The sequence below is a fragment of the Streptomyces sp. NPDC104106 genome, assembly GCF_055584345.1.
Map to the genome: position 1 here is coordinate 273759 of NZ_JBVJMF010000005.1, position 55209 is coordinate 328967.

Here is a 55209-nt window from a genome sequence, read left to right on the forward strand (position 1 = left end):
CGGACCCGCGCCCGGTGTCCGTGCCGCGGTCCGCGGTCTCGGCCAGGAGCTCCCGGAACGCCCCGGCCACCACCTCCGGGTACTCCATCATCGCCACGTGCCCGGCGTCCGGCAGGGACAGCAGGCGGGAATCGCGGAAGGAACGGGCGGCCCTGGCGGCCATGCGGAAGCCGACCAACTGGTCGCGGCCGCCGTAGATCAGCAGGGTCGGCGCGAGCACGCGCTCCGACTGGCGCCACAGCCCGTGCTGGCCGCCGAGTGTGTACGCGTTGACGATCCCGCGCGCGGAGCGGGCCATGGCATCCCAGAAGTACGGCAGTTGCAACCGCCGCTCCAGCTCCTCGACGGCCTGCTGGAAGGCCTCGGAGGACACCCGCGAGGGATCGCCGTAGCAGAGCGCCATGACCCCGCGGACCCGCTGCTCGGCCGTCCACTGCCTGGTCATCCGGGTGAACAGGGCGGCGATACCGGGCACACCGAGCAGCGCGGTCGGTACCGCGGTGCGCTGGACGCGCAGCTCGGGCAGGGCGGGCGAGACGAGGGTGAGCGTACGGACGAGGTCCGGGCGGACGGCGGCCACGCGCGTGGTGACCGCGCCGCCCAGCGAGTTGCCGAAGAGGTGGACCGGGCCGCGGCCGGCCGCGTCGAGATAGCGGATCACCGCGCGCGCGTGCCCGGTGACGGAGTAGTTCCCGTCGTCCGGGGGCGGCGAGTCGCCGAAGCCCGGCAGGTCGACCGCCTCGCTGTGGACGACGCCGTCCAGCTCGGCCATGAGCGAGGACCAGTTCTGCGAGGAACCGCCGAGCCCGTGGACGTAGAGCGCGGGCGGCAGGCCCTCGCGGGCGGGGCGGCGCGAACGGATCGACAAGGTGACACCGGGCAGCCCCACGGACCGCAGCCGCTCGCCCTCGCCGACCCGTACGGGCGCCACCCTCGGAAGGACACTGGCGGCCGGAGCGGACGGCGACTCGGTCGAAGACATGCGGCAATGTTACGAGGTGATCACGCCGAGGTTCGTGTGGTGGCCGTCACAACGCGAGCCGTGTGCGAGACATGAGCCGCACGCGCGTGGGAAACCGGACGGCGAACGGGCGTGACGGCATGGCGTCCGGATCCGCCGTCTCCTAGGCTCGTACACAGGGCACCCGTGTGTGTGGCCCCTGTGTTTTCCAGGGACGTTCGTAGGAAGGGAGCCCACGATGGCCTATGACCCCACCGAGCCCGACGTGACCGACGACCTGGACACCGAGACGGCTGCCACGGAGTTCGACGTCGAGGCCCCGGACGCGGACATCGCCGAGCAGCAGGCCGATCTCGCGCCGGACCGCGACGACCCCCTGGCCGGGGTGGACCCGGACCGGGCCGCGAACGAAGCCGATCAGGCCGAGCAGGCGCGCGTGGTCACGCTCGACGAGGACGACTACCGCTGACGCCCGGAACCGCACGGCCACACCATGGGCCTGATCAAAGGATGATCACGGCTTTCGCCATCGTCCGGTACGTGAAATTCTGCGCTCGCACCGCGCACACCACGGTTACCGAAAAGTACGATGGCCGCGCGGCCGACACCGCATGTGGACGACTTTGGGAGGCGGCGTGACAGCCATCGAGCAAACTGAGGCAGCACGCCCTCGTGGCACCCGTCTGCCGCGCCGAGCCCGGCGGAACCAGTTGCTGGGCGCCGCCCAGGAGGTCTTCGTCGCGCAGGGCTACCACGCGGCGGCGATGGACGACATCGCCGAGCGGGCCGGTGTGAGCAAGCCGGTGCTGTACCAGCACTTCCCCGGCAAGCTCGACCTCTACCTCGCCCTGCTGGACCAGCACTGCGAGTCGCTGATCCAGTCCGTGCGCACCGCGCTCGCGTCCACCACGGACAACAAGCAGCGCGTGCGCGCCACCATGGACGCCTACTTCGCGTACGTCGAGGACGACGGCGGTGCCTTCCGGCTGGTGTTCGAGTCGGACCTGACGAACGAGCCCGCGGTGCGCGAGCGCGTCGACAAGGTCACGAACGAGTGCGCCGAGGCGATCTGCGACGTCATCGCCGAGGACACGGGCCTGTCCCGCGCGGAGTCGATGCTGCTGGCCTCCGGTCTCGGCGGGCTCGCCCAGGTGGTGGCCCGCTCCTGGCTGCACAGCGACCGCAGCGTCCCGCGCGACCAGGCGGTGCAGCTGCTCACCTCGCTGGCCTGGCGGGGCATCGCCGGCTTCCCGCTGCACGGCACCGAACACCACTGACGGCCGTTTGTTCCCGTTCCCTGTTCGCTGACGGCGTTTGCGGCCCGCGGCCTGTACGTCCCCTCACCGGGCTAATGTGGGCTGCGTACGGCGCGGAAGATCGCGCACATCACTGGCCGTCGGAGGGACATAGCCGTGGAGGTCAAGATCGGCGTGCAGTACGCGCCCCGCGAGATCGTTCTGGAGAGCGGTCAGAGCGTTGAGGAGGTCGAGCGTCTGGTGAGCGACGCGCTGGCCGGAAAGACGCAGCTGCTGAGCCTGCAGGACGAGAAGGGCCGCAAGGTCCTGGTGCCGACGGACCGTCTGGCGTACGTGGAGATCGGCGAGCCCACCGTGCGCAAGGTGGGCTTCGGCACGCTGTAGGCCGATGCGGTGAGAAGGGCCCGGCGGCACTCGGCCGCCGGGCCCCTTGCCTGCGGGGATCCGCCCACAGGAGGGCCACAACTCCCCCACAGCGGAGGATTGCGCTCCGCAGGTCACGGGTATGACGGGCTACGACCGCACCTGGGCAGCCCGGCCGTGGGAGGGACCCCGACATGATCCTGGAAGCACTCGCGTCCGCAGTGCTCGGTCTCGTCCTTGCCTGGGCGGCGGTCCACCGCCTCTCGCACCGGCTCCCGGCCCGCCCACTGGTGTTCTCGACAGGTATCGCCGGAGCCCTTTTCGGCGACTTCGTGACCCACACCGCGCTCGGCTCCGACACCGCCTGGCTGAGCCTGCTGGGCGCGGCGGTCATCTCGGCGGCGTCCCTGTCCCTGCTGCTGCGCCCGGCGGGCCGCATCCGCCGCTCAGCGACGGCGTAGCAAGGGTGCCTTCCCGAGGCGCGTGAGCGGCGATCCCCTGGGGGCGCGGGGAACCGCGCGACCAGCCCTCACGGACCCGCAGCCGCGCAACTCCCCGCAACCACCCCTCACAGGGGTCAGGCCGCCAAGCCGAGCGCAGCCATCCGCTTCGTGTGCGCCTCCGTGATCCGCGAGAACATCCGCCCGACCTCCGCGAGATCGAACCCGTCGGCGACGCCGCCCACGAGCATCGTCGACAGCGCGTCCCGGTCGGCGACGACCCGCTGGGACTGCGACAGCGCCTCGCCCATCAGCCGCCGCGCCCACAGCGCGAGCCGGCCGCCCACGCGCGGGTCGGCATCGATGGCGGCCCGCACCTTCTCCACCGCGAAGCCGGCGTGCCCGGTGTCGTCGAGCACGGCGAGGACCAGCTCGCGGGTGTCGGAGTCGAGCCGGGCCGCGACCTCCCGGTAGAAGTCGCTCGCGATCGAGTCGCCGACGTACGCCTTGACGAGGCCCTCCAGCCAGTCCGAGGGCGCGGTCTGGCGGTGGAAGCCGTCGAGCGCGGCGACGAACGGGTCCATGGCGGCCGTCGGCTCCTCGCCGATCTCGGTCAGCCGGTCCCGCAGCCGCTCGAAGTGGTGGAACTCGGCCGAGGCCATCTTCGCCAGCTCCGCCTTGTCCGAGAGGGTCGGCGCCAGCTTGGCGTCCTCCGCGAGCCGCTCGAACGCCGCCAGCTCCCCGTACGCGAGCGCGCCGAGCAGATCCACGACCGCCGCGCGGTACTGCGGGTCGGCGGAGGCCTGCGCCCAGTCCTCGGCGGCGATGCCCGTGGGTGCGGCGGAGTCCTTCTCAGGCTTGTCAGAGCTAGTCATGAGGCGCACAATAGCCCGCTCGCGCCGCCCTGGACGTGCCTGGGCGATCAGTGTGACTACCACTACGTGACCAAATCGGCCATCGCATGTGCGCCGATCCGGGGTATGGTGGTAATGCGCCTGCTGAGTGCGTTGACGATGTTCGACGTGTTCCGACAGGGCGCACGCATGAGGATGCCCGGTCGGTGGCCCGATCGGCTCCGACCCGACAGCCCTCCCTGGCGTACGGCGCAGTACGTACGACGACCGGAGGGACACCCTCAGCGGTACGAGCGCTAGAGCGTCGGCAGAGGTCCCGTGTCATACGGCTTGCCCCAGTGGTTCGCCCGTACGGCAGCCGACGTCCCCGGCACGGTCAGCCATGACCCCCCGCGCTCGCCTCGCACCGCACCACACAGAAGAGGCAGCACCCTGACTACGACGTTTCGAGAACTCGGAATCCTTCCCGAGACCGCCGAGGCCCTGGAGGCCGTCGGCATCATCACCCCCTTCCCCATCCAGGAGATGACGCTCCCCGTCGCCCTTTCCGGCACGGACGTCATCGGCCAGGCCAAGACCGGCACCGGCAAGACGCTGGGCTTCGGCCTCCCGCTCCTCGAGCGCGTCACCGTCCCCGCCGACGTCGAGGCCGGACGCGCCGCCCCCGAGGCCCTCACGGACGCCCCGCAGGCCCTCGTCGTCGTCCCCACGCGCGAGCTGTGCACCCAGGTCACCAACGACCTGCTGACGGCGGGCAAGGTCCGTAACGTGCGCGTGACGGCGATCTACGGCGGCCGGGCCTACGAGCCGCAGGTGGAGGCCCTGAAGAAGGGCGTCGACGTGGTCGTGGGCACCCCCGGCCGGCTGCTCGACCTCGCGGGCCAGAAGAAGCTGGACCTGAAGCACGTCAAGTGCCTGGTCCTCGACGAGGCCGACGAGATGCTCGACCTGGGCTTCCTGCCCGACGTCGAGAAGATCATCGACATGCTGCCGGTCAAGCGTCAGACCATGCTGTTCTCGGCGACCATGCCGGGCGCGGTCATCGGCCTCGCGCGCCGCTACATGTCCCGGCCCACGCACATCCGCGCCACGGCGCCGGACGACGAGGGCGCGACGGTCGCGAACATCAAGCAGTTCGTCTACCGCGCGCACAACATGGACAAGCCGGAGATGGTCGCGCGCATCCTGCAGGCCGACGGCCGCGGGCTGGCGATGATCTTCTGCCGTACGAAGCGCACGGCCGCCGACATCGCCGAGCAGTTGCAGCGCCGCGGGTTCGCCTCCGGCGCGGTCCACGGCGACCTCGGCCAGGGCGCCCGCGAGCAGGCGCTGCGCGCCTTCCGCAACGGCAAGGTGGACGTCCTGGTCTGCACCGACGTCGCCGCGCGCGGCATCGACGTGGAGGGCGTGACCCACGTCATCAACTACCAGTCCCCCGAGGACGAGAAGACGTACCTGCACCGGGTCGGCCGTACGGGCCGCGCGGGCGCCAAGGGTACGGCGATCACGTTCGTCGACTGGGACGACATCCCGCGCTGGCAGCTGATCAACAAGGCGCTGGAGCTGGACTTCAACGACCCGGTGGAGACGTACTCGTCGTCCCCGCACCTGTTCTCCGACCTCGGCATCCCCGCGGGCACGAAGGGCATACTGCCGCGTTCGGAGCGGACCCGTGCGGGTCTGGAGGCGGAGGAGCTGGAGGACCTGGGCGAGACCGGTGGCCGCGGTGCGCGCGGTCGCGGTGGCCGCAGTGGCCGCGGCGGTTCCGACGCCGCTGCCGCCCCGGCGGAGCGCGAGCGCCCGTCCCGTACGCCGCGCCGTCGCCGCCGCACGCGCGGTGGCGCCCTGCTGGACGCCGCCGCCACGCCGGCCGCTACGACGGCCCCGACGCCGGCCGCCGAGTCCGGCCCGGCCGAGGATTCCGCGTCGGCGCCGCGCACCCTGCGTCGCCGTCGCCGTACGCGCGGCGGAGCGCCGGCCCAGCCGGCACCGGCCGCCGCGACCGTGGTGGAGCCGGTGGAGTCCCCGGCCGCCGCTCCCGAGGCCGCGGAGACCCCGGAGAAGCCGCGCCGCCGCCGCACCCGCACGTCGTCGGAGCCCACGGCACAGGCGCCCGCCGCCGAGGCGGCCGTGACGGTGACGGAAGCCGTGCCGGCGCAGGCCCCGGAGACCGAGGCCGAGGCCAAGCCGCGCCGCCGCACGCGTACGACGGCAGCCGCCACCACCGCCGCGCCGGTCGCGGAGCCGACGGTCGCGGACACCTCCGTCGCGGAACCGGGAACGACCGTCGCCACGGCCGAGCCCGCCCCGGCGACCAAGCCGCGCCGCACCCGCAAGACGGCCGCAGCCACGCCGGCCCCGGAGACCGAGGCCGAGGCGAAGCCGCGCCGCACCCGCAAGACGGCGGCCGCCGCGCCCGAGGTCACGGACGAGGCCACCGCCGAGGCCAAGCCCCGCCGCACCCGCAAGACGGCGGCCACGGCTGCCGCGGAGCCGGCCGACGCCCCCGAGGCCGAGGCCAAGCCCCGCCGCACCCGCAAGACGGCCGCAACCGCCGAGGTTCCGGAAGCCGACGCCGAGGCCAAGCCGCGCCGCGCCCGCAAGACGGCAGCCGCCGAGGCCGCCGTGGACACGGCCGAGGCCGCGGAGACCAAGCCCCGCCGCACCCGCAAGACGGCCGCAACCGCCGAGGTTCCGGAAGCCGACGCCGAGGCCAAGCCGCGCCGCACCCGCAAGACGGCAGCCGCCGAGGCCGCCGTGGACACGGCCGAGGCCGCGGAGCCGGCCGGCACCGCCGAAGCTACCGAGGCGAAGCCGCGCCGCACCCGGAAGAAGGCCGAAGCCGCCCCGGAGCCGGCCGACGCCCCCGAGGCCGAGGCCAAGCCCCGCCGCACCCGCAAGACGGCCGCAACCGCCGAGGTTCCGGAAGCCGACGCCGAGGCCAAGCCGCGCCGCACCCGCAAGACGGCCGTGACGGTGCCGGAGCCGGCCGAGGCCCCCGAGGCCGAGGTCAAGCCCCGCCGGACGCGGAAGAAGGCCGCCACGGCCCCGGACGCGGACGGTGTCGCCGAGGCGCCCGCTCCCAAGGCGCGACGGACTCGTAAGGCGGTCGCCGAGGTGCCCGCCGCCGAGATCCCGGCGCAGGCCGCCGAGGAGCCGGAGGCCAAGCCGCGCCGCCGGACCCGCAAGGCCACGGCGGTCGTCGAGGCCGCCGAAGGCTGATCCGGCAGCACCCCGTCACCGACGGCCCGGCCCACTCCCCGTGGGCCGGGCCGTCGCGCGTCCCGCGGACGACCCGGCCCACCCCCGCCCGGCGCCTCCTGGCCCCTCCCGGCCCCGGTCGCTTCTCTCCCCGCCCGATAGCCTCTCCTCATGAGCAGGCCCCCCACCTTCGTACCGCCCCCCGGCGCGCGCGCGTACACGCTGCGTACCGCGCGTGGGGAGTTCGCCGTCGTCGACGCTCCCGTGGCCGACGGGGTGGTGCCGAGGGGGGTCGCGGTGTTGCTGCCGGGGTTCACCGGCAGCAAGGAGGACTTCAATCCGCTGCACGTGCCGCTCGCGCGGCGCGGGTACCGGACGGTGGCCGTGGACGGGCGCGGGCAGTTCGAGTCGGACGGCTCCGAGATCGACGAACGCGCCTACGTCCAGGTCGAGTTGGCGCGGGACGTGCTGGCGCAGGTGGAGGCGGTCGCGGCCGGGGGGCCGGTGCATCTGCTGGGGCACTCCCTCGGCGGCCAGATCGCGCGCGCGGCCGTACTGCTCGATCACACGCCCTTCCGCTCCCTCACCCTGATGGCGTCCGGCCCGGCGCAGATCTCGGAGCCGCAGCAACAGCGCGTGAAGCTGCTCCAGGACGCGCTCGCGGTGATGGACATGGCCGAGGTCTGGGAGGCCATCCAGCGGATGGAGACGCCCGAGGAGACCGAGACGGCCGCGCTCGACGGCGGGCTCGACGACCGGGAGGATCTGCGGCGCCGCTGGCTCGGCACCAAGCCCGCGCAACTCCTCGCCACGGGACGGCAGTTGTGCACGGAACCGGACCGGGTCGCCGAGCTGGCCGCCGTGCCGCTGCCGTTCCACGTCCTGTCCGGCGACAAGGACGACACCTGGCCGCTGCCGCTGCTCGACGACATGGCGGAGCGGCTGCGGGCCCGGCGAACGGTCATCGCGGACGCCGAGCACTCGCCCAACACCGACCGCCCGCTCGCCACGGCCGGGGCGCTCGCCGACTTCTGGGACGCGGTCACGGCCTGATCCGCGCGGGTGGAGACGACTGCCCTGCTCCGACGGGGGATGCAGAGCAGGGCAGTCGTCTTCCGTGTGTGCCACTTCCGACCGCCCTGTCCTAGTCGGTCCACGTGGCGTGCAGGGCGCAGACGCTGAAACCGGGGCCGTAGGCGACGATCAGGGCCTGCTCGCCGTCGGCCGGAGGACGGCCGTGGGTGCGTTCCAGGACGCGAAGAACCGATACTCCTCCGAGGTTGCCCTCTTCCGACAAAGTGTCGAGCGAGTGGCGGGCGTCGTCCTCGGTGAGGCCGAGGGCCGTGGCGGTTTCCATGATGATCGGCCGGGAGCCGGGGTGGATGACCGGGACCGTGACCGAGCGGCCGGCGAGCCACTCCAGGAGCGCGGGCATGACGTGCTTGGCCCCGCCCATGGCTGCCTTGGTGGAGTCGAAGTGCAGGCCGCTGCCGTCGATACGGCCCGCGTAGAAGTCGAGCGAGCCCGGGAGGACGTACTCGAAGAGTCCCTCCGTGCTGTCGAGGGTGAGGCCGGGGCCGCAGGGCTCGTCGCTGACGACGGTGGCGGCCGCGCTGTCGCCGAACAGCGCCTTGTAGATCATGTGCTCGATCTTGGTGTCTGCGTGGTTGTAGGCCGCGGACAGCACCTCGGCGGCGACGACGAGGACGCGGGAACCGGGGTGGAGCAGCGCCTGTTCGACCGCGCGGACGAGGGCGGTGGCGCCGCCCGCGCAGGCCCCGGTGGTCAGGGCGGTGCGACGGATGGTGGGGCGCAGGCCGAGCCGGTCCACGAGGTGGATGTCGAGGTTCGGTACGGCCCAGCTGGTGGCGTGGGTGGTGATCAGGCCGGTGATCTCGCCCGGTTCAAGGCCGTGACTTCGCAGTGCGGAACGGGCCGCGCGCTCCGCCATGTCGAGAGAGTCGGCGAAGGCCCCGGGCGCGCGCCTCTCTATCGAGGCGGCACCGCTGACGGTGGGCGAATTCAGCGGTTGGGTGAAGTACCGGGTCTCGACGCCGCAGTTGCGCAGGACGCGGAGGATCGCCCCGAGGCGCGGATGGTCGGGGTGGTGGGCGCGGATGTCGTCGGCTATCTCCCCCGTGGTGACCTTGTGCGCAGCGAGGGCGGTACTGGGACGGGCGATGTGAACGGGCATGGGTCCCCCCTAGGACGCGCAACCTGATGGAGGTGACGGTACGGCAAAGTTGGCTGGTTCGTTTCCCTGCCGTCCTGGCCATGCTCTTTCGCCACCCGTCAAACGCGGGCGAGGAAGGGGGTTTCGGCGCCTCAGCGAGCTTGAAGCATCGGAGGACGTTGACTCGATCGCCGCGGACCTGGCCGAAAAATGAGAATCATGAATCTCGCCCCGGGGGCCGACATCGGCTGCGCCACGCACATCGTCACCCAGCCCGGACCGTCGGCCGCATGCCAGATCGGCCTTTCGTCGCCGTCGGGATGGACCGAAGTGCCGCCCACTTCGTACAGCGGGCGGGCCAGGGGGTCGCTGAGGATTTCCCGCTCGATCTCACACAGCACCTTGTCGTCGGGGCGCTGCGCAAGTGCCGCCTGGAGCTGGGTCATGACGAGCGGCGCCCAGGCGTTCGTCCAGTCCGTGAGCTGCTCGCGGCCGTCGATCAGCATCCAGCGCATGGTGTTCTCCGGGGCCCGCCCGGACGCGAAGAGGCGGTGGAACTGCTCGTTGCAAGTGAGCAGATTCCATGAGGCGTCGGTGACGTAGGCCGGATGCGCCACGGCGGCGACCGCGTCCTCCCAGGCGGAGGGGACAGCGTGACCGCTGGTGTCGTAGAGCGGGTTCGGCGGGTCCTCGCCGCGCGCGTAGCGGCACAGGGAGATCCACTCCTGCTCGTTGAGCGCGAACAGGCGGGCTATGTCGCGCAGCAGGTCGACGGGCGCGTTGGCGTAGGTGCCGGACTCCAGGCGGTGGTAGGTGCCGAACGCCCGGTTGAGGAGCTGGTCGACCTGGTGCTGGGACAGCCCGGGGGCGCGCCGGCCGGGCCCGGTGGGCCGGGTGAGGCCGTGGGCCTCGGGCGCGATGAGGGCGCGTCGGTCTTTGAGCAGTTGTTTCAGTGCTCGTTTGTTCACTGGTGCGTGCCCCCCGGCGTTGTTGACAGTCAGTCAGTGTAATTAATGGTGCTGGCTTTACTCCGAAAGATCTCCCGTAGAAAGCGTGGAGGTGCGTCCTGCATGCTCGGTGGTGCGCGGCGCCGGCCTGCCAGTGTGCTCACCTGTGACCGCGCGGATACCACCCCTGGCGGGTACTGGCTGGAAATATTCGAATTACCGGCTGGTATACGCCGGATGGGGCCGCAGAAAGAGCCGGTGAATCACCGGCGGCCAGGCTGCGGCCGGTGCCCTCCCGCCCCACACCAGGGGACTCGGCACCGGCCGCCGACGCGTTCCCCGGCCTCGCGGCCGTCCGGTACCGCCTAGAACTGCGCCTGCAGGTGCCCCCAGAACCCGTCCCGCAGGGCGCGGCGCAGATCCGCCTGGCCGCGCAGGGAGTACTGGAGCAGGCCCTCGGCCTCGACCAGCAGGTCCTGGTCGACGGAGCCGGGCAGGTAGGGGTGACCGGGCAGCAGCTCGACCAGTGCCTCACGGCCCCGGGAGGCCAGCCACTTCGCCGCGATCTGGGCGCCGACGAAGCGGACGTCCTCCCGGCTGGGCCGGGCCCCGGCGGAGGCGTCGTACGCGGCGGCCGTGCGGCGCGAGACGTACGGCTTGAAGAACTCCAGCTCGAACGTGCGCTGGCTGTCCACCTCCCAGAGCAGGGGTTCGGCCTGGTTGCGGCCCTCGGGTGCCTCGATGCCCCACAGGTGGACCCGGGCGCCGTAGCCCTGGGCCGCCTCGACCGCCGAGACCAGGTCCTCGTCGCCGCCGAGGAGGGCCGCGTCGCTGATGGCACGGTGGCGGGCCAGGGACTCCAGGTCCGAGCGGATCAGTGAATCGACGCCCTTCTGCTGGTTGTTGGCGTTGAGGTTGCCGAGGCGGACCTTGACGTCGGGCAGTTCGGCGATGGTCTGCTGCTCGGCGGTGTGGATCCGGCGGCGGGCGCCGTCGTACCAGTAGACGCGCAGCAGCCGGCTGTCCGCGAAGATCGTGCGGGCCTTGTCGATGAGTGCCTCGATCAGCCCCTCGGCGTCGAGGTCGAAGGCCCGGCGGTCCTCGGTCCCGGCGACGAGCCGCCCGGCGGCCGCGTACAGATAGCCCGCGTCGACGAAGATCGCGTGGGTGGAGGGCGTCTTCGCCACCTCGGCGAGCATGCGCTCCAGCAGCTCGTTCGTGCGGTCGATGCGGGCGGCCAGGGCCGCCGGGTCGTCGTTCATCGCCTCCATTGTCCCGGTGGTCACGCTGCGGACACAACCGGTCCCGGTCGGTTCCTTACTCGCTAGTAATTAGTCGTTCGAAAAATTTCTTTAGCGTAGGGAATGTTTGTAACACGAAGCACGTTGACTAGGTACGACAGCACGTCACACCAGTAGTTCTCCGCAGGAGGATGACCAGACGAAGGGAGAAGCCCATGCGCTTCGAGATCAGGCGACTCGACGAGGTCGACGGCACCACCGTGGACTGCACTGTCGTGGACGCCGCCTCCGTCAACCGGATCGTTCAGCAGGCCGCCGCCATCGGGCAGCGGCTGTGGATCCGCCCGGCCGAGACCCCGGCCTCGTAACGGGAACGCCCGTCACGGGACCCTTCACTCACGCTTTTCCGGGGGAGCCGGGCCGAGGGCGGCTCAGCTCCCCCGGATCACCTGGGTGACCCCGTTGATGATCTGCTGCACGGCGATCGCGGAGAGCATCATGCCCGCGAGCCGCGTCACGAGGACGACACCGCCGTCCTTGATGACCCGGATGATCAGCAGCGAGTAACGCATCACCAGCCACAGCACGACGTGGATCGCGAGGATCGCGGACCACACCGAGATCTGCGTGGCCACACTGCCCGCCTTCTGCACGGCCAGGATCACGGACACGATCGCTCCGGGCCCGGCCAGCAGCGGCATGCCCAGCGGCACCAGGGCGACGTTCACGTCCTTCGTCTGCTTCGGCTCGTCGGTCTTGCCGGTGAGCAGGTCCAGCGCGATCAGCAGGAGCAGCAGCCCGCCCGCGATCATCAGCGCGGGCACGGACACGTGCAGGTAGTTGAGGATCTGGTGGCCGAGGACGCCGAAGACGGCGATGACCCCGAACGCCACGCAGACGGCCTGGAAGGCCATCCGCCTCTGCACCTTGCCGGGCCGTCCGGCGGTCAGGGCGAGGAAGATCGGGGTGATCCCAGGGGGATCCATGATGACAAAAAGGGTCAGGAACAGGGAGCCGAAGACGGCGATGTCGAACATGGTTGTGCAGCAGGCCTTGCAGGGAGAAGTGATACGGGCGTGAGTCGGTGCGGCGGGCCGTGGGCCGGCCGCCTCACGCTCCGCCGGTGCCCGGGACGGGGAACGCGCCGGTGGCGCGCCGCGTGATCTCCCCGTACACCTCGGGGTCGGTCGTGTACGCGCCGAGCGAGACGGTCTTGCGGCTGCCGTGGTAGTCCGAGGAGCCCGTGACCAGCAGGCCCAGGTCCTTCGCCAGGCCCCGCAGCCGCTCGCGCGCGTCGGCGTCGTGGTCCATGTGGTCGACCTCGATGCCGTCCAGACCGGCCGCCGCCATCTCGGCGATGCGCGCCTCCGGTACGGTCCGGCCCCGCTTGGCGGCGGCCGGATGCGCGAAGACACAGACCCCGCCCGCGCCCTTGACCAGCCGGATCGCCTCGAAGGGGTCGGTCTCGTGCTTCTCCACGAAGGCCCGTCCGCCGTCGGCCAGCCACTTTTCGGTGAACGCGTCGCTCACGGTCGGTACGACACCCAGCTCGACGAGCGCGCTCGCGACGTGCGGGCGCCCCACGGAGCCACCGGCGGCGATCCGCTCCACCTGCTCCCATGTGACCGGCACATCCAGCGCGTTGAGCTTGGCGACCATCTCCCTGGCCCGCGGCACCCGGTCGTCGCGCACCAGCTCCCGCTCGGCGAGGAGCGCGGGCTCCTCGGGGTCGAAGAGGTAGGCCAGCAGGTGCAGGGACACCCCGTCGACACGGCAGGACAGCTCGGCCCCGGGGACCAGGGTCAGCCCCGCGGGCAACGCGGCGATCGCCTCGCCGTGCCCGCGCGTGGTGTCGTGATCGGTCAGCGCGACGACGTCCAGCCCGGCGGCGGCAGCGTGGCGCACCAGCTCGGCCGGGGTGTCCGTACCGTCCGAAGCCGTGGAGTGGCAGTGCAGATCTATACGCACGACGACTCCAGACACCGACGATTCAAAGGGGGACACCTGATAGTACCCGTAGTTTCAGCGCCCGCACGGGCACTGGGGACGGCGCGACCAGCCACCCTCCCAGCCGTACCGGCGCACGCGACACAGCCCGGCACCCCCGCGGGCGCTATGGCCGGAGCAGGCGCGGCGACAACGCTCCGCAGGGCACCAGGTCCAGCTCCGCCCCCGCCTCCCGCAGATCCGTCAGCACCAGCTCGTCGTACATGAGCAGCGCGGCCTGCTCGGGCCACATCACCGCCCACAGCCACATGCCGAGCGCCTCGCCGGCGAAGACCGCGCGGTCGTCGGGCGTGCGGAAGACGTGCCACAGCGGGGTCGGGCGGCCCGCGGCCAGCACCTTGGTCTCGGGGGGTTTCTCGATGTTCATGTACGACCCCGGGTCCGGGCCGTCGATGCCCGCGTAGCGCGCGCCCAGGCCGACGCCGAGTTCCTCGGCGACCAGGACGAGTTCCGCCGGGCCGCCGAGCGGGCCGGGGCCGGTGCAGGCCACGGCGGTGGCACGGCCCCCGCTGCGGTCGTCGCCCGCGTAGGCCACGCCCGTGAACAGCCAGCCGACCGGCAGCGGCCAGGGCATCCACACCGGGACGTGCGTCCGGTGCACGACGGCGGCGAGGGCTTCGACGCTGGGCGGGATCACGGGCTGCATCGGGTACACCGTGCCGTGCACATCGCACTGCCACGCATCGGCGAAGAGGCCGGGAGCCCTGACCCGGCCACCACACCTCGGGCAACTGGGTTCGCCCCTCATAGGGCCCCACGGTCCTACCCCCGCCCGCCCACGTCAAGGACGATCACCCGTCCGGACGGAACCCTTGACCGACCCCGCTTGCTTGTATATTACATTTATTAGCCGAGCTAACTTTGAGGGGAGAACGCATGGACCTCCTGCGACAGCCCAGGGCGGTCTGGGCCACGGCCGGCGCCTCCGTCGTCGCCTTCATGGGCATCGGGCTCGTCGACCCGATCCTGCCCTCCATCGCCCGGGGCCTGCACGCCACGGCCGGGCAGGTGTCCCTGCTCTTCACCTCGTACTTCCTGATCACCGCGGTGGCGATGCTGCTGACCGGCTTCGTCTCCAGCCGGGTCGGCGGCCGCAAGACCCTGCTGCTCGGCCTCGCCTTCGTCGTGGTCTTCGCGGGCCTGGCCGGCACCTCCGGCTCGGTCGCGCAGCTCGTCGGGTTCCGGGCGGGCTGGGGACTCGGCAACGCCCTGTTCGTCTCGACCGCCCTCGCCGTCATCGTCGGCGCCGCCGCCGGCGGCAGCGCGGCGGCGATCCTGCTGTACGAGTCCGCGCTCGGCCTCGGCATGGCCTGCGGCCCCCTGCTCGGCGCCGTCCTCGGCAACGTCAGCTGGCGCTACCCCTTCTTCGGCACGGCCACGCTGATGGCGATCGGCTTCCTGTGCATCACGGCGTTCCTGAAGGAGCAGCCGAAGCCGGTCCGCAGGACCTCCGTGCTGGACCCGCTCCGGGCACTCGGCCACGGCGGCCTCGCCTCGGCGGCGGTCTCGGCGTTCTTCTACAACTACACGTTCTTCACGGTGCTGGCCTTCACGCCGTTCGTGCTGGACATGACGCCGTACCGCTCGGGCGCGGTGTTCTTCGCCTGGGGGGCGTGCTGCTCGCCGTCTTCTCGGTGGTCGTGGCGCCGCGCATGCAGGCCCGCCACGGCTCGCTGAAGGTGCTCGGCGGCTCGCTGGCGCTGCTCGCCGCGGACGTCCTGGTCCTCGGCTACGGCGACCACACCACGGCCGTCGTCTGCACGGTCCTGTCCGGCGCCTTCATCGGCGTGAACAACACCGTCTACACCGAGCTGGCCCTCGGGGTCTCGGACGCGCCGCGCCCGGTGGCGAGCGCGGGCTACAACTTCGTCCGCTGGTTCGCGGCCGCCGCGGCCCCCTACTTCGCGCCGAAGATCGAGGAGTGGACCGACATCCACGTCCCGTTCGTGGTGGCGGCGCTCACCGCCCTGCTGGGCGCGGCCGTGGTCGTCGTACGGCGCAAGGCGCTCACGCACGAGGCGGCGGAACGCCAAGCCGCGCACGCCATGGAGGACGGCGTCAGCGCGTTCGCCGACTGACCGGATACCGCCTCGCGTCGGTGAGCCTGCTCAGTGCAGCGGGACGGATGTGCGGGCGGGATCCCGCAGATCCGTGCCGTGCGTCAGCCAGCGCTCCTGGAGGGCCTGGGCGCCGTGCACCCGCTTCCAGGCGGCCTCGTTCGGCGTCATCGGCAGCAGCGGCAGGAACCGTACGGGATCCATCGGGTCGTCCAGCTCCAGGTCCTCGACGAGGCCGCCGGGCTCGCCCACCAGCACCGAGGTGAAGGGGGCGCCGGGCCACAGCGGCTCGCCGGTGTCGAGCGAGGCGCCCGGCGTCACGACCAGCCCCTCCACCTGCGGGGACGCGGCCAGTACGGCCAGCGGGCGGAGCAGCTTGTCGGTGTCGGCGGCGCCGGCTCGGACGGAGAGGACCAGCTCGGCGCGGGGGCCCTTGACCGGGTCGGCGAGCACGGCCGTGGGGTCGGTCATGGGGTGCTGGGACATGCCGAGGGTGGCGTACCGCAGAAGCTCTCCCTCCCGGAACCGGAGCACCTCGATGCGGTCCGTGCCGAGGAAGGTGACGGCGGCGCGCGCGTCCGGCTCGCCCAGCGCGGTGCTCAACCGTGCCTCGACCAGAGGAAGGACATCAACCATGCGGTGAGCATAGAACTCGTCAGTAGCACCCGAAGCGGCACCTTGACAGTACGGGGCGGCTGATAACCTGACCGCCGATGAGACTCCCTTACGAGGGACCGGCCGGAGGAGGTGGGGCTGTCATGGATCGAAGTCGACCTGGTAGTACCACCCGCTCTTCCGGCCACTGATCCGGTCACCGACCGCCTCTCCCTCCTGGTCACCGGCAGACCGGTCTCCGGCTGCCCGCCGCCTTCCTGTGTGCGCCGTCGCCCGGAAGAGCACGTCAACGTCAGTTCTGCGTGAGCAGCGAAGTCGCCACCGCGACGGTGCGGTGCTCCCCGCTTTGTGGACGTGCCGGACATCCCGCGTTCAGGACCGTCCCCGTTGCGGGCAGTTCCACCCGTCGTCACGCGCCTTCGCCGCCTGCCCGCGAAGGAGTCTGCCCCATGTCGATGATCCGCGACCTGCGCGCCGTGGTCCGCCCGTCGTCCCGTTCCTCGCTGCGCAAGGACACCGGCGCCGCGTACGACACCACCCGCGACCCCTCGACCCCCTCGGCCGTCGTGGACTGCGCGGTCTACCGCGACGGCCGCCGGGTCGAGAGCGGCAAGCCGCTCGGCCCGCACGAGGCGATGCGGCTGGTGCGGCGCGACGGCGGCTTCGTGTGGATCGGCCTGCACGAGCCGACGGAGGCCGAATTCGCCGGTATCGCGGGCGAGTTCGGGCTGCACCCGCTGGCCGTCGAGGACGCGGTGCAGGCCCACCAGCGCCCGAAGCTGGAGCGCTACGACGACTCGCTCTTCACCGTGTTCAAGACCATCCACTACGTCGAGCACGACCGGCTCACCGACAGCAGTGAGGTCGTGGAGACCGGCGAGGTGATGTGCTTCACCGGCCGGAACTTCTTCATCACCGTCCGGCACGGCGGGCAGGGCTCGCTCCGGGCGCTGCGCCACCGCCTCCAGGACGACCCGGAGTTGCTGGCCAAGGGCCCGTCGGCGGTGCTGCACGCGATCGCCGACCACGTCGTGGACGGGTACATCGCGGTCGCGGACGCCGTGCAGGACGACATCGACGAGGTGGAGACCGAGGTCTTCTCGCCGGGTCCGGGCGGCAAGGTCTCGCGGGGCGTGGACTCGGCGCGGATCTACCAGCTCAAGCGCGAGGTGCTGGAGTTCAAGCGGGCGGTCGCGCCGCTGCTGCGGCCCATGCAGCTGCTGAGCGAGCGGCCGATGCGGCTGATCGACCCGGACATCCAGAAGTACTTCCGGGACGTCGCCGACCACCTCGCCCGCGTCCAGGAGCAGGTCATCGGCTTCGACGAGCTGCTCAACTCCATCCTCCAGGCCAACCTGGCGCAGGCGTCCGTCGCGCAGAACGAGGACATGCGCAAGATCACCGCCTGGGCCGCGATCATCGCCGTGCCGACGATGGTGACCGGTGTGTACGGGATGAACTTCGACCACATGCCGGAGCTGCACTGGAAGTACGGCTACCCGCTGGTCCTGACCGTGACCATCGCCGCGTGCGTGGGCATCCACCGGGTGCTGAAGCGCAACGGCTGGCTGTGAGCGGGCCTCGATAGGCTGACGCCATGCGAAGCGAGCTGCTCGACCGGGCCCTCATCGAGGAGGCCGCGAAGAAGTCCGGCCTGATCTGGGTCAGGGGCACAGGTGCCCCGGCCGCGCGTGCCCTGTGGCACGTGTGGCACGAGGGCGCGGTGTGCCTGGTCGGCGACGGCCCCGGGGAGCAGCCACTGGCCGGGCTGGCCGACGGCGGGTCCGCCGAGGTGACCGTGCGCAGCAAGGACAAGGGCGGCCGGCTGGTGACGTTCCCGGTGGCCGTGACCGAGCTGGCCGCCGGGTCCGAGGAGTGGCAGGCGGCCGTCGCGGAGCTGAAGGGCAAGCGCCTGAACGCCCCGGACGGCGAGGGGATGCCGGACCGCTGGGCGCGGGAGTGCCGGGTGCTGCGGCTGGCTCCCGCCGGACCGGTGGCGCCCCTGCCCGACGGCGACCTGGCGGAGCGTCCGGCCCCGACTCCGGCGACCACCCGGGAACCGATCCCGGCGGGGCTGCCGAGACTGCTCGCGAAGCGGCGGAGGAAGTAGCGGTCCGCACAGCCGCCCTACGACGTCGGCAGCTGCTTGCCGTAGTCCACCGTCTCCCCCTTGGCCGGCTGCGTCACCGTGAAGTCCTTGCCCCAGTCGGAGAAGCGAAGCGTCCCGGCGCCGCCGGCGCGGACCAGGCTGAGGGGGTACGGGGTGCCCTGGAGGGAGACGTCGAGGGTGCCGCCGGAGCCCTTGTCGCCGGTGATGCGGATGGTGGGGGTGCCCGACTGGTCGTGGTGGCCGTCGGTCGTCAGCGCTCCGTGCAGCGTCAGCAGCCCGTCGAGCAGCACCGACTTGTCCGTGAAGCCGCTGAACTTCCTGTACGCGGGATCCGCCTGCGGCACCTTGACGTACTTGCCGTTCAGCGTGCCGGCCGTGCTGTCGCCGGCGCTGCCGCTCGCGTGGCTCCAGAAGTCCGAGTCCGCCTTCAGATAGAGCTGCGCACCGACGCGCAGCAGCTGGAAGGTGGCGCCCTGCGAGGTCACCGAGCCGGTGCCGCCGTCGGACTTCAGACGCATGTCCAGCTGGTAGGTGCGCCCGCTGGTGACCACGGTTCCGGACAGCCGTACCGCCGGTGCCGCGTCCGCCGCCGCGCGGGTCCTCGACTGGATCTGGTCGGCGGGCAGCTTGCCCACGCCGTTGGTGCCCGCGTCCGGGTCGTCGCTGCCGCATCCGGCCAGCACCGCCGCCCCTGTCACCGCCAGTGCGCAGATCGCGGTCGCCCGCATCGTCCGGCGGGTTCGGCCCTGGGGAGTCGCAGTCACCGATGGAGCTGCCTTTCTGACGAGTCCTGGACGGGTCCTCAAGCGGCGTACGGCAGCGTACCGGTGCCCCGGCCGCCCGGCGGAGCCAGTCCGTCCGGACCGCCCGCCAGGGCGTGTCCGACCGCCACGGGCTAGCCTGAAGCGCACGCGAGCGGGCAAATCCGAGCAATTCAGAAAGAAGGTGGAGCACCCTGTTCGGTGGGGACTCCCCTCAACGAGAGATTCCCAGGCCACGTCAGCAGAGGAAGCAAGCCATGGCAGCCGGCGCCCCCCGGATCTTCGTCTCGCACCTCGCCGGGGTCCCCGTCTTCGATCCCAACGGCGACCAGGTGGGCCGCGTACGCGACCTCGTCGTCATGCTGCGCGTCGGCAGACGGCCCCCGCGCGTGCTGGGGCTGGTCGTCGAGCTGGCCACCCGGCGCCGGATCTTCCTGCCCATGACCCGGGTGACCGGCATCGAGTCCGGCCAGGTGATCACCACCGGCGTCATGAACGTCCGGCGCTTCGAGCAGCGGCCCACCGAACGGCTGGTCTTCGGCGAGCTGCTGGACCGGCGTGTGAGGCTCACGGAGAGCGGCGAGGAGGTCACGGTCCTCGACGTGGCCGTGCAGCAGCTGCCCGCCCGCCGGGACTGGGAGGTCGACCGCGTCTTCGTCCGCAAGGGCCGCAAGGGCGGGGCCTTCCGGAGAGCCAGGGGGGAGACGCTGACCGTGGAGTGGTCGGCCGTCACCGGCTTCTCGCTGGAGGAGCACGGCCAGGGCGCCGAGAGCCTGCTCGCCACCTTCGAGCAGCTGCGCCCCGCCGACCTCGCCAACGTCCTGCACCACCTTTCCGCCAAGCGGCGCGCGGAGGTCGCCGCCGCGCTCGACGACGACCGCCTCGCCGACGTCCTCGAAGAACTGCCGGAGGACGACCAGATCGAGATCCTCGGCAAGCTGAAGGAGGAGCGCGCGGCGGACGTGCTGGAGGCCATGGACCCCGACGACGCGGCCGACCTGCTCTCCGAGCTGCCCGAGGCGGACAAGGAGCGGCTGCTGAGTCTGATGCAGCCCGCCGACGCGGCCGAGATGCGGCGCCTGATGTCGTACGAGGAGCACACGGCCGGCGGTCTGATGACCACCGAGCCGATCGTGCTGCGCCCGGACGCCACGGTCGCCGACGCCCTCGCCCGGGTCCGCAACCGGGACCTCTCCCCCGCGCTCGCCGCCCAGGTGTACGTCTGCCGGCCGCCCGACGAGACGCCGACCGGCAAGTACCTGGGCACGGTCCACTTCCAGCGGCTGCTGCGCGATCCGCCGTACACGCTGGTCAGCTCGATCGTCGACACCGATCTGCAGCCGCTCGACCCGGACGCGGCGCTGCCGGCCGTCGCCGGGTTCTTCGCCACGTACGACATGGTCGCCGCGCCCGTGGTGGACGAGGCCGGATCGCTGCTGGGCGCGGTGACCGTGGACGACGTACTGGACCACATGCTGCCCGACGACTGGCGGGAGAACGAGTTCCACCTGGACGAGGGAGAGGGGGCGGCCGCGCATGGCTCCTGAGCGCGACAGCGCAAGCCGCGAGCGCACCCCGGCGGGCGCCACGGCGGCCACCCGGCCGCCCCGTACGCCCCGGCTGGACCAGCCGGCCCCGCCCCGGCGCCGCTATCTGCCCGAGTGGGACGCCGAGGCCTTCGGCGTGATGTCGGAGAAGATCGCCCGGTTCCTGGGCACCGGACGCTTCATCGTCTGGATGACGGTCGTCATCATCCTGTGGATCCTGTGGAACGTCGCCGCGCCCGTCTGGCTCCGCTTCGACCAGTACCCGTTCATCTTCCTGACGCTGGCGCTGTCCCTGCAGGCCTCCTACGCCGCTCCGCTGATCCTGCTCGCGCAGAACCGGCAGGACGACCGCGACCGGGTCAACCTGGAGCAGGACCGCAAGCAGAACGAGCGGTCCATCGCCGACACCGAGTACCTGACCCGGGAGATCGCCGCGCTGCGCATGGGTCTCGGCGAGGTGGCGACCCGCGACTGGATCCGCTCCGAGCTCCAGGACCTGGTCAAGGAGCTGGAGGAACAGCAGGGCCGCAGCGACCGGGTCGTATTCCCGGCGGAACGGTCAGAACGGTCGCCGGGACGTGACACAGACGACCGCTGAGGGGCATCCCGAAGGCCCCTGAGAGCGCCGTACCATCGTCCTTATGGCTACGGAAGACGCGGTGCGCGAGGCACTGGCGACGGTGAACGACCCCGAGATCAACCGCCCCATCACCGAGCTGGGGATGGTCAAATCGGTGGAGATCGGCGCGGACGGAGCGGTCGCGGTCACGGTGTACCTGACGGTCTCCGGATGCCCCATGCGCGAGACGATCACCCAGCGCGTCACCGAGGCGGTCTCGCGGGTCGAGGGCGTCACCCGCGTCGATGTCACGCTCGACGTGATGAGCGACGAACAGCGCAAGGAGCTGGCGGCTGCGCTGCGCGGCGGCCAGGCCGAGCGCGAGGTGCCCTTCGCCAAGCCGGGCAACCTCACCCGGGTCTACGCGGTCGCCTCCGGCAAGGGCGGCGTCGGCAAGTCCTCGGTGACGGTGAACCTGGCGGCGGCGATGGCGGCCGACGGCCTCAAGGTCGGCGTGGTGGACGCCGACATCTACGGCCACTCGGTGCCGCGCATGCTGGGCGCGGACGGCCGTCCGACCCAGGTCGAGAACATGATCATGCCGCCGTCGGCGAACGGCGTGAAGGTCATCTCCATCGGGATGTTCACGCCGGGCAACGCCCCGGTCGTGTGGCGCGGCCCGATGCTGCACCGCGCCCTGCAGCAGTTCCTCGCGGACGTCTACTGGGGCGACCTCGACGTCCTGCTGCTGGACCTGCCGCCCGGCACGGGCGACATCGCGATCTCCGTGGCCCAGCTGATCCCGAACGCCGAGATCCTGGTCGTGACGACGCCTCAGCAGGCGGCGGCCGAGGTCGCCGAGCGCGCCGGCTCCATCGCCGTACAGACCCACCAGAAGATCGTCGGCGTGGTCGAGAACATGTCCGGCCTGCCCTGCCCGCACTGCGGCGAGATGGTCGACGTCTTCGGCACGGGCGGCGGCCAGCTGGTCGCCGACGGCCTGACCCGCACCACGGGGACGACGGTCCCGGTCCTCGGCTCCATCCCGATCGACGTCCGCCTCCGCGAGGGCGGCGACGAGGGCAGGCCGGTGGTGCTGACCGACCCGGACTCCCCGGCGGGCAGCGCGCTGAAGGCGATCGCCGGGAAGCTGGGCGGCCGGCAGCGCGGCCTGTCGGGCCTGTCGCTGGGGCTCACGCCCAAGAACAAGTTCTAGGAGCCGCTCCAGGCAGCGTTCCGTACGCCGTTCCCGGGCGGCTACGGCGAAGGGGCACCGTCCGCCATGACGGCGCCCCTTCTTTCGTATGCCCCTCTCTCCCGGTCAAGGGTCGCGCTTCTCCGTCTCCCCCGGGCACAGGTCGAGCGTGGTGCACAACTGGAGCACCTCGTACGCCCCTGCGCCGGGTTCCGTGCCCGGCCCGTCCTCGCCGTGCGGCAGGAAGCGCCACTGCGAGGCCTTGGTGTGCCGTGTGCCGTCCGCCTTCTCCACGCGGGCGTGGAGGGTGCGGGCTCTGGAGTCGTTCGTCTCCACCAGGATCTCGTCCGCGGCGATCGGGAAGTGATCGTGCAGAAGGCACAGGCCGAAGCGGTTCAGATTCCCGTGCTTGGCCAGCACCGCCACCAGGTCCCGGACGAACTCCGTGTCCTGAGGTCCCAGCCCCTGCGCCTCCTCGAAGCGGGGAAGAGGGCTCCTGGGAACGGACACCGATGCGTCGGTCATGACCCCTCCGTCAAATGGTTGACGGTCATCGGATTCCATTATCAGCCGCTGACTGATTTCCTGCAATTCGAGGACAACGGCCGCCAAGAGCCGACGGAGTGGGCCGTCGGCCTGCTGCCGTGTGTCCGTGGGCGCCCGTTATTCGGCATGGCTAAATTCCCGGGAGAGGAGGTGTCGGGGAGTTGCAGGGAATCCGATGGCGGCGGTTTTCGCTGCTGATGACGGTGGCCATGCTGTGGTGGGTGTTCTCCGTGCCTGCGCAGGCAGGACAGAACAATGCGGAGGCACGGCAGAAAATAAGCTCCGGTTGTGTGGAGAATCAGCTCGACAGCAGCACTGTCGACGCCATGCTCCGATTCGACCAGAACGTCACGGGTGACTATGTCAGAATCTATTCCAACATGAAGATCACCTTACCCCTGGATAAGTGGCCGCAGGCGAGACAGCTGACATTCAGCGAGGATTCCCCGGAATATCAGCGTGCGATGCGCTGCCTGCTGCGCGGCTCGGACCAGGCGGACCACAGCAGGGAATGGCGCACCCGGGACCCGGTGGTGAGCATCGGCCACGGAGTCGTCAAGGTGGAATACGACTGTCTCGCCCTGATCCAGGATTACAGACCCATCGCACTCGGCCCCTGGCAAATCAGCAGGGAGCGGGGAGAGACCTGGCAGGCCCGTCTCCGCCCGCCGACCCTCCGAAAGGCCCACTGGGAGAAGATCGAGGCCGACCTGAGCGGCCTGCGTTTCAACGACCGTTCCAAGCTGGCATCCTCCGCCACCGAGGATCAGCTGACGTGGACCGACGAGCCGCCCGCCCGCGTCCAGCTCGACGTGGACCTCCCGTGGCAGCGCTCCTGGCTCCTGAGTTACGGCCAGTCGTTCTGGAGCACGGCCGGGGTCGCGGCCTGGTGGGTGTGCGCCTCCGTCGTGCTCGCGCTGGCCGCAGTCCGCACCCAGCGAGCCTCTCGGGTCGTCGGCGTCGGCAGCTCCACCGTGGGCCCGACACAGACCCTTCTGCAGTGGGCCGTGCTCAGCGGAGCGGTCGCCCTGACGCTGCTGCTGCTCAACTCCCGGCAGCCCGACGGGCGGTGGTACGCCCTCGTCTGCATCGCCGCCGGCCTGGCACTCGTCCTCGTCGCCCGCCCCTGGAGTGGCTGCGCGCCGATCGCCGGCACGGACGGCGCCTCGGCGGACCGGCGGCGGCGCCATCAGGCCCGCGCCGTCGTCGGGGCGACCTCCTTGGTGGCGGCGGTCGGCCTGCTGGTGGTCCTGGCGCCCCAACTCTTCGATCTGCCACCGACCCTGACGTCGAAAACGGCGGTGGACGTCTCCGGCGAGGTCGGCTACGTACTCCTGGGCCTGGCGACCGTGTGGCTGTGGCTGGCCGCGATGACCGCGTGGGCCTGGCGCTTCGGACGCGAGGGGGCGCTTGTCCCGGCCTCCTGGACGGCCCGGTGGGACACGGCGCCGGTGCGGTGTGTCGCCGTCGTGTCGGCGCTGCTCGGGGTGGCCGCCGAAGGTCTGCTCGCGCATCTTTGCTGGGAGAGCGAGAACCAGTGGCGCCGGAAGTGCTGGCTCGCCGACCCGAGGGCCGAGGCCGGGCACGGGGCGTACGTCGGCGAGTATCTGGGCGGCTTCCCCGTCATGGAACTCACCTGGATCTTCTCCTACACCTGGGTCCTGACGGGCATCGCACTCGTGGCCCTCCTGCACGCGCGCGCCACGTCGCCGCGGTCGGCGACCGGTCACAAGCAGAAGAAGTCCGCGTTGGGTCCGGAAGGGCCGGACCGGCTGCTCACCGCGGTGGTGTTCGCCTTCACCGTGGGTCTCCAGGGCGCCATCCTCGTGGGCAACAGCGCCCAGTACAGCTTCTGGCTCGTGCTGAACATCGGCTCACTGTTCGCGGTTCTCGCCGCCGGGCGGCGATGGTCGGTACTGAGCAGGCTCGGCGACACGTTCTACTCGAAGAGGCTGAGCACCAGGAAGCACCGCGGTGAGCTGATGGCCAAGGCTCACGAGTACCGCGGCGTCAACCACCAGTTGGCACTGCTGGATCAGGGGCACGCCGAGGGGGTCACCTGCGAGGAGCTGGAGGGGCGGTTGCACGCCCTGCGCCAGTGGCTGGTGGACGGCTGCGGCCGGAGGACCCCGCCCGAGCAGATCTCCGTGCTGGAAGCCGCCCTGGCCTGGGGCCCGGAAGGCCACTGGTGGACCAATGCCCTGCACGCCGCGCGCATGGCCTTCTGGTTCGGGGTCCCGGCCAGCGGGGCGCTGCTCTATCTGCACCTACGCGACCCCTGGTACCGGCTGCAACTCGCCTACCAGCCGACCGGGATTCCCGATGTCATCGTCGGTTTCCTGGCCTATCAGGTGGCGTGGGGCGCCGCCGGGTTCATCCTGGGCGCGCTGTGGCGTCTGCTGCCCGGCCGGCGCAGCCCCGTGCGTGCCTGGAGCCTGACCTTCGCCTATGCCGTGCCGGCGTGCCTGGCCGTTCTCCTCAAGGCGTTCACCGACGTGGACCTCGGCAATCTGCTCTTCTATTCCGTGCTCATGCTGTCCATCCTGACGCTCACCAGCATCTGGATGGACACGTCGACCTTCAGGGAGGAACAGCAGTACTGGCCCAGCCGGTTCGCGCTGCTGGTGTCCATCTACCAGCTCCGGGGCTTCTCCGGACACGTCGCCTGGCTCCTCGCCCAGGTCGCGGCGGCGGTGGCCATCTGGCACCAGCTGACCCGCGGCTAGCCGGACAGGACGGACACGACCCGGACCGCCGCGGGAGCGCGGCGGTCCCGGACGGCTCCCGCTAGGCGGCGTACGCGGCGATGTCCTTGACGGTGGCGAACCCCAGACCGTACGCGCTCATCCCCCGCCCGTACGCCCCCAGGTGCACCCCCGCCTCCGTGGTACCGGCGAGCACCCAGCCGTACTCGGACTCCCGGTAGTGGAACGAGGCCGCGACCCCGTCCACCGGCAGGGAGAGCCTGCTCCACTCCGGTCCCTCCAGATCGTCCGCCAGAGCCCACGCGGTCTCCGTCTGCTGCTCCAGCCAGTCGTCCCGCAGGCTGTGGTCCATCTGACCGGGCCAGGTGAACGACAGCAGCCCCACGCCGGCCAGCCATGCCGCCGAGGACACAGACGTGGCCTCCAGCAGCCCCGTGCCGTCGGCGCTGCGCCGGGACGGGTGCGCGGCGACGGTGACCACCACCGCGAACTTCTCCCGCGCCTCACCGGCGGAGCCGGTCTCGCCCCGTACGGAGGGTTCGTCACCGTGCCCGATCGAACCGTGCTCGACGGCGCCGTCGGCCGCCGTACCGACCTGCATCAGCCAGCGCGGCCCGGTGAACGCCTCGTCCAGGCCGTACCAGGGGAAGGGCGCCTGCAGATAACCGTCGACCGTACGCCGGGCGGAGGGGGCCTGCTGTCCGCCCTCCGCGGCCGGCGCCTGCGCGCCCACCCGACTCGTCGTCTCCATCTGCCCGGACGCCTCCTCGCTCTCGTCGGGCCGGGGCGGCCCGCCCCCCTTCGGGCGTACTCGTCCGGTCCGCACAACAACTCGGCAGCATATCCACACGAACGAGTACGGCAGGGCAGGCAATCGGTGTGTGAGTCGTACGAACGACCTGTTCACGCCGTATGCGCCGGGGGCGCGCTATGAAACGCGTCACGTACGCGGCACGCGCCGGTGCGCGTGTCGGTGGCGGCCGGACGACGTCCCGGACACGAGCCCGGGCGGTATCCCCGGGCGAAACGGGATCAGCCGGGCGGGGTCAGGTGGCGTCCGTGTCGAAGGGCGGCCGGTCGTCCTTGCCGGGCTCGTCGGGCTTCTTGGTCATGTCGACGCGCCCGCCGGAACCGGAGGCCGAGGGCGACACGGAGGAAGGCGACGACCCGGACGACGACGAGGCCGCGACGTCCCGGCCGTTGACGGCGTCGGTGACCTCGGCCATCTCCTTCTTCAGGTCGAAGCCGTTGCGGATCTCCTTCAGCCCCAGCTCGTCGTTGTCCAGCTGCTTGCGGATGAACGTCTTGGGGTTGAGGTCCTCGAATTCGAAATCCTTGAACTCGGGGCCCAATTCCTCCCGGATGTCCTGCTTCGCGCTCTCCGAGAACTCGCGGATCTTCCGGATCGTGCGCGTCACGTCCTGGATGACCTTGGGGAGCTTGTCCGGACCGAACACGAGCACGGCGATCACGATGATCGTCAACAGCTCCATTGGCCCTATGTCATTGAACACCTGACGCTCCCAGTGCGATGTCCTCGGTCGCTCCACGGTACCCGGCGTTCCCGTCCGACCGGTACCGTCCTGGGTGAGACTTCTGTCAGTTCCGCTCCGCCGCGCCCAGGACCAGCGGGACCTCCCGATCCGTACCGTCGCGCCGGACCGTCAGGCGCAGCCGGTCGCCGGGCCGGTGGGCGCGGATCCTGACGATCAGTTCCTGGGCGGTGTGCACGGGCTGTCCGTCGGCCCCGGTGATCACGTCGCCCGCCCGCAGGCCGGCCCGGTCGGCGGGGCCGCCCTTGCTGACGGCGGGCCCGCCGCTCGCGCTCTTGCTGTCGATACGGGCGCCGTCGCCGGTGTACGCCATGTCGAGGGTGACACCGATCACCGGATGGGTCGCGTGGCCGTCGTCGATCAGCTCCTCGGCGACGCGCTTGGCCTGGTTCACCGGGATCGCGAAGCCGAGGCCTATGGAACCGGCCTGGCCGCCGCTGGAGTCGGAGCCGCTGTCGGCGGAGCGGATGGCGGAATTGATGCCGATCACCCGGGCCTGGGAGTCGAGCAGGGGCCCGCCGGAATTGCCCGGGTTGATGGGCGCGTCGGTCTGCAGGGCGTCGACGTACGAGACATCGCTCCCGTCGCCCTTCTCGCCGCCCGCCGTGATGGGCCGCTCCTTGGCGCTGATGATGCCGGAGGTGACGGTGTTGGCCAGGTCGAAGGGGGCGCCGATGGCGACGACGGGGTCGCCGACCCGGACGCCGTCGGAGTCGCCGAGGGGCAGCGGGGTCAGCCCGTGTACGCCGTGGACCTGTACGACGGCGAGGTCGTACCCGCTGTCGTGGCCGATCACCTTGGCCTTGACGCTGTCGCCGCTGCTGAAGGTCACCGTTATCGCGCCGCTCGATCCGGCGGGGGCGACGACGTGGTTGTTGGTGAGGATGTGGCCCTGCGCGTCGAGCACGAATCCGGTGCCGGTGTCGGTCTGGTCGGTTCCGCTGACGTGCAGGGTGACGACGCCGGGCAGCGCGCGGGCGGCTATCCCGGCCACGCTGTCCGGCGCCCGCCCGCCGGGCACCCGGCCGGCCTGCGGCAGGTGCACGTCACCGCCGATCCCCTGACGCTCGACGTACGCGCCGACGATCCCGCCGACGACGGCGGCGACGAGGGCGACCACCACGGTCCACCCCACCACCAGCCGTCTGCCGCTCCTCAGCTCCCCGACCACTCCGGCCCCGCTCGGCTGCGGGACCCCGTACCGCAGCGCTTGTTCCCGCGGCGAACCGGCCGCCCAGGGGTCGTACCGTCCCCACGGATCACCCTGGCCGACGGTGTGCGTGAGGGTGCCGGGGGCCGGTGCGTCGGGGGTCGGAGCGGTGGCCGCACAGGGCCCGGCACCGGGGGTGGAAGGGGCTGGCGCGGGCAGGTCCGGGCCGAGCGCCGGCAGGGACGCGGCCGGTGCCGGAGCGGCGGGCGTGGGGGGAGCCGCCGGGTGCTGGACGGGTGGTGCGGGGGCCCAGGGGCCCGGCTCGCCGTACGGCGGTGTGCCGTAGGGATCCGGTTCGTGCAGTGGCTTGGGACGCTCCGTGGGAGCCGCCCAGGCGGTTTCCCCGGCAGGGGCCGCGGCCGGTCCGCCGGCCCGCACCGCCGAGGTCCCGTCAGCCACGCCGGCCTCGGGGGACCCGCCGGCACCGGACGCGGCGGCACCGCGAACCTCCGCGTCCCGCGCGGGGGCCGGTGCCGGCTTGGCCAGTTCGAAGTCTCCGTCGGTCACGGCCACGGTCCCGCCCTCGGCCCGCGCCGAAGCCGCCGTGTCCGCCTCGGCGCCGAGCGGGGCCCCTCCGGGCCCCTCCTCCTCGCCCCTCACGGCCTCGGCCCTTCCCGCCCGGGCCGCCGTCACCTCGTCCCCGCCCCCCGGGGACCCGCTCCCCGCGCGGTCGCCCGGCGCTGGTCCGTCCGGTCCCGCCGGTTCCTCCCCCGGCGGGACACGGTTCCCCTCGTTCATGCTCTCCCCACGGCTGGTCGCGGCCGCGCGCTTCGGCGGCGGGCGCGGAACGTCGGCTACGCCCCCGGGTCATCGCCGCGGGAACGGCCCTCACAGGATTCAACCAGGTTCGCGGGCCGAGACGCAGTGGCCGGTCAGGGCGTGTGCCAAGGCACGGAGGGGGACGGTGCGGGAGCGGTGGGCGCCGTGGGGGACGGCGCGCTGGGGACGGGGGCGGACAGCAGGCCGGAGCCGGTCGCTGCGGGGACCATGGACCACGAGGTGAGGGGATAGACCACGGTGTCGTCGAGCGGACGTATCAGCGGGGAGACGGCGGCCGCGCCGGCCATCACCGGCGCCAGCAGACCGCGCACCGTGCCGCCCGGCCCGGGGACGGCGGCCGGCACTCCGGGCACCAGGGGTGCGGAGATCGAGGTCGGGGCCACCGACGTCTGGCCGAGCAGCGCGCCCCCCTGGACGGCCAGGGGCGCGGTCGCGCGGCGGCGCTGGCTCTCGGGCGTGGCGGCGCCCGCGCCCGAGCCGGCCGAGCGGGCCGGGACGACGCTGCCCGCACCGCCGCGGGCGTCCGCGGTCGTGTCGCCGGGCAGCGCGGTGGTCACGCCGCCCAGGGCGACCGCGGCCAGGGACACCGCGCCGGCGGCGGCGACCGCGAACCGCAGACCGCGGGTGGCACCGCGCCCGTCGACGGGACGGCCGACGGGATGGACGCGGAAGCCGCGCTCGTGGGCCGCGGGGACCACGGGCGTGGAGGGGGCCGTATCGTGCTCGTCTTGCCGGACCGGAACGTAGCCGAACGCGAAGCGCTCACCACGGCGTGATCCGAAGACGCCCGGGATCCCGGAGACGCCGGACAGGGCGGTCGTGCCGGGACCGCCGGCTCTTCCCCCGGGCTGCTCCCGCGCGTCCCGTCCGAACAGGCCGTCCCCGGGCGGGGGCGCGCCGTCGTCCAGGTCACCGCCGGGCAGGCGCTGGAGGCGGGCCAGCAGGCTCGCCGAGGGCGGGGGCGGGGCCGCCTGCGCGAACACGCTCTTCAGTCGGCGCTGGGCGTCGGCCTCCGCCTTGCACCGGGCACACGTGGCCAGGTGCGCGAGGACCCGCTCACGCGACTCATGACCGAGCTCTCCGTCCACCAGGGCGGAGAGTCGGTCTCCCAGGTGCTGCTCTGCGAGGTGCGCCTTCGCCGCAGGTTTCGGCCGGGATCCACTCACGCGGTCGCGCCCCCTCCCCTCAGAGCGGGGACACGGGTCAGGAAGGAGCGCCGCTCGGCCGCGCGGGCCTCCGGGGAGCGGTGCGCGAGGGCCTTGCGGAGCTGGGAGCGGCCGCGGTGGATCCGGGAGCGGACCGTGCCCAGCTTGACGCCGAGGGTCGCGGCGATCTCCTCGTACGACAGCCCCTCGATGTCGCACAGGACGACGGCGGCGCGGAACTCGGGCGCCAGGGTGTCGAGGGCCTGCTGGACGTCGGCGTCGAAGTGCGCGTCGTTGAAGAGCTGCTGCGGGGTGGGCTCACGGCTGGCCAGGCGCTCGGCCGCGTCCTCGCCGAGGGCGTCGAAGCGGATGCGCTGCTTGCGCCGGACCATGTCCAGGAAGAGGTTGGTGGTGATGCGGTGCAGCCAGCCCTCGAACGTGCCCGGCGAGTACGTCGACAGGGAGCGGAAGACGCGGACGAAGACCTCCTGGGTGAGGTCCTCGGCGTCGTGCTGGTTGCCCGTCAGGCGGTAGGCCAGGCGGTAGACCCGGGCGCTGTGCGTGCTGACGATCTCCTCCCACGTGGGCGGAGTCCACGCCTGCCCGTCCGCGTCGGTGGAGAAGGTCGCGGTCTGGGTCTCGCCTGCGGCGAGACCGGCGTGGTGGTCAGCAGCGGTGTCGGTCACGGATTTCGGCCTGCCCGCCGACCCGAGGAAGCGCCGCAGCACTCCGCCCCGGTCTCCGGGCGCAGCCGCACCTCCCCTGTCGGCTCTGGTGGTGTCCAGTGGAGCCCCTACCATAGCCACCTCGCCCGTTAGCTCCGGATAAGCGGTTTTACGAGAATTTGATACTTGCTGATACGGCTCATGCCGCTGCGTCAGCAGTTGCTCGGTGCCCTGCTCCACCTCATACCCCCCCGTCGCGCATCCGGCCACCGTCCCACCCCCTCAAACGTCCGGTCCCATCTGCGGGTTCCCGCCGCCAACGGATACAGTCACGCCCAGGCAACCACGGGGACAGGAGAGGGTCATTACCGGCAACCGGCAGACGAGCTGGGCGTTCGCCGACGCCTACGTCGCCGAGGACGAAGCGCTGCTCTGGGCCCGTGACCGGGCCCGTGAAGCAGGGCTGCGCTCGGTGTCGCCCGGCACGGGCGCCGCGCTGCGACTGCTCGCCGCCTCCGTGGACGCCAAGGCCGTCGCCGAGATCGGCACGGGCTGCGGGGTGTCCGGAATCCATCTGCTGCACGGCATGCGCCCGGACGGGGTGCTCACCACGGTCGACCCCGAGCCGGACCACCAGCAGTTCGCCCGGCAGGCCTTCCGCGCCTGCGGCTTCGCCAGCAACCGGGCCCGGTTCATCCCGGGCCGCGCCCTGGACGTCCTGCCCCGGCTCGCGGACGCGGGCTACGACCTCGTCTTCTGCGACGGCGACCGCCAGGAGTACTCCGACTATCTCGCTGAATCGTTGCGCCTGCTGCGGCCGGGCGGTCTGGTGGTCTTCGAGGGCGTCTTCGCGAGCGGACGCACGGTCGACTCGGGGCCGCAGCCGACGGAGGTGCTGCGGCTGCGCGAGCTGCTGCGTTCGGTGCGCGAGAGCCAGGAGCTGGTGTCCTCGCTGCTGCCGGTGGGCGACGGGCTGCTGTGCGCCGTCAAGAGGTGAGACCGTGCGCCGCCAGGGCCGGGTACGCGTCTGCCCCGGCAGCACGTACGATGCCGGGGCAGACGTAAGGACAAGATCGCTGTTCGCGTCAGACGGTGACCTTCTCCAGGGCCTCACCGAGCGCCTTGGCCTCGTCAGGGGTCAGCTCGACGACGAGCCGACCGCCGCCTTCGAGCGGAACGCGCATGACGATGCCCCGCCCCTCCTTGGTCACCTCGAGCGGGCCATCACCCGTCCGCGGCTTCATGGCCGCCATGCTCGTTCCCCTTCCTGAAACCAGCTCATCGTCTGCCGACAGCCCGGAGGGCATCCGCGGCCCGGGATCGGACACGCGACACCGGCATCGAACACATTGCTTCCCAGCCATTATCCCGCATCGCAGGACCCGATGACCAACATCGGTCGGCATCGCTTGGGCAACGCGCGCGAGCAAAACCACCCAATTCGGGGATGTGGCTGCGATACTTCGCCACCGCACGGACATCCGCCCGCCGACTCCGCTCCGGTTTTCTTTGACGCAGGTCACACGTCCGCTCCGGCCCTTGGCCGGTGATCTCCGCCATGCTGTGCTTCGTACACGGACGTACTGAGCGGTACGTCACCCGCGACACCGGAGGGGATGCCCCATGGCCGACACCGTGCTCTACGAGGTGAGCGACGGACTCGCGACGATCACGCTGAACCGCCCCGAGGCCATGAACGCGCTGAACATCGCGACGAAGGTGGCGCTGCGGGAGGCGGCGCAGGCCGCGGCCCGGGACACCGCCGTACGGGCGATCCTGCTGACCGCGGCCGGGGACCGGGCGTTCTGCGTGGGCCAGGACCTCAAGGAGCACATCGGGCTGCTCGCGGCCGACCGCGAGAGCGGGTCCGGGCAGACGATGAGCACGGTCAAGGAGCACTACAACCCGATCGTGGCCGCGCTCGCCGGGGCGCCGAAGCCCGTCGTCGCCGCGGTGAACGGCGTCGCGGCCGGCGCCGGTCTCGGCTTCGCGCTCGCGGCGGACTACCGGCTGGTCGCCGACACGGCCTCCTTCAACACCTCCTTCGCGGGCGTCGCGCTGACCGCCGACTCCGGCGTCTCCTGGACCCTGCCGCGGGTGATCGGCCCGAGCCGCGCCACCGACCTGCTGCTCTTCCCGCGCACCATCAGCGCGCAGGACGCCCTTCAGCTGGGCATCGCCAACCGGGTCGTCCCCTCCGCCGAGCTGGGCGCCGAGGCCCGGAAGGTGGCGCGGGCGCTGGCCGAGGGACCGACGGTGGCGTACGCGGCGCTCAAGGAGGCGGTGGCGTTCGGGCTGTCGCACTCGCTGGCGCAGACGCTGGAGAAGGAGGACGAGCTGCAGGCGCGGGCGGGGCAGTCCGAGGACCACGCGATCGCCGTGCGGGCCTTCGTCGACAAGGAGAAGCCGAAGTACCTGGGCCGGTGAGCGGTCAGCGGGCGGGCGGCCTCGTACGGCTCACGCAGGTCTCCAGGTGGTCGTTCACCAGCCCGCACGCCTGCATCAGCGCGTACGCCGTCGTCGGGCCCACGAATCTCAGGCCCCGCCTCTTCAGGGCCTTGGACAGGGCCGTGGACTCCGGGGTGACGGCCGGGACGTCGGAGAGCGTCTTCGGGGCGGCGCGGCCGGCCGGGTCCGGGGCGTGGGACCAGATCAGCTCGTCCAGCTCGCCCTCCGCCCAGTCGGCGAGCACGCGCGCGTTGGCGAGCGTGGCATCGATCTTGGCGCGGTTGCGGATGATGCCCGCGTCCGCCAGCAGGCGCTCGCGGTCGTCGTCCGTGAAGGCGGCGACCTTCTCGATGCGGAAGCCGGCGAAGGCCGCGCGGAAGCCAGGGCGGCGGCGCAGGATCGTGATCCAGGACAGGCCGGACTGGAAGGCCTCCAGGCTGATCCGCTCGAAGAGGGCGTCGTCGCCGTGGACCGGGCGGCCCCACTCCTCGTCGTGGTACGCGACGTAGTCGTCGGTGGACAGGGCCCACGGGCAGCGCAGGGCGCCGTCGGGTCCGGCGAGGGCGGCTCGGTCGCTCATCGCTGGTCCTCCGGGCGGTCGGGCTTGTCCAGGTGGACGTGGGCCGCCGCGGCTCTGGCACCGGCCAGCGCCGACTCCAGGTCGGAGATCCGGGCGTCCCGCTCGGCGAGTTCGGCCGCGAGGCGGCCGAGGGCGTCGTCGACGTCCGCCATGCGGTAGCCGCGCGGGACGAGCGGGAAGCGCAGGCTCTCGACGTCGGCGCGGGCCACCGGGCGGTCCGCGGGCAGCGGGTCCTGGAGCCGCTCCGGCGCCACCTCGGGCAGCGGGCCGCTCTCGCCGCCGCCCACCACGGCGAGGGTCACCGCGGCGACCACGACGGCCAGCGCGACGACCAGGAACAAGAACATCACCATCGCCAGGGTCCCCACGCTCTCTGCCGGACGGACACCGAAGCCGCCGCCGGACGCTGAAACTGTCAGGCTCCGATCGTGCCATGCGAGTGTGCCAGTTAGGGTCGCAGGCGGCCGTACTGCGGAACGCACGAGGAGAGGTCACAGCAGATGCTCAGGCTGGGCAAGCGGGAATTCGGGCCCCACGAGCCGGTGATCATGGCGATCGTGAACCGGACCCCCGACTCCTTCTACGACCAGGGGGCCACCTTCCGTGACGAGCCCGCCCTCGCGCGCGTGGAGCAGGCGGTGGCCGAGGGCGCCGCGATCATCGACATCGGCGGGGTGAAAGCGGGGCCGGGCGAGGAGGTCACGGCCGAGGAGGAGGCCCGGCGGACGGTCGGCTTCGTGGCGGAGGTGCGGCGGCGCTTCCCGGACGTGATCATCAGCGTGGACACCTGGCGGGCCGAGGTCGGCGAGGCGGTGTGCGAGGCGGGCGCGGACCTGCTGAACGACGCCTGGGGCGGGGTCGACCCCGCGCTGGCGGAGGTCGCGGCGCGGTACAAGGCGGGGCTGGTGTGCACGCACGCGGGCGGCGTCCAGCCGCGCACCCGCCCGCACCGGGTGACGTACGACGACGTCATGGCCGACATCCTCGAGGTGACGGTCGGGCTGGCCGAACGGGCGGTGTCGCTGGGCGTGCCCCGGGAGTCGGTGCTGATCGATCCCGGGCACGACTTCGGCAAGAACACGCGCCACAGCCTGGAGGCGACGCGGCGGCTGCCGGAGATGGTCGAGGCGGGCTGGCCGGTGCTGGTCTCCCTGTCCAACAAGGACTTCGTGGGCGAGTGCCTGGACCGCCCGGTCAAGGAACGGCTGATCGGCACGCTGGCGACGACCGCGGTGTCGGCGTGGCTGGGCGCGCAGGTGTACCGGGTGCACGAGGTGGACCAGACGCGGCAGGTCCTGGACATGGTCGCGGCCATCGCCGGCCACCGTCCCCCGGCGGTGGCGCGGCGCGGCCTGGCCTGACCGCGCCGCCGGCGCGCGCCCGGCGTCAGCGGGCCGCTTCCTTGGAGACCAGGGCCACCGCCTCCTCCACCTCGTCCGTGACGTGGAAGAGCAGGAGGTCCTTCTCCGCGGCCTTGCCCTGGGCGACCAGGGTGTCCTTCAGCCAGTCGACCAGGCCGCCCCAGTACTCGCTGCCGAAGAGGACGATCGGGAAACGGGTGACCTTCTGCGTCTGGACCAGGGTCAGGGCCTCGAAGAGTTCGTCGAGGGTGCCGAGGCCGCCGGGCAGGACCACGAAGCCCTGCGCGTACTTGACGAACATCATCTTCCGGACGAAGAAGTAGCGGAAGTTCAGGCCGATGTCGACGTACGGGTTCAGGCCCTGTTCGAAGGGCAGCTCGATGCCCAGGCCGACCGAGATGCCGCCCGCCTCGCTGGCGCCCCGGTTGGCCGCCTCCATCGCGCCCGGGCCGCCGCCGGTGATCACCGCCCAGCCCGCCTCCACCAGGCCCCGGCCGAGCCGGACGCCCGCGTCGTACTCCGGGGAGCCCTCCGGCGTGCGCGCCGAGCCGAACACGCTGATGGCGGACGGGAGTTCGGCGAGCGCACCGAAGCCCTCGATGAACTCCGACTGGATCCGCAGGACCCGCCAGGGGTCGGTGTGCACCCAGTCCGTGGGGGCGCGCTCGTCCAGCAGCCGCTGGTCGGTCGTGCCGGCGATCACCTGTCCGCGCCGCCGGAGGACGGGACCCATGCGCTGCTCGTCCGGCGGGATCTTCTTTCCCTCGGGGTTGCCGGTAGCCATGTGCGCTCCCTCCGCTTGCGGGTAGTTCGATCTCAGACTAGATCGCCGCGGGTTACGGAGGGGGGACGTCACGATGTCCGGTGCGCAGCGCCGGTACCGGGCGCCCGCCCGGCCGTCACGCCGTGAGCCACGCCCGCAGCCGCTCCTCGCCCGCGAGGACCGTGGCCGTCTCCACCCGCTCGTCCCGCTTGTGCGCCAGGAGCGGGTTGCCCGGGCCGTAGTTGACGGCGGGGATGCCGAGCGCGGCGAAGCGGGAGACGTCCGTCCAGCCGTACTTGGGCCGCGGGGTGCCGCCGACCGCCTCCATGAAGGCCGCCGCGGCCGGGTGGGACAGGCCGGGCAGCGCGCCGCCGCTGTGGTCGTCGACCACGAACTCCGTCACCCCGCAGTCGGCGAAGACCTCGCGGACGTGCGCGATCGCCTCCTCCTCGGTGCGGTCGGGGGCGTAGCGGAAGTTGACGGTCACCACGCACTCGTCGGGGATGACGTTGCCGGCGACCCCGCCGCCGATACGGACGGCGTTCAGGCCCTCGCGGTACTCCAGGCCGTCGATGACCGGGTGGCGCGGCTCGTACGCGGCCAGGCGGGCCAGGATCGGGGCCGCCGCGTGGATGGCGTTGGATCCCATCCAGGAGCGCGCCGAGTGCGCACGCTCGCCCGTGGTCTTCAGCAGCATCCGCAGGGTGCCCTGGCAGCCGCCCTCGACCTGGCCGTCGGACGGCTCCAGCAGGACCGCGAAGTCGCCTGCGAGCCACTCCGGATGGGCCTCGGCGACGTGCCCCAGGCCGTTGCGCTCGGCCTCGACCTCCTCGTTGTCGTAGAAGACGAAGGTCAGGTCGCGGTTGGGAGCGGGGACCGTGGCCGCGATGCGCAGCTGCACCGCCACGCCGGACTTCATGTCGCAGGTGCCGCAGCCCCACAGCACGCCGTTCTCGTCCAGCCGGGAGGGGACGTTGTCCGCGATGGGCACGGTGTCGATGTGGCCGGCCAGGATGACGCGCTCGGAGCGGCCCAGACGCGTACGGGCGATCACGTTGTTGCCGTGGCGGTCCACCGTCAGGTGCGGCAGGGCCCGCAGCGCGGTCTCGATCGCGTCCGCGAGGGGCTTCTCGGTGCCGCTGACGGAGGGGAGGTCCACGAGCCGCGCGGTGAGCGCGGCGGCGTCGAGCGTGAGGTCAAGGGAGGTGTCGGCCATGCCCCGACCCTAACGCGGGACCTGCCGGGAACGGGTGTGCAAGCGCTCTCCGTTGACCCCTCACAGGGCCCCGGCGCCGCTCCAGTACCTTGTACGCGTGCCAGAGCCGTCCCCCACCTCTCCCAAGCGTCGCGGCCGCCTTTTCCGTTTCTCGGCGGCCCTGTTGGTCCTGTGCGGCGTCGCCGCCTATCTCGTGGTGCAGTACGTCACCGGAGGCGGCGGAGCGCGCGGCTGCACGGTGGTGTCGGCCGACGGCGCCGGGGCGTCGTACGAGTTCACGCCGGAGCAGGCGCAGAACGCGGCGACGATCGCGGCCGTCGGCACCGGGCGCCACATGCCCGTGCGGGCCGTGACGATCGCGCTCGCCACGGCCCTGCAGGAGTCGGGCCTGCGCAACATCGAGCACGGCGACCGCGATTCGCTGGGCCTGTTCCAGCAGCGGCCCTCGCAGGGCTGGGGCAGCCAGGAGCAGATCATGGACCCGGCCTACGCGGCGGGCATCTTCTACGCGCACCTGGCGAGGGTGCCGGGCTACGCCGAACTGCCGCTGACCGACGCGGCCCAGCAGGTGCAGCGCAGCGGCTACCCGGAGGCGTACGCCAAGCACGAGCCGGACGCCACGCTGCTGGCGGCGGCGCTGACCGGAACCGCGGCGGCCACGCTGACCTGCGACGGCCGCCCGCAGGCGGGGGTCTCCGCAACCGGCCCGGACGCCGTACGCAGCGCGCTGGTACGGGACTTCGGGCGCGACGCGTTGCAGGAGACCGGTGCGGAGGTGGGCGGCGTGCCGGTGCCCTCGCCGTCGCCGTCGCCGAGTGTGACCGCGACCGCGCAGGGGCGGACGGTGACCGTTCCGGTGCCCCAGGGCGCGCGCACGGACGCCGGCGGGTACGACGAGCGCGAGCGGGGCTGGCAGCTGGCCCAGTGGGCGGTCGCGAACTCCTCGGCGCTGCACGTCCAGCGGGTGTCGTACGCGGGGCGCGAGTGGGACGCCGGGAGCACCGGCAGCCGGTGGAAGCCGGTCGCGTCGGGCGGGGCCGGCGGCGCGGAGCAGTCCGCGGGGGTCGTCCGGATCGTGACCGGACAGTAGTACGGGCGGTCACTCCGGAGGGTTGCGCGGCCGCGGCGCGCCGCAGCGGGCGGGCCGGCCCCGTGCCGCTCTCGGAAACCCTTGGAAATCAAGGGCGGTAAGGATTCTGCGGGGTGTCCGGCGGACGCTCTTTTGCCCGTTTTTATCCACACCCGATAATGCGATGCGTTATCCATTCGTTACCTGGGGCGTCCGCAACCTTCGCGGGCTTCGAGCGGTAGTCACGGCGTCCGAGCCCGGACGGGCCCGGACCCACACCGTTCTCTTCCGTCGAATGGAGCATCATGTCCCTCCCTCTGACCCGCCGGATCGCCCGTACCGCGCTGCTCGTCGCAGCGGGAGCGGCAGCCGGGGTCGGTGCGGCCGGCTCCGCCAATGCGGCCCCGAACGAGCCCGCGGCGGCCCCGAACGTGGGCGGCCTGACCGCCCTGGACGCCTCGCACGCCGCCAACACCGCCGACGCCGCCGCGCAGAACGTCACCACGCTCGCGGGCAACGCGGGCGGCAGGGTGGTCGGGACGACCGTTCCGGCCGCCGGCCAGACCGGCGGCGGCGCCCTGCGCAAGACGGCGCCGGTGGCGCAGCAGGCCGCGGGCAGCGTGGCCGGGACGGCGGGGCACGTCCTCGGGGACGCCGCGTCCGGTGCGACGAAGGGCGGCGCGCTGCCGGCGACCAACCTGCCGGTGCAGGGGCTGCCGCTGAGCTGAGCCGACGGCGTCACGACGACGGGGTCCGGGGCGTTTCCCGGGCCCCGTCGCTGTGTGTGTCAGGCCTGGCCCTTCAGGCGCTCCACCGCCGCCCGGACCCGTTCGTCCGTCGCCGTGAAGGCCACCCTGACGAACGTCGCGCCCGCCTCGCCGTAGAAGTCGCCCGGCGCCACGAGGATGCCGAGGCCGGCCAGGTGGGCGACGGTGTCCCAGCAGGACTCGTCCCTGGTGGCCCACAGGTAGAGGCTGGCCTCACTGTGCTCGATGCGGAAGCCGTGGCCGAGCAGGGCGGTGCGCAGGGCCGCGCGGCGGGCGGCGTAGCGCTCGCGCTGCTCGCGGACGTGGGCGTCGTCGCCGAGGGCTGCCACCACGGCCGCCTGGGTCGGCGCCGAGGTCATCATGCCGCCGTGCTTGCGGATCTCCAGCAGCGGGCCGAGGACGGCCGGGTCGCCGGCGACGAAGGCCGCGCGGTAGCCCGCCAGGTTGGAGCGCTTGGACAGGGAGTGGACGGCCACGACGCCGTCGTACGAGCCGCCGTTGACGTCCGGGTGCAGCACCGAGACCGGGTCGGCCTCCCAGCCCAGCTCCAGGTAGCACTCGTCGGAGACGACGAGGACGCCGTGGGCGCGGGCCCAGGCGACGATGCTCGTCAGGTCCTCCTTGGACAGCACCCTGCCGGTCGGGTTCGACGGCGAGTTCAGCCAGAGGAGCTTCAGGCCGCAGGGGTCCAGGTCGCGGGGATCCTCGTAGACCTCGTGCTCCGCGCGGGCGAGGCGGGCGCCCACCTCGTACGTCGGGTAGGCGAGGCGCGGGTAGGCCACCGTGTCGCCGGGGCCGAGGCCCAGCTGGGTCGGCAGCCAGGCCACCAGCTCCTTGGAGCCGACCACCGGCAGGACATGGCGGTGGGTGAGGTCGCGGGCGCCGAGACGGCGCTCCAGCCAGCCGGTGATCGCGTCGCGCAGCGCCGGCGTGCCCCACACGGTCGGGTAGCCCGGGGAGTCGGCCGCGTCGATCAGGGCCTTCTGGATCAGCTCGGGCACCGGGTCGACCGGGGTGCCCACGGAGAGGTCGACGATCCCGCCGGGGTGTGCGGCGGCCGTCTTCTTGTACGGCTCCAGCTTGTCCCAGGGGAAGACAGGAAGGCGGTCGGAGACTGCGGACACGGTCGGGGGCTCGCTTTCGTACGTGCACGTCCGGTACGGCAAACGCCTCGGTCCCGTCCGGCGGTGATCGAAGGCGATCGAGGCCGTACGGGACCGAGGCTGCGCGTTACCGGCCGCTAGCGGATCAGTGTTCGCTGTTCTGCGGCGGCAGCGCGGCGACGAAGGGGTGGTCGCGCTCGATCAGCCCCAGCTTGCTGGCGCCGCCGGGCGAGCCCAGGTCGTCGAAGAACTCGACATTGGCCTTGTAGTAGTCCTTCCACTCCTCCGGGACGTCGTCCTCGTAGAAGATCGCCTCGACCGGGCAGACCGGTTCACAGGCACCACAGTCGACGCATTCGTCCGGATGGATGTACAAGGACCGGGAGCCCTCGTAAATGCAGTCGACCGGGCACTCCTCGATGCACGCCTTGTCCTTGAGATCGACACAAGGCTGCGCGATGACGTAGGTCACGCTGTCGTTCCTCCTCCATAGGGCGCTGGCGGGCCTCCTCAGGCTCCGCCGCCTGGCGCGCGGGAGCGCGGCGTCGTCGATGCCCGCCCCTAGTATCTCCGTTCCGGAGCATGATCCGAACAGGAGGGGTGAACTGACCGGTGGAAATCTCGGCGGCAGGACGTCTGGTGGTCCGCATTACCCCTGCTGACGTGGGCAAACGCGTGTCCGTGCGGTGCTTGGAAGCACCTGGAGCGACATCGGAGAAGTTCACCGACACGGTGGGTGTTCTCACATCATGGACCAATGGCGTGCTCATGATCACACGGCGGAACGGAGAAAGTGTCCGCATCCCGGAAGACATCCTGGTAGCCGGCAAGGTCGTGCCGGCGGCTCCCGCCCGCCGCCGGGGGCCCGCGGCCTCCTACGAGGAGCTGGCGCGCGTCGTCTCACGCGGCTGGCGGCCGGTGGAGAGCGAGCGGCTGGGCGAGTGGGAGCTGCGGGCGGCCTCCGGATTCACGCGGAGGGCCAACAGCGTGCTGCCGCTCGGCGATCCCGGACTCCCCCTCGACGCGGCCCTGGCGGCCGTACGACGCTGGTACGGCGAGCGCGGTCTGCCCGCGTACGTCCAGACCGCCACCGGCGCCGAGGGCACGCAGGAGATGCTGTGCGCGGAGCTGGAGCGGCGGGGCTGGGTGCGCGAGGTGACCGCGGAGGTGTGGACCGGTGCCCTGGCACCGGTCGCGGACCGGGCCGAGGGCGCGGGCGTGGCCCTGGCCCGCGAGGCGGACGAGGCGTGGCTGGCCAGGTACCGGCGCAAGGGGGTGAGCGAGGTGGCCCTGCGGGTGCTGAGCTGCGGGTCCCCCCGCTTGAGCGAAACCGAAAGTGGGGCAGGCCCGTCGGTGTGGTTCGCGACCGTGCCCGGCGCCGCGGGCGCGCCGCCCGCGGCGATCGGGCGGTGTGTCGTGGACGGGCGGTGGGCCGGGTTCGCCGCCGTCGAGGTGGACCCCGCCCGGCGCCGCCGGGGGCTCGCCACGGAGGTGATGGCCGCGCTGGCCCGGCGGGCGCTGGACGAGGGCGCGTCGGCGGCCTGGCTCCAGGTCGAGGCGGACAACGAGGGCGCACGCGCCCTGTACACGGCGCTGGGCTTCGCCCCGCACCACGCCTACCACCACTACCGGGCGCCGGAAGAGCCGGCCGAGGAGGTCTGAGCCCGTCATGCGCCATCCGCACCTCCCGCCGCCGCATCCGCCCTCGCCGGAGCGGGCCGCCGAGCTGCGCCGGAGGTTCGCCGAGGAGGCGCGCGCCGAGCGAGGGGACCTGTCCGCGCTGTGCCTGCTGATCGGTGCCGCGGCGGACGGCTCGCTGGACGAGGCCGGGATCGACGCCGCGCAGCTGGAACTGGACCGGCTGGCCGGCGAGCTGCCGTACCGGCCGGGCGGCCCGCGCGCGTGGGCGGAGGCCGTACGACGGCTGCTGGGCGAGCGCTACGCGTTCCACGGCACCCCCGGCGACTACCAGCGGCTGGAGTCCTCCCTGCTGCACGAGGTGCTGCGGCGGCGGCGCGGGCTGCCCATCCTGCTGTCGGTGGTGTGGCTGGAGGTCGCCCGGCGGGCCGGGGCCCCGGCGTACGGGGTCGCGCTGCCGGGCCACTTCGTGGTGGGGTTCGGCCCGGCGCAGGAGCAGGTGCTGGCCGACCCCTTCGACGGCGGCCAGGTGCTGACCGGGGCCGACGCCGAGCTGCTCGTGGTCGGGGCCACGGGAGCGCCGCTGGACCCCGCCATGCTCCAGCCCGCGGCGCCGCTGGAGGTCGTCCAGCGGATCCTCAACAACATCCGGGCGTGGGCCGCGGCCCGGCCCGAGCGGTCGGACGTGGCGCTGTGCGCCGTCGAGCTGGCGCTGCTGGTGCCCTCGCATCCGGCGCGGCTGCGCTACGAGCGGGGCCAACTACTGGTGCGGCGCGGGGAGTTCGTCTCCGGCGCGGAGGAACTGGACGCCTACGCCGACCTGATCGAGGTCGTCGACGAGTCCATCGCCCGCACGGTGCGCCGGGAGGCGCACACCGCCCGCGCGATGCTCAACTGACGTGTCAGAGCCACCCCTTCTCGCGGGCCGTCCGCACCGCCTCCGCCCGGTTGCGGACCGCCAGCTTCTGGATGGCCGTCGAGAGGTAGTTGCGGACCGTGCCCTGGGAGAGGTGGAGGGCCCCGGCCAGTTCGGCGTTGGTCGCGCCGTCGGCCGCCGCGCGCAGCACCTCGCGCTCGCGCTCGGTGAGGGGGTTGGCGCCCTCGGCGAGCGCGGCGGCGGCCAGGGTGGGGTCGATGACCCGCTCGCCGGCGAGTACCTTGCGGACCGCCTCGGCGAGCTGGGCGGCCGGGGCGTCCTTGACGAGGAAGGCGTCGGCACCCGCCTCCATGGCGCTGCGCAGATAGCCGGGCCGGCCGAAGGTGGTCAGGACGACCAGTTTGACGTGCGGAAACTCCCGGTGCACCCGGGCGGCCGCCTCGATGCCGGTGCAGCCGGGCATCTCGATGTCGAGCAGGGCCACGTCCACGTCGTGCGCGCCGACGGCGGCCAGCACCTGGTCGCCGCGCGCGACCTGGGCGACGACCTCGATGTCCTCCTCCAGACCGAGCAACGCGGCCAGCGCCTCGCGGACCATCGACTGGTCCTCGGCCAGCAGGACCTTGATCGTGCGCGTCATGCCCCGGATCCTACGTGCCCCGGCGGGGCCGTGGGGACACGGGCGACCAGGCGGAATCCGTGCTTGATCCAGCTCGCCTCCAAGGTGCCGCCGACCTTCTCCAGCCGCTCCGTCAGTCCGGTCAGGCCGTTGCCCGGGGCACTGCCGACGCCGCCGGCTCCGTTGTCCTCGACGCAGAGTTCGAGGACCGGGCCGTCGAGGGTCTGGCGGTGGGTGAACCGGACCAGGCAGCGGTCGGCGCCGCTGTGCCGGACCACGTTGGTGACCGCCTCGCGCAGCGCCCAGGCGAGCGCGGCCTCGGACTCCTCCTGGACTCCGGCGAGGCCGGGTTCGGCGGGCATGTCCGCGGAGATGCCGGCCGCGCTCAGGGCGACCTGGGTGCCGGCGAGTTCGGCGGCGAGCCGGGGGCGCCGGTAGCCGGTGACGGCCTCGCGGACGTCGACCAGCGCCTGCCGGCTGACCTGCTCGATGTCGGCGACCTGCTGGGCCGCCTTGTCCGGGTGGCCGGGCAGCATCCGGCCGGCCAGCTCGCTCTTCAGCGTGATCAGGGACAGGGAGTGGCCGAGCAGGTCGTGCAGGTCGCGGGCGAGGCGCAGCCGCTCCTCGTTGGCGGCGAGCTGCGCGACGGTGGCCCGCGCCTTGCGCAACTCGATGGTGGTACGGATGAGCTGGCCCACGCCGGTCATGGCGAACCCGATGAGGACCACCAGCAGAAACAGCCCGCGGGCCTCCTTCTCGTCGGAGTGCAGGCCCACGAGGTACATCACCGCGCCCGTCGCCGGGATCGCCCAGTACGCCGCCCGCAGCGGCAGGGTCGCACCGCAGGCCACCGAGACGTAGACGAACAGCCCGAGCCAGGCGCTGCCGAGGCCGTAGGCCAGGACGGGGGCGAGGACGCCGAGGACCGCGATCAGCGAGACGGTCACGCGCGGCGAGAAGGGCTTTCCCATGCGGCGGAAGACCAGCGAGAGGTACGCGCCGACGAACGCGGCGAGGCCGAGGGCGCCGGCGACGGTGGCGCCCGTGGTGTGGTGACCGCCGGCGAGGTCGCCCACCGGCGAGCTGAGGAAGACCAGCCACACGCCGATCCAGAGCAGTTTGACCCTCAGCTCGCGCCGGTTGCGGGGCGGCCGGCCCATGGCCGTGTCCTGCCAGGCGCCGCCCGTCTGGTCATCCGTCATGGTGCTCACGCCTTCAGCGTGTCCTTCCGGTACAGCCAGGCCGCACCGCCCGCGAACAGCACGAAGTAGACGGCGAGGACGGCGATGTCCGTCGCGTGCGGAGCCTGGCTCTGCTCGATCGCCCGCCCGAGGGCAGCGTACGCGTGCGTGGGCAGCCACTTCGCGATGTCCTGGAGGAACTGCGGGAAGGTGGTGGTCGGCATCCACAGGCCGCCCAGGATCGACAGACCGAAGTAGACGATCATCGTGATCGGGCGGACGGCGTCCCCGGAGGCGACGTAGCCGATGGCGACGCCGAGCGCGGCGAAGACCAGGCTGCCGGCCCAGATGATGCCGGTGAGGGCGAGCCACTGCCAGGCGTCCAGGCGTACGTGCTTGACGGCGGCCGCGACGGCGAAGACGACGACGATGGACGGCAGGCTCACCACGGCGGCGCCGGCGGTCTTGGCGAGGACGTAGCCGCGCCCGGGCAGCGGGGTCAGCCGCAGCTGCCGCACCCAGCCGCTCTCGCGCTCCTTGGCGATGCGCTCGCTGTTGCCCATCAGCACGGCGGTCAGGGCGCCGAAGGAGGCCATGGAGACCATCATGTACGTCGCGATCGTCATGCCCGTGCCGTCGACCCTGGTGGAGTCCTTGGCGTTGCCCGCGATGATCAGGAAGAGGATCGCGGGGTAGAGCACCGAGAAGAAGAGGAACTTCTTGTTGCGGAAGGCGCGGGTCAGTTCGAGCTTGATCAGGGCGTTCATGACTGCTTGGCCTCCTCGGCCTCCGTGATGGCGACGAAGGCCTGCTCCAGACCGAGGCCGGCGACTTCGAGGTTGCGGGGGTAGACGCCGAGGCCGTACAGGGCGTGCACGGTGGCGTCGGCGTCGGACGACTGGATGCGCACGGTCTGGCCCGACACGTCGACGGAGGTCAGGAAGGGCAGGGCGCGCAGGGCGGCCTCGTCGATGGCGCCGTCCAGGTCGAAGGCGATCCGCCGGGCGCCCGCCTTGGCCTTGATCTCGGCGGCGGTGCCGTCGGCGAGGAGCCGGCCGCGGTGCAGCACGAGGACGCGGTCGGCGATGGCGTCGGCCTCTTCGAGGTAGTGGGTGGCGAAGAGGACCGTACGGCCCTGGTCGGCCTGTTCGCGCATGGTGGCCCAGAAGGCCTGGCGGGCGGAGACGTCCATGCCGGTGGTCGGCTCGTCCAGGATGATCAGGTCGCTGTCGCCGGCGGTGGCCAGGGCGAAGCGGACGCGCTGGGCCTGGCCGCCGGAGAGCTTGTTGACCTTGCGGTCGGCGATCTGCGTGATGCCCGCGCGGGCCATCACATCGGCGGCCTTGTACGACTTCGGGTGCAGCGAGCAGGCGAGCTTCACCAGCTCGGCGACGGTGACCTCGTCCATCAGACCGCCGCTCTGCAGCATGGCCCCGACCCGCCCGGCGACGATGGCCTCGCGTGGGCTGGTGCCGAACACGCTCACGGTGCCGCTGTCGGCGTTCTTCAGACCGAGGAGCAGATCCAGGGTGGTGGACTTGCCGGCCCCGTTCGGGCCGAGGAGGGCGACGGTCTCGCCGGGGTGCAGCGTGAGCGAGAGCCCGTCCACGGCCCGCACACTGCCGTACGTCTTGGTCACCTGGTCGAAGCCGACCACCGGGGTGGTGGCCGGTGCCGCAGTCGTTGTCATGCCCCCATGCTCGTCGAACGGCCACCGCGCCCGGCAGTGTCGCGGGTCCTGGGAGGCGCATGACAGATGTCATGTCGTGGGTGGCTCCGGACGGGTCGGCCGGTGTCGGCCCGCTCTGGCGGCACGGCGCGCACTGGGTGGCATGAACGCGCCGAGTGCAAGGGGGAGGTCCGTGACCGTGTGGAACCGTGAAGGCCCGCCCCTCCTGGGGCGGGCCTTCAGGCGTTGGGCGTCCGGGTGGGAGGAGGTCAGCTCGGGTTCGTGGAGATGACCGCGACCCGGTTGGTCTTGCTGATCAGCGCCTGGCGCAGGGCAAGGTAGACCTCCTGCGGGGTGACGGGCGTCTTCTTACCGTTGGCGCGCGTGATGAGCACACCGTCGAAGGTCGTGCCGTAGAGCTGCTTCAGGGCGCTGAGGTCGGGGCTGTCGACCAGCTTGCCGTTGACGGCCTTCACCCTGAGGAACTTCCACAGCGACTTCTGCGGGCTCATCGCGATCGAGTGCGCGGCGTCCGTCATCACGGTCACCTTGGCCGACATCGCCGGCTCCGCGAACTGCTTCATCTCGCGGTCGACCTCGGCGTTCGGCACCGTCGGCTGCCGGGTGGTCGTCGGGACGGCGACCGGGGAGGCGGTGCCCGTCTCCACCACCTGGCGGTAGGCCTGTTCGACCGCCTGGGTCGACTGGCCCGCGTCGATGCCCTTGCCCGCCCTGCCGTAGACGGCGACGGCCTTGCCCGCCTCGAACAGGATGGTGCCGTCGGTCGAGAGGCCGGAGCCGCCGCCCGCCTGCTGCAGCGCGGCCTGGAGCTTCTCCTCGTCCACCGGCATCTCGGGCGCGATGACACGTTTCTGGCCGAAGAGCGAGCCGATGACGTGGACCGGGTTGTAGTCGCTGGTCGCGGCCTTGCTCACAGTGGCCTGGAAGTCGAACTGGAGCCCGGCGTTCTCCGGGGTGAGGGTCACCGTCTTGCCGTCCACGGTGAGCTTCAGCGGTTTGTCCACCCGGCCGCCGAAGGCGTCGTCGAGCTTCTTGACGGCGTCGTCGCGGGTGCCGCCGCCGATGTCGACGCCGAGGACCGTGGTGCCCTTGGGGACGTCGGTGTGGTTCATCAGCAGTCCGGCGCCGTAGGCACCGCCCGCGACGACGACCACGCCGGCGCCGAGCAGCACCAGCTTGCTGCGGCCCTTCTTCTTCGGCGCGGCCTTGGCCTTGGGCGCGGGGGCGGGCTTCGGCTCGGCCGCCGGGGCGGACTGGTTCCCGGTGCCGCCGAACGGGGCGTTGCCGGCGTTCGGTACGACCGGGATGCCGCTGGTGACGGTGTGTCCGGAGACGTTGTCGGCGCGGCGGTGGCCCGGCGTGCCCGGTTCGGGGGCCGGCTTCTGCGGGGTGAGGATCGCGGTGTCGTCGCTGAGCCCGCCGCCGGGGCCGAGGCCGGCGCCGGCGGGCGCGCCGGGCGCCGCCGGGCCCTCCAGGTCGGCGATGTCGGCGAGGGCGCTGCGCGGGGGCAGGGTGCTCCGGCCGCCGAGGGTGTCGAAGGCGCCGGCCGCGTTGCCGAAGGGGTCGCCGGCCGCGTTGCCGAACGTTTCGCCGCCCGTGCGGCCGGGGCCGCCGGCCGGCGGGGCGAAGGCGCCGTCGCCGGTGACCGGGCCGCTGGTGGGACCGGCCGGGCCGCCCGGACCGCCGGGCCCGTTGGGGCCGCCGAGGCCGCTGGCGCCGCCGTGCCCGTTCGCACCGCTCGCGCCCGTACCGAAGCCGTCGCGCCCGGGGGCGCCCGCGCCGCCGTAGGCGTCCTGGCCGCCGTTCTCCGCGAAGTACGGCAGGTCGTCGCGGCGGGGTTCGGCGTTCGCGGACGGGCCGGAGCGGTTGCCGTTGCCGTTGCCCAGCGGGCCCGCGTTCAGCGCCTCGGTCACGTCGAAGGAGCCGGTGCCGCCGCCGTGCCCGGGGGCGACGGGGCCGCCGGTGGCGCCGGGCAGGCCCTTGCCGTTCGTGCCGCCGGAGCGGGAGGCGCCTGGCGCGGTCATGGAGCCGACGACGCCGCCGGGACGCCCGCTGCCGGAACGCCCGCCGCCGGGGCGTGCGCCGGTGCCGTCGGCCGTACCGGACGCTCCCGAACCACCCGGTCGGACGCCCGGCGCGCCGGTTCCGGCGCCGGTGCCGGAACGGGTCTGGATCCCGGCCCCGTTCGTACCGCCGGCGCCCGGACCGCTCTTGGGGGCCGAGGACTTGCGGGGCGCGAACCAGTCGCTGGTCTTCTCTCCGGCCGGGCCCCCGGGCTCGGCCGGAGCCTCCGCGGTCGCCGTCCGCTCGGCCGCGGGGCGCGGGCCTTCGGCGGGCGCGTCCTCGCCGGCGCCGTCGGTGTCCCCGACGGGCTTGCGCACGACGACCGGCGGAATCGGCCGGGAGCCGGGGATGTTGATCCGGATCCGGGTCGTCAGCGTGGTCTCGGTCTTCTTCTCCTCAGGCTGCGCGCCCGAACGGCCCGCGGCCGTACCGTCGTCGGTAGCCATGGGGGTCCCGTACGGCGGCGTGCCGGAGGGGTATGCGGCTCCGCCGCGCCCGTTGGGCCCGGAGGACGGAGTGTCAGTTTCACGACTCAAGGCAGGTTCTCCCAGTTGGCTCCACCGCCCGTTCGACCTCGCGGGCGGCTCGGCGGCGCGCACCACCATACTGGCCACATCTGGCGCTTATCCCATGACCGCTGAGGAAACCCACACCGGACTCGCACGTGCGCGGCACGGCGAAGTGGTACGTCACTTGCCAAGTCGGGCGGGACCGCCGCCAGGTTGCCGCGCCGCACCGAGGGTGGCGCAGATCACAGCGACCACCATGCCGCCCAGCAGGAAGAGATAGGAGGAGCCCGAGGCACTGAACAGGAAGTCGCCTTCCGGGCGCGAGGTGGTGAGCAGGATGACGGCGACGATCCAGCCGGCCACCGGTGCCACGGCGCCGCCCCGGCCGCCGGTGGCGTACGCCCCGCCGAGGAAGAGGCCGGCCGCGCCGGCGAGGGCGAGCAGCAGTCCGCCGGGGAACCAGGCGGCCTGGACGAGGGTCCCGGCGAGCCCGACGGCGGCACCGAGCAGGAAGAGTCCGAGGTAGGCGGCGATCCGCCCCGCGGAGGGCCGCTGCAGCGGCTGGGCGAGCAGCGGGCCCGGCTGGTTGTCGCTCACGCCCGTGCCTCCTCGACGCCCGCGAACAGGTCGCTCTCGCCGGGCTCGGCCGTGCCCCGCACCAGCTCGTAGTACTCGGTGGTGAACAGCGGCTGGGCCAGGTCGTTCGAGAGCGCGAAGTAGGGCTCGGCCACCACGATCTGGGTGGCGTGGGCGCGCATCGCGGCGGCCTTGGCGGCGGCGTACGCGGTGCCGTCGACGGCGGTGGTGACCTGGGCGTCGTCCACGACGCCCGGCACGTCGGCCACCGAGGCGCTCTTGTCGAACGGCAGTGCGGCCAGCTCGTCCTGGAGGCGTTCGAAGGCGGCCTCGGCGACGGAGCGCGGGACGCGGTTCCAGTAGACCTTGTCGATGCGGTGCCCGCGCTCGTCCGCCAGTTCGACGGCGCGCATGGCGACCCGGTGGGCCTGGATGTGGTCCGGGTGGCCGTAGCCGCCGTTGTCGTCGTAGGTGACGAGCACCTGCGGGCGGACCTCCAGGATGACGTCGGCGAGCCGGCCTGCGGCCTCGTCGACGTCGGCCCGCCAGAAGCACCCGGGGTCCTCGTTGTCGGCGAGGCCCGTCATGCCGGAGTCCCCGAACCGCCCGGCCCCGCCGAGCAGCCGGGCGTCGCTCACCCCGAGCGCGCGGACGGCGTCGGCCAGCTCGCCGCGCCGGTGCATGCCCAGCGCGGCGCCGGTCAGGTGCCGCAGCCCGGCCGGGATGACCTCGCCGCGCTCGCCGAGGGTGCAGGTGACCAGGGTCACGTGGACGCCCTCGGCCGCGTACCGGGCCATGGTCGCGCCGTTGTTGATCGACTCGTCGTCCGGGTGCGCGTGCACCAGCAGCAGACGACGGGCTGGCAGTTCCGTCATGGGACCACCCTACGAGGTCACCGCGCCCGCGGCCGGGCACACGCGGCCGCCGGGAGCCGGTGCCGGAAGCCGCCCGGCGCCGCCGTCAGAACTTGATGCTGCCGATCATGCTCGCCACGTTGGTCGTCAGCTGGCTGATCGTGGGGGCGATGGTCGAGGAGGCGAGGTAGAAGCCGAGCAGCATGCAGATGAGCGCATGCCCGCCCTTCAGCCCCGATTTCTTGATCAGCAGGAAGACGATGATCGCCAGCAGCACCACCGCCGAAATCGAGAGTGCCACGGCGGTTCACCTCCAAAGATCGCCAGATCCGGATCAGTTGACCAAGTCCACGCAGGAGCCAGCAGGTTCATACCCACACAGCGGTAGTGATCATAACTATCCGTACTCGCGCATCGCTCGGCGCACGGCCGCACAAGGGGGCGCATGGCCAATATGGTCGGGCTATGACGACCGAGGCTGACTCCTTCCCCCGACGGCACGCCCGGACCCAGCGGTTCACGCTCGGCGCGCCGCGTTCGTTCAGCGTGGCGCCCGACGGTTCGCGTGTCGCGTTCCTGCGCTCCGGCTCCGGCGACGACCGGGCCAACTCCCTGTGGGTACTGGACCTTCCGGACGGCACCGAGCGCCCGGCCGCCGAGCCGCGCGCGCTCCTCGCGGGCGCCTCCGAGGAGCTGTCGGCGCAGGAGCGGGCGCGCCGCGAGCGCAGCCGGGAGGGCGGGGCCGGGATCGTCGGCTACGCCACCGACGCGGCGGTGGAGCTGGCGTCTTTCGCCTTGTCAGGGCGGCTTTTCACGGCCGAGCTGCGGGCCGGGACGACCCGCGAACTGCGCGTCCCGGGCCCGGTGATCGACCCCCGCCCGGCCCCCGACGGCCGGCACGTCGCGTACGTCGCCGGGGGTGCGCTGCGGGTCGTGGCGGCCGACGGCGAACAGGACCGGGCGCTCGCCGAGCCGGAGTCGGAGGCGGTCTCCTACGGTCTCGCCGAGTTCGTCGCGGCCGAGGAGATGGGGCGTTCGCGGGGCTTCTGGTGGGCGCCGGACGGGCGCCGGCTGCTCGTGGCGCGCGTGGACGACACGCCGGTGAGGCGGTGGTGGATCGCCGATCCGGCCCACCCGGAGCGTGAGCCACTCAACATCGCGTACCCCGCCGCGGGCACCCCGAACGCGGACGTGCGCCTGTTCGTCCTGGGCCTCGACGGGGAGCGCACGGAAGTCGCCTGGGACCGCGACCGCTACCCGTACCTGGCGCGTGTGCACTGGTCAGCGGCGGGGGCGCCGCTGCTGCTGGTGCAGGCGCGGGACCAGCGCGGCCAGCTGTTCCTGGCCGTGGATCCGGACACCGGGGCCACCCGGATGGTGCACGCCGACGAAGATCCGATTTGGCTGGAACTTTTCCCTGGAGTGCCCTGCTGGAGCCCTTCCGGGCAGCTTGTCCGCATCGCGGACGAGGGCGGCGCCCGGGTGCTGGCCGTCGGCGAACGCCCGCTGACCAGCGGTCAGTTGCACATCCGGGCGGTGCTGGACGTGGGCGGGAGCGACGTACTGGTTTCCGCCTCCGCGGGAGAGGAGGCACATGCCAAGGAAATTGGCGAAGTTCATGTGTACCGCGTGAACGAACTGGGTGTGGAACGTGTGTCGCAGGAGCCCGGTGTGCACACCGCGGTGCGAGCGGGGGATGTGACGGTGCTCGTCTCCGCCGCCCTGGACCGGCCGGGCGCGCGCGTGCGGGTGCTGCGGGACGGCAAAGCGGTGGCCACGGTCCGCTCGTACGCCGAGGATCCCGGTCTGTCCCCCCGGGTGACCCTGACCGAGGCGGGCGCACGTCGGATTCCGTGCGCCGTGCTCATGCCACGGGACCACCCCGGTGACACTCCCCTGCCGGTGCTGCTGGACCCGTACGGCGGCCCGCACGGCCAGCGGGTGGTCGCCGCGCACAACGCCCATCTGACCTCGCAGTGGTTCGCCGACCAGGGCTTCGCGGTGATCGTCGCCGACGGGCGCGGCACCCCGGGGCGCTCGCCGGCCTGGGAGAAGTCGGTCCGGGACGAGATCGCGGCCGTCGTGCTGGAGGACCAGGTGGCCGCGCTGCACGCGCTCGCCGAGCGGTTCCCGCTCGACCTGGGCCGGGTGGCGATCCGGGGCTGGTCCTTCGGCGGCTACCTCGCGGCGCTCGCCGCGCTGCGCCGCCCGGACGTCTTCCACGCGGCGGTCGTCGGCGCGCCGGTGACGGACCTCAGGCTGTACGACACCCATTACCAGGAGCGCTATCTCGGCGATCCGGACGAGCGGCCCGAGGTCTACCGCCGCAACTCGGTGGTCGGCGACGACGGCCTGGTCGACGCGGCCGAGCCGCACCGGCCGATGATGATCATCCACGGGCTGGCGGACGACAACGTGGTGGTCGCCCACTCCCTGCGGCTGTCCTCCGCCCTGCTGGCGGCCGGCCGCCAGCACGAGGTGCTGCCCCTGTCCGGGGTGACGCACATGACCCCGCAGGAGACGGTCGCCGAGAACCTGCTGCGGCTCCAGCTGGACTTCCTCAAGCGGTCGCTGGGCATGGCATAGCGCCGCATATCCCCCTCAACCGCGTTAACACACAGGCAACTTCACGGAAGCGGTACCGATATACGGACGAGGGAGTCTGAACAGCGTACGGCCGTGCGGGTGCCGTAAGCGGGCCGGGAGACGCGATGTCATCCCGGCCCGCTGCCGTTCTCCCCGGCCACACCCTCCGCCGGTACCACGCGCAGCTCCTCGGCGAAGTGGCAGGCGGAGTCGTGGGCTTCCGGCCCCCCGCCCCGGAAGCAGGGGGGGACCGCGAGCGCCGGGACCTCCACGGCGCACCGCTCGCGGGCCTTCCAGCAGCGGGTGCGAAAGCGGCAGCCGGAGGGGATGTTCGCCGGTGAGGGCACGTCGCCGCCGAGGATGATCCGCTCGCGCCGGTCACGGGCCTCGGGGTCGGGAACCGGGACCGCCGAGAGCAGCGCCTGGGTGTAGGGGTGCGTGGGGTGCTCGTAGATCTCGGTGTCCGTGCCGGTCTCCACGATCCGGCCCAGGTACATGACCCCGACGCGGTCGCAGATGTGCCGGACGATCGACAGGTCGTGGGCGATGAAGACGTAGGAGAGCCCGAACTCGGTCTGGAGCCGGTCGAGCAGGTTGATCACCTGGGCCTGGACGGAGACGTCCAGGGCGGAGACCGGTTCGTCGGCGACGATGATCTCCGGGCGCAGCGCCAACCCGCGTGCGATGCCGATGCGTTGGCGCTGGCCGCCGGAGAACTGGTGCGGATAGCGGTTGACGTACTCCGGGTTGAGGCCGACCACGTCCAGCAGTTCGCGCACCCGGCGGTCCCGGTCGCCCTTCGGGGCCGCCTCGGGGTGGATGTCGTACGGCTCCCCGACGATGTCGCCGACGGTCATGCGGGGGTTGAGGGAGGTGTACGGGTCCTGGAAGACCATCTGGATGTTGCGGCGTACGGCCTTCAGGGCGCGGCCGGACAGCCGGGTGATGTCCTCGCCCTTGAAGCGGACGGATCCGGCGGTGGGGCGTTCCAGGTTGCACAGCAGCTTGGCGACCGTGGACTTGCCGCAGCCCGACTCGCCGACGATGCCGAGGGTCTCGCCCGCACCGAGGGCGAAGTCGACACCGTCGACCGCCTTCACGGCGCCGATCTGCTTCCTGAAGAGGATGCCGCGGGTGAGCGGGTAGTGCTTGACGAGCCCGCTGACCTCCAGGATCGGCTCACTGCTCGGGGCCATGCAGGCACTCCCTCCAGAAGTGGCAGGCGCTGCCCCGGACGGGGGAGACCTCGTACAGGGGCGGCTCGTCCGTGCGGCAGACGTCCCGGGCCAGCGGGCAGCGGGGGTGGAAGGCGCAGCCGGGCGGGACGTCCATCAGGTTCGGCGGCAGGCCCTTGATGGCGTACAGCTCCCGGCCCTTGCGGTCCAGGCGCGGGACGGAGTCCAGCAGGCCCCGGGTGTAGGGGTGGGCGGGCGCCTTGTAGAGGTCGAGGACGGGCGCGGACTCGACGATCCGTCCCGCGTACATCACGGCGATGCGGTCGGCGACGTCCGCCACGACCCCCAGGTCGTGGGTGATGAGGATGAGCCCCATCCGGTACTCGCGCCGCAGCTCCGCGAGCAGGTCCATGACCTGCGCCTGCACGGTGACGTCGAGGGCGGTGGTGGGCTCGTCGGCGATGATCAGCGCCGGCTCCAGGGCCAGCGCCATGGCGATCATGATGCGCTGGCGCATGCCGCCGGAGAACTGATGGGGGTAGTCCCGCACCCGCTGCGCCGCCCCCGGGATCCGCACCCGGTCCATCAGCTCGACGGCCTTGGCCCGGGCGTCCTTCCTCGACATGCCCCGGTGCACGACGAACATCTCGCCGAGCTGGTCGCCGACGCAGAGCACGGGGTTGAGGGCCGACAGGGCGTCCTGGAAGATCATGGCCATCCCGGCACCCCTGATCTTCCGCCGCTCCTCTTCCCTCAGCTTCAGCAGGTCCTGCCCCTGGAAGAGGATCCGGCCCCCGGTGATCCTGCCGGGAGGCGTGTCGAGGATCCCCATCACCGCCTGGGCCGTCACCGACTTCCCCGACCCCGACTCCCCGAGCACGGCGAGGGTCTCCCCCGCGTCGACCTCGTAGCTCACCCCGTTGACAGCCCTCGCGACCCCGTCCCGCGTCCGGAACTCCACGCGCAGGTCCCGCACTTCGAGCAGCACGACAGCATCACCTCGTCTCGGGGCACGCGACCGCGCCGCGTGCGCGGGGGATTCCAGGGAGCACACCGGCGCCGCGTCCGTACGGAACTCCACGGCCCCCGCCTCTCACCGCAACCTCGGATCCAGCGCGTCACGCACCGCGTCGCCCAGCATGATGAAGGCCAGCACCGTGACGGCCAGGGCGCCCGAGGGCCACAGCAGGGCGTGGGGGGCGTTGCGGATGTAGGGGGAGGCGGCGGAGATGTCGATGCCCC

General features: G+C 72.3%; 55 protein-coding genes and 1 pseudogene (2 of these 56 running past the window's edge). 22 read left to right on the forward strand and 34 right to left on the reverse strand.

Annotated elements, in window-relative coordinates; translation table 11 throughout:
- Window positions 1-982 carry the 5' portion of an alpha/beta fold hydrolase gene (locus ACZ60X_RS14845; protein WP_469597989.1) on the reverse strand. It extends 35 nt beyond the left edge of the window, so only the first 982 of its 1017 coding nucleotides appear in the window; its start codon is at window positions 980-982; the stop codon falls past the left edge of the window.
- A gap of 217 nt (window positions 983-1199) precedes the next feature.
- Here ACZ60X_RS14845 and ACZ60X_RS14850 point away from each other — a divergent pair, with 217 nt between their 5' ends.
- The 4 genes from ACZ60X_RS14850 (at window position 1200) to ACZ60X_RS14865 (ending at window position 3041) form a co-directional block, all read left to right on the forward strand.
- Window positions 1200-1430, forward strand: a complete 231-nt coding sequence (locus ACZ60X_RS14850) for a hypothetical protein (RefSeq protein ID WP_469597992.1) — start codon at window positions 1200-1202, stop codon at window positions 1428-1430.
- A gap of 166 nt (window positions 1431-1596) precedes the next feature.
- A complete protein-coding gene (locus tag ACZ60X_RS14855; protein WP_217239499.1) occupies window positions 1597-2238 on the forward strand; it encodes a TetR/AcrR family transcriptional regulator in 642 nt (213 codons plus the stop codon).
- 135 nt (window positions 2239-2373) lie between these two features.
- Window positions 2374-2601 (forward strand): DUF3107 domain-containing protein, encoded by a 228-nt coding sequence (locus ACZ60X_RS14860; RefSeq protein ID WP_031163497.1) that lies wholly within the window; start codon window positions 2374-2376, stop codon window positions 2599-2601.
- Window positions 2602-2774: 173 nt separating this feature from the next.
- The gene (locus ACZ60X_RS14865; protein WP_469597996.1) at window positions 2775-3041 is read left to right on the forward strand and encodes a hypothetical protein; all 267 of its coding nucleotides are present in this window, start codon (window positions 2775-2777) and stop codon (window positions 3039-3041) included.
- 116 nt (window positions 3042-3157) lie between these two features.
- On the opposite strand, the gene ACZ60X_RS14870 is transcribed toward ACZ60X_RS14865, so the two are convergent.
- Window positions 3158-3895: a ferritin-like fold-containing protein gene (locus ACZ60X_RS14870; protein ID WP_469597999.1), complete on the reverse strand. Its 738-nt coding sequence runs from the start codon at window positions 3893-3895 to the stop codon at window positions 3158-3160.
- A gap of 504 nt (window positions 3896-4399) precedes the next feature.
- On the opposite strand from ACZ60X_RS14870, the gene ACZ60X_RS14875 reads away from it, so the two are divergent.
- Both ACZ60X_RS14875 and ACZ60X_RS14880 read left to right on the forward strand, forming a co-directional pair.
- Window positions 4400-7096 carry a DEAD/DEAH box helicase gene (locus ACZ60X_RS14875; protein ID WP_469598001.1) on the forward strand — a complete coding sequence of 899 codons (2697 nt, stop codon included), beginning with the start codon at window positions 4400-4402 and terminating at the stop codon, window positions 7094-7096.
- Between the two features lie 150 nt (window positions 7097-7246).
- Window positions 7247-8128 carry an alpha/beta fold hydrolase gene (locus ACZ60X_RS14880; protein ID WP_469598004.1) on the forward strand — a complete coding sequence of 294 codons (882 nt, stop codon included), beginning with the start codon at window positions 7247-7249 and terminating at the stop codon, window positions 8126-8128.
- 91 nt (window positions 8129-8219) lie between these two features.
- On the opposite strand, the gene ACZ60X_RS14885 is transcribed toward ACZ60X_RS14880, so the two are convergent.
- The 3 genes from ACZ60X_RS14885 to ACZ60X_RS14895 all read right to left on the reverse strand — a co-directional run bounded on the left by ACZ60X_RS14885 (window position 8220) and on the right by ACZ60X_RS14895 (window position 11466).
- Entirely contained in the window at window positions 8220-9269 is a 1050-nt protein-coding gene (locus ACZ60X_RS14885; protein WP_469598007.1) for a PhlD, read from the reverse strand.
- Window positions 9270-9400: 131 nt separating this feature from the next.
- A complete protein-coding gene (locus tag ACZ60X_RS14890) occupies window positions 9401-10216 on the reverse strand; it encodes an MmyB family transcriptional regulator (protein WP_469598010.1) in 816 nt (271 codons plus the stop codon).
- Window positions 10217-10560: 344 nt separating this feature from the next.
- Window positions 10561-11466, reverse strand: a complete 906-nt coding sequence (locus ACZ60X_RS14895) for an NYN domain-containing protein (RefSeq protein WP_469598427.1) — start codon at window positions 11464-11466, stop codon at window positions 10561-10563.
- A gap of 185 nt (window positions 11467-11651) precedes the next feature.
- Here ACZ60X_RS14895 and ACZ60X_RS14900 point away from each other — a divergent pair, with 185 nt between their 5' ends.
- Window positions 11652-11804 (forward strand): hypothetical protein, encoded by a 153-nt coding sequence (locus tag ACZ60X_RS14900; protein ID WP_356029071.1) that lies wholly within the window; start codon window positions 11652-11654, stop codon window positions 11802-11804.
- Window positions 11805-11867: 63 nt separating this feature from the next.
- Here the strand turns inward: ACZ60X_RS14900 and ACZ60X_RS14905 are convergent, their stop codons facing one another.
- From ACZ60X_RS14905 to ACZ60X_RS14915, 3 genes are all read right to left on the reverse strand, one after another.
- On the reverse strand, window positions 11868-12473 hold the full coding sequence (locus ACZ60X_RS14905) for a MarC family protein (RefSeq protein ID WP_469598013.1): 606 nt from the start codon (window positions 12471-12473) through the stop codon (window positions 11868-11870).
- Between the two features lie 73 nt (window positions 12474-12546).
- Complete coding sequence (locus ACZ60X_RS14910; protein WP_469598015.1) at window positions 12547-13404, reverse strand: PHP domain-containing protein; 858 nt, start codon at window positions 13402-13404, stop codon at window positions 12547-12549.
- 145 nt (window positions 13405-13549) lie between these two features.
- Window positions 13550-14191 carry a DUF6758 family protein gene (locus ACZ60X_RS14915; protein WP_469598017.1) on the reverse strand — a complete coding sequence of 214 codons (642 nt, stop codon included), beginning with the start codon at window positions 14189-14191 and terminating at the stop codon, window positions 13550-13552.
- 128 nt (window positions 14192-14319) lie between these two features.
- Between ACZ60X_RS14915 and ACZ60X_RS14920 the strand changes: the two are divergent.
- Window positions 14320-15521, forward strand: a pseudogene (locus ACZ60X_RS14920) (MFS transporter).
- A 30-nt stretch (window positions 15522-15551) separates the two neighbouring features.
- On the opposite strand, the gene ACZ60X_RS14925 reads toward ACZ60X_RS14920, so the two are convergent.
- Window positions 15552-16136 (reverse strand): suppressor of fused domain protein, encoded by a 585-nt coding sequence (locus ACZ60X_RS14925; RefSeq protein ID WP_469598020.1) that lies wholly within the window; start codon window positions 16134-16136, stop codon window positions 15552-15554.
- 428 nt (window positions 16137-16564) lie between these two features.
- Here ACZ60X_RS14925 and ACZ60X_RS14930 point away from each other — a divergent pair, with 428 nt between their 5' ends.
- Window positions 16565-17689: a magnesium and cobalt transport protein CorA gene (locus ACZ60X_RS14930; RefSeq protein WP_469598022.1), complete on the forward strand. Its 1125-nt coding sequence runs from the start codon at window positions 16565-16567 to the stop codon at window positions 17687-17689.
- Between the two features lie 23 nt (window positions 17690-17712).
- Complete coding sequence (locus ACZ60X_RS14935; protein ID WP_469598024.1) at window positions 17713-18225, forward strand: hypothetical protein; 513 nt, start codon at window positions 17713-17715, stop codon at window positions 18223-18225.
- Window positions 18226-18242: 17 nt separating this feature from the next.
- Here the strand turns inward: ACZ60X_RS14935 and ACZ60X_RS14940 are convergent, their stop codons facing one another.
- Complete coding sequence (locus ACZ60X_RS14940) at window positions 18243-18953, reverse strand: hypothetical protein (RefSeq protein ID WP_469598026.1); 711 nt, start codon at window positions 18951-18953, stop codon at window positions 18243-18245.
- A gap of 290 nt (window positions 18954-19243) precedes the next feature.
- Between ACZ60X_RS14940 and ACZ60X_RS14945 the strand changes: the two genes are divergently transcribed.
- Genes ACZ60X_RS14945 through ACZ60X_RS14955 form a run of 3 tightly spaced genes read left to right on the forward strand, consistent with a single transcriptional unit; the run spans window position 19244 to window position 22308 of the window.
- Complete coding sequence (locus ACZ60X_RS14945) at window positions 19244-20533, forward strand: magnesium transporter MgtE N-terminal domain-containing protein (RefSeq protein WP_469598029.1); 1290 nt, start codon at window positions 19244-19246, stop codon at window positions 20531-20533.
- A complete protein-coding gene (locus ACZ60X_RS14950; RefSeq protein WP_469598031.1) occupies window positions 20523-21131 on the forward strand; it encodes a DUF1003 domain-containing protein in 609 nt (202 codons plus the stop codon). The genes ACZ60X_RS14945 and ACZ60X_RS14950 overlap by 11 nt, the downstream gene beginning before the upstream one ends.
- A 43-nt stretch (window positions 21132-21174) precedes the next feature.
- A complete protein-coding gene (locus ACZ60X_RS14955) occupies window positions 21175-22308 on the forward strand; it encodes an Mrp/NBP35 family ATP-binding protein (protein ID WP_469598033.1) in 1134 nt (377 codons plus the stop codon).
- A 105-nt stretch (window positions 22309-22413) separates the two neighbouring features.
- Here the strand turns inward: ACZ60X_RS14955 and ACZ60X_RS14960 are convergent, their stop codons facing one another.
- Entirely contained in the window at window positions 22414-22812 is a 399-nt protein-coding gene (locus tag ACZ60X_RS14960) for a hypothetical protein (protein ID WP_469598036.1), read from the reverse strand.
- A gap of 230 nt (window positions 22813-23042) precedes the next feature.
- On the opposite strand from ACZ60X_RS14960, the gene ACZ60X_RS14965 reads away from it, so the two are divergent.
- Window positions 23043-25559, forward strand: a complete 2517-nt coding sequence (locus tag ACZ60X_RS14965) for a DUF6185 family protein (protein ID WP_469598429.1) — start codon at window positions 23043-23045, stop codon at window positions 25557-25559.
- 61 nt (window positions 25560-25620) lie between these two features.
- On the opposite strand, the gene ACZ60X_RS14970 is transcribed toward ACZ60X_RS14965, so the two are convergent.
- The 5 genes from ACZ60X_RS14970 to sigE form a co-directional block, all read right to left on the reverse strand.
- The gene (locus ACZ60X_RS14970; RefSeq protein WP_469598039.1) at window positions 25621-26289 is read right to left on the reverse strand and encodes a hypothetical protein; all 669 of its coding nucleotides are present in this window, start codon (window positions 26287-26289) and stop codon (window positions 25621-25623) included.
- Window positions 26290-26584: 295 nt separating this feature from the next.
- Entirely contained in the window at window positions 26585-27052 is a 468-nt protein-coding gene (locus tag ACZ60X_RS14975; protein ID WP_469598042.1) for a sec-independent translocase, read from the reverse strand.
- Between the two features lie 85 nt (window positions 27053-27137).
- Window positions 27138-28901: a S1C family serine protease gene (locus ACZ60X_RS14980; protein ID WP_469598045.1), complete on the reverse strand. Its 1764-nt coding sequence runs from the start codon at window positions 28899-28901 to the stop codon at window positions 27138-27140.
- Window positions 28902-29173: 272 nt separating this feature from the next.
- Window positions 29174-30247: a zf-HC2 domain-containing protein gene (locus ACZ60X_RS14985; RefSeq protein WP_469598048.1), complete on the reverse strand. Its 1074-nt coding sequence runs from the start codon at window positions 30245-30247 to the stop codon at window positions 29174-29176.
- Window positions 30244-30954 (reverse strand): RNA polymerase sigma factor SigE, encoded by a 711-nt coding sequence (sigE, locus tag ACZ60X_RS14990; RefSeq protein ID WP_469598050.1) that lies wholly within the window; start codon window positions 30952-30954, stop codon window positions 30244-30246. The genes ACZ60X_RS14985 and sigE overlap by 4 nt, the downstream gene beginning before the upstream one ends.
- Before the next feature lie 235 nt (window positions 30955-31189).
- Here sigE and ACZ60X_RS14995 point away from each other — a divergent pair, with 235 nt between their 5' ends.
- On the forward strand, window positions 31190-31888 hold the full coding sequence (locus ACZ60X_RS14995; RefSeq protein ID WP_469598431.1) for an O-methyltransferase: 699 nt from the start codon (window positions 31190-31192) through the stop codon (window positions 31886-31888).
- Window positions 31889-31976: 88 nt separating this feature from the next.
- Here ACZ60X_RS14995 and ACZ60X_RS15000 read toward each other — a convergent pair whose 3' ends face one another.
- Complete coding sequence (locus ACZ60X_RS15000; protein ID WP_003985072.1) at window positions 31977-32144, reverse strand: DUF3117 domain-containing protein; 168 nt, start codon at window positions 32142-32144, stop codon at window positions 31977-31979.
- A gap of 370 nt (window positions 32145-32514) precedes the next feature.
- Here ACZ60X_RS15000 and chcB point away from each other — a divergent pair, with 370 nt between their 5' ends.
- Entirely contained in the window at window positions 32515-33318 is an 804-nt protein-coding gene (gene chcB / locus ACZ60X_RS15005; protein ID WP_469598055.1) for a 2-cyclohexenylcarbonyl CoA isomerase, read from the forward strand.
- Between the two features lie 4 nt (window positions 33319-33322).
- On the opposite strand, the gene ACZ60X_RS15010 is transcribed toward chcB, so the two are convergent.
- Window positions 33323-33919: a DNA-3-methyladenine glycosylase I gene (locus ACZ60X_RS15010; RefSeq protein WP_469598057.1), complete on the reverse strand. Its 597-nt coding sequence runs from the start codon at window positions 33917-33919 to the stop codon at window positions 33323-33325.
- Window positions 33916-34272 (reverse strand): DivIVA domain-containing protein, encoded by a 357-nt coding sequence (locus tag ACZ60X_RS15015; RefSeq protein ID WP_469598059.1) that lies wholly within the window; start codon window positions 34270-34272, stop codon window positions 33916-33918. The genes ACZ60X_RS15010 and ACZ60X_RS15015 overlap by 4 nt, the downstream gene beginning before the upstream one ends.
- 147 nt (window positions 34273-34419) lie before the next feature.
- Between ACZ60X_RS15015 and folP the strand changes: the two genes are divergently transcribed.
- A complete protein-coding gene (gene folP / locus ACZ60X_RS15020) occupies window positions 34420-35280 on the forward strand; it encodes a dihydropteroate synthase (protein WP_469598062.1) in 861 nt (286 codons plus the stop codon).
- A 25-nt stretch (window positions 35281-35305) separates the two neighbouring features.
- On the opposite strand, the gene ACZ60X_RS15025 is transcribed toward folP, so the two are convergent.
- Complete coding sequence (locus tag ACZ60X_RS15025; RefSeq protein ID WP_469598064.1) at window positions 35306-36064, reverse strand: LOG family protein; 759 nt, start codon at window positions 36062-36064, stop codon at window positions 35306-35308.
- A 115-nt stretch (window positions 36065-36179) separates the two neighbouring features.
- A complete protein-coding gene (dapE, locus tag ACZ60X_RS15030) occupies window positions 36180-37259 on the reverse strand; it encodes a succinyl-diaminopimelate desuccinylase (protein ID WP_469598066.1) in 1080 nt (359 codons plus the stop codon).
- Window positions 37260-37356: 97 nt separating this feature from the next.
- On the opposite strand from dapE, the gene ACZ60X_RS15035 reads away from it, so the two are divergent.
- Together ACZ60X_RS15035 and ACZ60X_RS15040 are read left to right on the forward strand one after the other, a co-directional pair.
- On the forward strand, window positions 37357-38349 hold the full coding sequence (locus ACZ60X_RS15035; RefSeq protein ID WP_469598068.1) for a VldE C-terminal domain-containing protein: 993 nt from the start codon (window positions 37357-37359) through the stop codon (window positions 38347-38349).
- Window positions 38350-38633: 284 nt separating this feature from the next.
- Window positions 38634-39056 (forward strand): ATP-binding protein, encoded by a 423-nt coding sequence (locus ACZ60X_RS15040; protein ID WP_469598070.1) that lies wholly within the window; start codon window positions 38634-38636, stop codon window positions 39054-39056.
- Between the two features lie 59 nt (window positions 39057-39115).
- Here the strand turns inward: ACZ60X_RS15040 and ACZ60X_RS15045 are convergent, their stop codons facing one another.
- Both ACZ60X_RS15045 and fdxA read right to left on the reverse strand, forming a co-directional pair.
- Window positions 39116-40219: a bifunctional succinyldiaminopimelate transaminase/glutamate-prephenate aminotransferase gene (locus ACZ60X_RS15045; protein ID WP_469598072.1), complete on the reverse strand. Its 1104-nt coding sequence runs from the start codon at window positions 40217-40219 to the stop codon at window positions 39116-39118.
- Window positions 40220-40343: 124 nt separating this feature from the next.
- Entirely contained in the window at window positions 40344-40670 is a 327-nt protein-coding gene (gene fdxA / locus ACZ60X_RS15050) for a ferredoxin (protein WP_469598075.1), read from the reverse strand.
- Window positions 40671-40810: 140 nt separating this feature from the next.
- On the opposite strand from fdxA, the gene ACZ60X_RS15055 reads away from it, so the two are divergent.
- Both ACZ60X_RS15055 and ACZ60X_RS15060 read left to right on the forward strand, forming a co-directional pair.
- Window positions 40811-41860, forward strand: a complete 1050-nt coding sequence (locus tag ACZ60X_RS15055; RefSeq protein ID WP_469598077.1) for a GNAT family N-acetyltransferase — start codon at window positions 40811-40813, stop codon at window positions 41858-41860.
- Window positions 41861-41867: 7 nt separating this feature from the next.
- A complete protein-coding gene (locus ACZ60X_RS15060; protein WP_469598080.1) occupies window positions 41868-42734 on the forward strand; it encodes a transglutaminase-like and tetratricopeptide repeat-containing protein in 867 nt (288 codons plus the stop codon).
- Between the two features lie 4 nt (window positions 42735-42738).
- Here ACZ60X_RS15060 and ACZ60X_RS15065 read toward each other — a convergent pair whose 3' ends face one another.
- The 8 genes from ACZ60X_RS15065 to ACZ60X_RS15100 all read right to left on the reverse strand — a co-directional run bounded on the left by ACZ60X_RS15065 (window position 42739) and on the right by ACZ60X_RS15100 (window position 50507).
- Window positions 42739-43353, reverse strand: a complete 615-nt coding sequence (locus ACZ60X_RS15065; protein ID WP_469598082.1) for a response regulator — start codon at window positions 43351-43353, stop codon at window positions 42739-42741.
- Window positions 43350-44534, reverse strand: coding sequence for a sensor histidine kinase (locus ACZ60X_RS15070; protein WP_469598433.1), 1185 nt, complete (start codon window positions 44532-44534; stop codon window positions 43350-43352). Before ACZ60X_RS15070 ends, ACZ60X_RS15065 begins: the two co-directional genes overlap by 4 nt.
- 5 nt (window positions 44535-44539) lie before the next feature.
- Window positions 44540-45280 (reverse strand): ABC transporter permease, encoded by a 741-nt coding sequence (locus tag ACZ60X_RS15075; RefSeq protein WP_469598084.1) that lies wholly within the window; start codon window positions 45278-45280, stop codon window positions 44540-44542.
- Window positions 45277-46203, reverse strand: coding sequence for an ABC transporter ATP-binding protein (locus ACZ60X_RS15080; RefSeq protein WP_469598086.1), 927 nt, complete (start codon window positions 46201-46203; stop codon window positions 45277-45279). Before ACZ60X_RS15080 ends, ACZ60X_RS15075 begins: the two co-directional genes overlap by 4 nt.
- 248 nt (window positions 46204-46451) lie before the next feature.
- The gene (locus ACZ60X_RS15085; protein ID WP_469598088.1) at window positions 46452-48803 is read right to left on the reverse strand and encodes a hypothetical protein; all 2352 of its coding nucleotides are present in this window, start codon (window positions 48801-48803) and stop codon (window positions 46452-46454) included.
- A gap of 153 nt (window positions 48804-48956) precedes the next feature.
- Entirely contained in the window at window positions 48957-49373 is a 417-nt protein-coding gene (locus ACZ60X_RS15090; RefSeq protein WP_469598090.1) for a DUF6113 family protein, read from the reverse strand.
- Entirely contained in the window at window positions 49370-50227 is an 858-nt protein-coding gene (mshB, locus tag ACZ60X_RS15095; protein ID WP_469598092.1) for an N-acetyl-1-D-myo-inositol-2-amino-2-deoxy-alpha-D-glucopyranoside deacetylase, read from the reverse strand. The genes ACZ60X_RS15090 and mshB overlap by 4 nt, the downstream gene beginning before the upstream one ends.
- A gap of 85 nt (window positions 50228-50312) precedes the next feature.
- Complete coding sequence (locus ACZ60X_RS15100; protein WP_469598094.1) at window positions 50313-50507, reverse strand: hypothetical protein; 195 nt, start codon at window positions 50505-50507, stop codon at window positions 50313-50315.
- Between the two features lie 164 nt (window positions 50508-50671).
- Here ACZ60X_RS15100 and ACZ60X_RS15105 point away from each other — a divergent pair, with 164 nt between their 5' ends.
- On the forward strand, window positions 50672-52792 hold the full coding sequence (locus tag ACZ60X_RS15105) for a S9 family peptidase (RefSeq protein WP_469598096.1): 2121 nt from the start codon (window positions 50672-50674) through the stop codon (window positions 52790-52792).
- Window positions 52793-52920: 128 nt separating this feature from the next.
- On the opposite strand, the gene ACZ60X_RS15110 is transcribed toward ACZ60X_RS15105, so the two are convergent.
- The 3 genes from ACZ60X_RS15110 to ACZ60X_RS15120 form a co-directional block, all read right to left on the reverse strand.
- Complete coding sequence (locus ACZ60X_RS15110) at window positions 52921-53988, reverse strand: ABC transporter ATP-binding protein (protein ID WP_469598099.1); 1068 nt, start codon at window positions 53986-53988, stop codon at window positions 52921-52923.
- The gene (locus tag ACZ60X_RS15115) at window positions 53972-54955 is read right to left on the reverse strand and encodes an ABC transporter ATP-binding protein (RefSeq protein WP_469598101.1); all 984 of its coding nucleotides are present in this window, start codon (window positions 54953-54955) and stop codon (window positions 53972-53974) included. The genes ACZ60X_RS15110 and ACZ60X_RS15115 overlap by 17 nt, the downstream gene beginning before the upstream one ends.
- A gap of 105 nt (window positions 54956-55060) precedes the next feature.
- Window positions 55061-55209, reverse strand: partial view of an ABC transporter permease gene (locus ACZ60X_RS15120; RefSeq protein WP_469598104.1) — the 3' portion only. It continues 826 nt past the right edge of the window; 149 of the gene's 975 nt are visible here — the last part of the coding sequence; its start codon lies off the right edge, out of view — the gene reads right to left on this strand; it ends in the stop codon at window positions 55061-55063.

What these genes read in the sequence shown, in the direction of transcription:
- ACZ60X_RS14965 (WP_469598429.1), top strand. Translation starts at nt 23,043, where the DNA reads ATGCTGTGGTGGGTGTTCTCCGTGCCTGCGCAGGCAGGACAGAACAAT.
- ACZ60X_RS14905 (WP_469598013.1), bottom strand. Translation starts at nt 12,473, where the DNA reads ATGTTCGACATCGCCGTCTTCGGCTCCCTGTTCCTGACCCTTTTTGTC.
- ACZ60X_RS15060 (WP_469598080.1), top strand. Translation starts at nt 41,868, where the DNA reads ATGCGCCATCCGCACCTCCCGCCGCCGCATCCGCCCTCGCCGGAGCGG.
- chcB (WP_469598055.1), top strand. Translation starts at nt 32,515, where the DNA reads ATGGCCGACACCGTGCTCTACGAGGTGAGCGACGGACTCGCGACGATC.
- ACZ60X_RS14950 (WP_469598031.1), top strand. Translation starts at nt 20,523, where the DNA reads ATGGCTCCTGAGCGCGACAGCGCAAGCCGCGAGCGCACCCCGGCGGGC.
- mshB (WP_469598092.1), bottom strand. Translation starts at nt 50,227, where the DNA reads ATGACGGAACTGCCAGCCCGTCGTCTGCTGCTGGTGCACGCGCACCCG.
- ACZ60X_RS14930 (WP_469598022.1), top strand. Translation starts at nt 16,565, where the DNA reads ATGTCGATGATCCGCGACCTGCGCGCCGTGGTCCGCCCGTCGTCCCGT.
- ACZ60X_RS14895 (WP_469598427.1), bottom strand. Translation starts at nt 11,466, where the DNA reads ATGGAGGCGATGAACGACGACCCGGCGGCCCTGGCCGCCCGCATCGAC.
- ACZ60X_RS14945 (WP_469598029.1), top strand. Translation starts at nt 19,244, where the DNA reads ATGGCAGCCGGCGCCCCCCGGATCTTCGTCTCGCACCTCGCCGGGGTC.
- ACZ60X_RS15080 (WP_469598086.1), bottom strand. Translation starts at nt 46,203, where the DNA reads ATGACAACGACTGCGGCACCGGCCACCACCCCGGTGGTCGGCTTCGAC.
- ACZ60X_RS15075 (WP_469598084.1), bottom strand. Translation starts at nt 45,280, where the DNA reads ATGAACGCCCTGATCAAGCTCGAACTGACCCGCGCCTTCCGCAACAAG.
- ACZ60X_RS14865 (WP_469597996.1), top strand. Translation starts at nt 2,775, where the DNA reads ATGATCCTGGAAGCACTCGCGTCCGCAGTGCTCGGTCTCGTCCTTGCC.
- ACZ60X_RS14880 (WP_469598004.1), top strand. Translation starts at nt 7,247, where the DNA reads ATGAGCAGGCCCCCCACCTTCGTACCGCCCCCCGGCGCGCGCGCGTAC.
- ACZ60X_RS14935 (WP_469598024.1), top strand. Translation starts at nt 17,713, where the DNA reads ATGCGAAGCGAGCTGCTCGACCGGGCCCTCATCGAGGAGGCCGCGAAG.
- dapE (WP_469598066.1), bottom strand. Translation starts at nt 37,259, where the DNA reads ATGGCCGACACCTCCCTTGACCTCACGCTCGACGCCGCCGCGCTCACC.
- ACZ60X_RS14900 (WP_356029071.1), top strand. Translation starts at nt 11,652, where the DNA reads ATGCGCTTCGAGATCAGGCGACTCGACGAGGTCGACGGCACCACCGTG.
- ACZ60X_RS14955 (WP_469598033.1), top strand. Translation starts at nt 21,175, where the DNA reads ATGGCTACGGAAGACGCGGTGCGCGAGGCACTGGCGACGGTGAACGAC.
- folP (WP_469598062.1), top strand. Translation starts at nt 34,420, where the DNA reads ATGCTCAGGCTGGGCAAGCGGGAATTCGGGCCCCACGAGCCGGTGATC.
- ACZ60X_RS14940 (WP_469598026.1), bottom strand. Translation starts at nt 18,953, where the DNA reads ATGCGGGCGACCGCGATCTGCGCACTGGCGGTGACAGGGGCGGCGGTG.
- ACZ60X_RS15025 (WP_469598064.1), bottom strand. Translation starts at nt 36,064, where the DNA reads ATGGCTACCGGCAACCCCGAGGGAAAGAAGATCCCGCCGGACGAGCAG.
- ACZ60X_RS14960 (WP_469598036.1), bottom strand. Translation starts at nt 22,812, where the DNA reads ATGACCGACGCATCGGTGTCCGTTCCCAGGAGCCCTCTTCCCCGCTTC.
- ACZ60X_RS14885 (WP_469598007.1), bottom strand. Translation starts at nt 9,269, where the DNA reads ATGCCCGTTCACATCGCCCGTCCCAGTACCGCCCTCGCTGCGCACAAG.
- ACZ60X_RS15065 (WP_469598082.1), bottom strand. Translation starts at nt 43,353, where the DNA reads ATGACGCGCACGATCAAGGTCCTGCTGGCCGAGGACCAGTCGATGGTC.
- ACZ60X_RS14850 (WP_469597992.1), top strand. Translation starts at nt 1,200, where the DNA reads ATGGCCTATGACCCCACCGAGCCCGACGTGACCGACGACCTGGACACC.
- ACZ60X_RS15040 (WP_469598070.1), top strand. Translation starts at nt 38,634, where the DNA reads ATGTCCCTCCCTCTGACCCGCCGGATCGCCCGTACCGCGCTGCTCGTC.
- ACZ60X_RS14925 (WP_469598020.1), bottom strand. Translation starts at nt 16,136, where the DNA reads ATGGTTGATGTCCTTCCTCTGGTCGAGGCACGGTTGAGCACCGCGCTG.
- ACZ60X_RS14870 (WP_469597999.1), bottom strand. Translation starts at nt 3,895, where the DNA reads ATGACTAGCTCTGACAAGCCTGAGAAGGACTCCGCCGCACCCACGGGC.
- ACZ60X_RS15010 (WP_469598057.1), bottom strand. Translation starts at nt 33,919, where the DNA reads ATGAGCGACCGAGCCGCCCTCGCCGGACCCGACGGCGCCCTGCGCTGC.
- ACZ60X_RS14875 (WP_469598001.1), top strand. Translation starts at nt 4,400, where the DNA reads ATGACGCTCCCCGTCGCCCTTTCCGGCACGGACGTCATCGGCCAGGCC.
- ACZ60X_RS15070 (WP_469598433.1), bottom strand. Translation starts at nt 44,534, where the DNA reads ATGACGGATGACCAGACGGGCGGCGCCTGGCAGGACACGGCCATGGGC.
- ACZ60X_RS15015 (WP_469598059.1), bottom strand. Translation starts at nt 34,272, where the DNA reads ATGGTGATGTTCTTGTTCCTGGTCGTCGCGCTGGCCGTCGTGGTCGCC.
- ACZ60X_RS15000 (WP_003985072.1), bottom strand. Translation starts at nt 32,144, where the DNA reads ATGGCGGCCATGAAGCCGCGGACGGGTGATGGCCCGCTCGAGGTGACC.
- ACZ60X_RS15105 (WP_469598096.1), top strand. Translation starts at nt 50,672, where the DNA reads ATGACGACCGAGGCTGACTCCTTCCCCCGACGGCACGCCCGGACCCAG.
- ACZ60X_RS15110 (WP_469598099.1), bottom strand. Translation starts at nt 53,988, where the DNA reads ATGGCCCCGAGCAGTGAGCCGATCCTGGAGGTCAGCGGGCTCGTCAAG.
- ACZ60X_RS14915 (WP_469598017.1), bottom strand. Translation starts at nt 14,191, where the DNA reads ATGAGGGGCGAACCCAGTTGCCCGAGGTGTGGTGGCCGGGTCAGGGCT.
- ACZ60X_RS14970 (WP_469598039.1), bottom strand. Translation starts at nt 26,289, where the DNA reads ATGGAGACGACGAGTCGGGTGGGCGCGCAGGCGCCGGCCGCGGAGGGC.